This window comes from Burkholderia sp. E168m22 (genome assembly GCF_001319805.1).
Classification (GTDB): Bacteria; Pseudomonadota; Gammaproteobacteria; order Burkholderiales; family Burkholderiaceae; genus Burkholderia; species Burkholderia orbicola.
Map to the genome: position 1 here is coordinate 1 of NZ_BBSK01000103.1, position 56,075 is coordinate 56,075.

Genomic DNA, 56,075 nt, shown 5'->3' on the forward strand with positions numbered 1-56,075 from the left:
TATAGGGACTCTTGGCGCGAAACCGAGACTCCACTACGCGAGCACCCTTTTGTGCCTCCCACTGAAAGCAGCTGACAGGAGCGGCTGAAGTTGGCAGGTTCCGATTCGTCAAACGTCTTCCCTCTCTTATGTTGCAAAGGCAATCTCCGGGAGACAACGAGGGCACCCATAGAGATTAGGCTGGCAGCTAGGTAATATCACTAATCTCGGAAAGCACATGCAGCAGCAATCAATGTCAAGAGTACAATCACGTGTACAGCCGGGGGAGCTCGGCGTTTTATAAGACCCGCAGCAAGAACGTTTACTACAATGGCCAAATCAAAAAAGAGAAAAACGATATCCAAAGGGTTTGGGGCAGAAACCCAACTCCGCACTTTTCGTCGCGCAATCCACTCTGTCGCAAATCCGCGCGCCGGGCTTTCAAAAGCCCGCTCGCTGGTGTCAGCTTCACACTTCCCCCGAATTGTGAACGAACTTGGCCGACAGAGCGCATACAAATACATTTTCGCACCAACGACATTTCCCAAGAGTTTAGAAAATTTTCCGATTCGCACTCGGCTTCACGAGTTAGACACCGAAACAGAATTACTGTGGACCGCATCCGTTCTATCCATCTTTAAATCAGATATTTATGAATTTATTATCAAAAAAGAAGAATTTGAGCGAGCTTTCGCAACGGAGCATCCAACTCGAGCTTTAGAAATTTTAGAACAAATTGAGGTTAAATTTGGATTCTCTCTCTGGCTAATAGGATTTAAGCTACAGCTACTCCAACTCGACAAAGGATTACAAGCCCAGAAAGAATACCTCGAATCTATATTTGCCGCAGATGGCATGAGTGCTCAGGCCACATGGATTGCGTACTACTTCAGCATTCGAAGCGAGGAAAACGTTTCCTACTCGAAGATAGAGAGCGACATTTCGCAACTTGGAACCGGAGAACTCGCAGATTATTGCATCCATCACGTACTTGGACATGGATCAAAGCGTATCGAACATCTACGGACACCGATCAATTACGAGGAACCAAATCCAATAATTGACAGATTTGAGACATTTGTCACAATCGCACAACAACATCTCTCTCGAACTCGGGGAGAAATATCCGATTCATTTCGCACGGCTGTTCAACTACTAGGCTCACTTGGTGATCGTCGAATCACAAATATGATGTCGGCGTTAGGGCAAACCATCTTACCCAATTGCGATTCGGCCGAATTACGCGCTGCGGATAACTACACAATCGGACAATATCTAGATGTTGTCTCCAGCGATGCAGAGAGTCTCGAATTGATTGCTAGATCTCGCGCATTGCTAGGCAACCTTCCGAGATCAACGCAATCGTCTCTTCGCGACCGCGTGATTGAATCAATGGAGGAAGCACTCTCAACATCGGCCAATGCAGTTCATGCCCGTCATACCCTTCGAAAACTTGCACTGACTCTCTCGAAACACCCGTACTCAACGCAAATATGGGGGTTCCTTGAGAGGGGGCATGATCATATTTTTCTGCGGGAATACAGCGACCTGGACCGCTATGTCGCCCTGAACGGACACGTTTCGAATCCGTGGAATGCAGCTGTATACGCAGCAATATCAAACGATAAAGAATGGACAAAAACGCTCGCTGCGGCATGCCCCAAATCGCCAGCGATGCTTCTTCGCGTCGCCCTCTCTTCTAGCGCAGAGGGCACCCACACGCTCCCTCCAGCGCTTCCCACATACAGAAAGGATGCTTACGAAGGCCACATAGCCTTTCGTGCATCCGATTTTAAATTTGCGATTGAAAAATACACCCGATGCGCCGCAAGTGAAATATCGTATGTTGCCATGACGGGTAAAACGTATTTATTCAAGGCGCTTTACACAGCCAAGTGTTATGCGCAATGCCTCGCACTAATCGTTGATCAAGCGGTCGCAGGTGAATCTTTGCCGCTACAATTACCGCTCGCGGAATTGGCAAAAAAATGCTTGGACGAGTCCGCTTTACTTTCATCCCTAGATCTCTCCATCTTACTGCAAATATTGTCAAAGCATGTGCATCCTCGATGGGATCGGGAACTATCGGATATCTATGAAAACGTCATCGGCCAGCAAAGAGCAAATCGACCAACCGACTTATTTAACAAACCTGATTTTTGCTCAAAATCACGCTTCATATATTTCCTTCGAAACGTCTGCACTACAAGAATTCTCGATGACTGCACGGCATTTGAGAGCATGGATGACGTAGAGAGCGAGCGCATTGCAATCTGCCAACACCTCCTAAAAATCGACGCACACAACTCCGCCTCGTATCAGGATGAAATTAGAATAATTACCCGAGATTTGAATGTCGCACTATTATTAAAGAAAGTTCAGACGAGCAAGATATTCGTTGACGAAGTCGGAATTCGCAATGCTTTCGAAGCTTCGCTAACGGACAGCCTAGCACGTTATAAGGAACTTCAAAATTCTCCCGCGCTGACCTATCAAGCTCAGAAACTCTCCAAGCGCATTGAAGAGATGATCCATACCCAAGGATTATTAGAGTTTCGTGATTTTAAATTACCAACATCCGAATTGGAAGGACTCTTCCATACGATGTACCTGGAGGTAGCGAGCCAATTTGCCTATAGTCCCGCTTACGGTTTAGATACGCATTTGAGCACGACAATACGGCATGGAGCTTTTGAAGGTCACTTAAGAGGTCCCCTCGCAACGGAAGGTCTGCTTTGCAGGACTCGAAACAAGGCTCACTACATTCCTGAATTGACGATGAGACGACTTAGTCATTTAGTCGAGACGGAGATAGATCACGTAAGGCGATGTTTGGTGAGATTCACTACGCGGGTGGAAGAAATGATCTCGACTTATCTCGAACGTCGACTTCGGATAAAAAGCAGTCCAACACCCGACGGCATGTTCGCATTATTTGTTGAGCCTGATTCACTTGCGGAGATTAGTAATACCATCAATAGCGAAACCACACTCGACGAAGTTGCGGATCGCTTAGTTGCAAAATGCTGGGCACTCGCCGATTCTTCTATGGAAGAAATTAGATTGGAACTAGGCACCTCCGCACGCAGCCATGTCGAATCAGCATTCACCGCACTTATCCAAAATCTCGAAGAAAAGATAAGTCGCGAACGACTCCTCCCCCTCACGGATGCAATCGCGCGCGCGCGCACTCAGTATGACGCTGCCGTGGACGTTGTAAGCGAATGGTTTCGTCGGCCAACTGATTTGATTAGAGAACCGTTTGAATTTGATATCGCCGCCCATGTTGCACTTCGTCAGATTGCAAACTGCTATGTTGGATACGAGATTGTTCCTATATTGAATGTGGATGTCCAAGGTAAACTGCCAGGCTTCATGCTCGATGGCATCTGCGAAATACTTTTCATTCTTCTTCAAAATGTTCTTCTTCATTCAGGTTACGAGGATTTCGTTCCCGAAACGAAAGTATCTGCTCGACGGGAAAACTCGTATGTCGTGATAGAAATTACTAACTCTTTATCAGAGTCGATCGACCTGATCGAAAGAAGAGCTCAGGCTGAAGCGGCAATGGCTCGATATAGCCGCGACTCCGCCCTGCGACTAGCACGAAAGGAGGGTGGCTCAGGATTATCAAAAGTATGGCGGATCGCTGAATTTGATCTACGAAAATCTCATTCATTGAATCTATCCGTTACCGACGACAGACAATTTACGACAACTTTCCGACTGGGTGACGTGGGAGAGACAGCATGAAAATCTATGTCATCGAGGACAATCAACTAAAAGCCGATCTAATATGCGCTTATCTGCAAGAACATTTTACTGATGCCTCGATAAGACTATATGGAAGCTTTCAGACTGGCCTGAAGGCAATTGAGACCACTTGCCCGGATATAGTTCTGCTGGACATGAACCTCCCTACGTTTGATCGAGGACCGAACGTTAGAGAAGGACGAAATCGACCACTGGGGGGTTACGATTTAATGAGAAAATTGCGCCTTCGAGATATTTCCACAAGAGTAGTAGTAATCACACAACTAGAGCATTTTGGTGAGGGCGAAGATGAAATGAGCTTCGCCGAAATGACTACGCTCTGCACCAAAGAATTTCCATCCATGTTTGTCGGAAGCGTATACTTCTCACCGTCCGATAACGAATGGCAAGACGATTTGAACAATCTTATACCGAACAATTATATTTAAAATGATAAAGATTCTTATTGTTGAAGATGAAACAGAAAAACGCCGCCTACTCATCGAAACACTGATAGAAGTAGAGGGCGTGGCCCTGGATCAAATAACCTATGTTGACGATGCGCTATCAGCAAAGAAACAGATTTCGGCGAGAAGATTTGATCTTCTTATTTTAGATATAAATATCCCGCCCCGGGCGGACAAACCGACGGAGACTGGGGCCGGCCTAGAGGTCATGAGTTTCGTGCGGAACAATAACAACGCAATACCGCCGGGATGCATCATAGGAATGACAGCATACGATGACGGAGCCGAGGCCGCTGAAGAAGTTTTTGCGTCTCCGTTATGGAAACTCGTCAGATTTTCCTATTCGGAACTGGGATGGCAAGCTCATCTTAAAGAGGCCGTCCGCTATATGATCAACATGCAGCGGCCACCTTATTCGAACGATGGTCAAACATATCATGTTGACCTTGGTATTGTCGTCGCACTGGAAGATGAAGAGCTTAAGAGTATATTAGCTCTACCAGCAGATTGGAAAGAACTTCCAGTAAACTATGATCATAGTCGATATTTTTCAGGTAATTTTTCAAATGGCAATTGTCAGATAAGCGTTATCGCAGTAGCGGCGCCTAAAATGGGGATGCCGGCGGCCGCAGTTGCAGCCTCAAAACTTATCCAGTCCTTTCGACCACGGCTTTTAGCAATGAGCGGAATCTGTGCAGGAGTGAAAGGAAAGGTGGAGATCGGAGATATTTTGATCGCGGACCCCTGTTTTGACTGGGGCAGTGGCAAGTGGGTTCGTGAAACACCGGAGTCCGAACTCAAATTTCGGCCTGCACCGTATCCGTGGCGCCTTGACGAGGGACTTCGCGGGATTGTTAAACGACTTGACAACGAAGAATGGCTAAAAGCTGTTTATCGAGACTTTGATGGAAAGCAGGTCGTTGATCGAGCACCTAAAGTGCTCGTCGAGGCGATGGCGAGTGGAGCATCAGTGCTACAAGCAGCATCACTTATGGATGACGTCAAAGATCAACACAAGAATTTAGTCGGCGTAGAAATGGAAACTTATGCAGTTTTTACTGCCGCACAATATGCATCAGAACCACGACCAAAATGCATATCAATAAAATCCGTTTGCGATTTCGGAGATGAAGACAAAAAAGATGGAGCTCATTTGTATGCCGCATATACTAGTGCACGGTTCCTGTATCGATTTGCAATTGGAGCCCTGGGCGATCAAAATTTTCAGTGACATAGACAAATCCACATAAAATTCCGATCACGTGCCCGCAATTCAAATCCGCGGGCACCATCAATAGGAGCCGCCACCAAGGATTAAATCCATTATTTTATTGATTTTCCAACGAAAATTAATAATAGCATTTACCGCATCAGTCGAATACATTCTTCACCGGAAAATCGTCAGACCGAAACATCGCTGCGGCCTCAGCGAACACATCCGCATAAAAAGTCTCGCTATCGAAGATATCGGCACGACTTGATCTTCATATCCCTAGTCTTCACCCGCCGCTTCAGAAGCGAAACCGTCGTAACAAACAGAGTCAGTTTCCTGTCATCGACGACAGAGCTTTGCACGTTACTCCCGCCTGTGCAGAAAACCATTTCACCTTGACCTGCCCGCCTTAACCGGCCGTATGTTCATGTCGCCGGTATTATTTTGTGGCATGCCCCCTATCCTCCATCTTCGCCGCACCCACCTCTGCCGCAACCCTCTCCCCGATAAACCAGGTAAGAATCCGTCGGTGACTCAACAACCTTCGCGCCCTCTGTAGCGGTGGTGGCGAGAAGCATCACCGGCCTGCAAAAATCTTCGATCTGAAAATTCGTTTCATTTCTATAAATGCCGCCAAACCCTGTGCCAACAAAAAACGGCCGCCGTGACCCCACGGCAGCCGTCCCTCAGAAACGCCCCAAACTCAAACCATCAACCAGCCCTTACTCATCCACCTTAAAAGCCGAAACCAGCTTGGTCAATTCCGCCGCCTGCTGCTTCAAACTCTCCGCGGCCGCCGCACTTTCCTCGACCAAAGCCGCATTCTGCTGCGTCATCTGATCGAGCGACTGCACCGCATCCCCAATCTGATCGATCCCGGCACTCTGCTCCAGGCTAGCCTCCGCAATTTCACTCATCATCGCGCTAACGCCCTGAACCTGCGCAACAACATCGCTCATCACCTTCCCCGCCTCACTAACGAGCCGCGACCCGGCACCCACCGTCCCCGCGCTATGCTCGATCAGCGATTTAATCTCCTTCGCCGCCTGCGCACTGCGCTGCGCCAGATTCCGCACTTCCGAAGCGACAACAGCAAACCCGCGCCCCTGCTCCCCCGCCCGCGCCGCCTCCACCGCAGCATTCAGCGCCAGAATATTCGTCTGAAACGAGATACTGTCGATCATCACGATGATCTCGGAAATCCGTTGCGAAGCGTCACTGATCTGCTCCATCGTCGTCACGACCTCGCCCACCACCTGCCCACCCCGCGCCGCCGTATCCGCCGCACCGTTGATCATCTTCGCCGCGGTAGTCGCCGTCTCGGTGTTGTTGCGCACCACGGCCGTGATCTCTTCCATTGACGAAGCCGTCCGCTCCAGGTTGCTCGACTGCCCTTCGGTGCGCTCGCTCAGATCCGCATTCCCCGAAGCAATCTGCGCCGACCCAGTCGCAATCGAAGCCGAAGCCGCCCGAATCCGATGAACGAGCGTCGACAGGGACGACACGAACCGATTGAACGCATCCGACAACTGCCCGATCTCGTCCTCGCTCTCCACCGTCATCCGGCGCGTCAAATCGCCCTGACCGCTGGCGATCTCCGACAGCAGCGTCGCCGCCCGCCGAATCGGCGCGGCAATCGCGCGCCCCACCAGCCAGATCACGAGCAACGCAACCCCAAGCCCCACCACCGCCGCCACCAGCGCCGCGCTGCGAATCGCACGCGTCACCGGCCCGAGCAGTTCGGCCTGCGGCACCTGAACGACCACATACGCATTCAGTTCCGGAATGAACGACGTCGCGATGAAGCGCGCGCCGCCATCACCCTCATAGCTCAGGTACGCATACGGCTTGCCCGCAAGCAGCGTCGACGACGCATCCCCCGGCAGTCCCCGCTCATCCTTCAGAAAATGCTTGCCGTCGATCAGCGACGTATCGCGATGCATCATGATCGCGCCGTCGGGGCGCACGAGGTACGCAAACCCGGTCTCACCGATCCGGTAAGCCGAGATGCCCTTCGCGAGCGCATCGACGGACAGGCTCATGCTCGCCGCGCCGATCGGCACGCCGTCGAGTTCCACGCGGCTGTTGATGAACATCATGTAGCCGCCGACGGTCACCTCGCGATCCATGTTCACGTCGTACGCCTTGCCGGACGACAGGAAGTTGGTCAGCCACTGATCCTTGTCGGTCACCTTCCGCTGCAGGCCGGCTTCGTTGTAGTAGTTGCCGCTCTTCACCGACACCCACTGCACGGACGCGGCCTTCTGCTCGTCCTTCACGTTCTTCGCGAGCTGAATCCAGTTGCGCGTGCCGGCATCGGGTTCGCCGTCGGCTTCCCATTGCAGCAGGAACGCATCGCGCGCCAGAATGCGCGACGCGGCGATCGGGCCGGCCATCTGGCGCTGCACGTCGGCGCGGATGCCATTGACGGCGGTCGGCAGCTCTTCGCGGACGACGCGATCGCGCACCGCGTTGCCGATCAGACGGACGCTGAGCCCGCTCGAAATCGCGACGAACACGAGCAGGCAACTCGTCATGCTGAGAATCAGCTTGTTCTGAATGGAAAGCTTGCGCCAGAAATGCATGGGGAACCCTCGATAACCGCTCGGTCTGAGCCAGATTGGGTTATCGGCATGCACGCGCAGAACCGCATCGCTGATTTCAGATAGCGATCATTCGAGATTCGTTATGTTGTGGATGGGTGGGCATATGCGGTCGCCTATATGCACGGCGAACAACGCAAATACAAAGCGCTGATCAGTAAGCAACGAAGATCGTGACACGCCGGTTGCGCGCTCTCGAACCAGCATCGTCCCCCGCGACAAGCGGCTGCGTATCCGCCCGCCCGATCGCCGCCAGCCGATGCGGCGCGACACCGCGCTCGGTCAAGTAGCGCACCACACTCCCCGCCCGCGCCGACGAAAGCTCCCAGTTCGATTCGTATTTCGCGTTCGCGATCGGCACGCTGTCCGTGTGGCCTTCGACGAGGATGTCGCCGGTTGCATGCTCGCTCAATGCTTGCGCAATCTGGTTCAGCACCGGCGACGAATGGGGCAGCAAGCGAGCATCGCCGACATTGAACAGAATCTTCGCGTCGATACCGATCTCGATGCCATGCGGCGCCTTCACCAGCGCAATGCGTCCATTCGATTTCAACGAATCGAGCAGCGCGAGCCACGGCGGCGCAGGGTCGGACTTGGCAGCATCGACGGAAGCAGTCGCAGCACCCCCAGCCTGCCGCGCAAGCGTCTGATACCGCGCATCGAGCGCGTTGTATTTCGCGAGCTGAAGCACATACAGCGCGAGAAACAGCACCATCAGCGTCGTGATGAGATCCGCGTACGAAATCAGCCAGCGTCCGGACTGCGCGCCTTCGAGTTCGTCATCGTCGCGATCGGCAGCGGATGCGCCGTCAGTTCGAGCCGTCATGCTGTCAGGAATCCGGGTTCGCCAAACGGTAAGGAACAGGTGCAGATACGCGCAGGCACGAAGCGCACGAACATCACGCCAGCGATTCCGCCGCACGCCCGCGCACATCGCCGGTCAACCGCGTCTCGATCGTATGCGGCGACTCCTTGCGCGAGATCGCGAGCAAGCCATCGAGATACAGCTTGCGGAACCGCATCTCGCTGTCGATCTGCGCGCGCAGCTTGCCGTACAGCGGCAGGAACACGAGGTTCGCGAACGCGAGCCCGTACAGCGTCGCGATGAACGCCACCGCGATGCCCGGCCCAAGTTGCGCCGGCTCCAGAATATGGCTCGTCACCTGCACGAGCCCGAGCACCGAGCCGAGAATGCCGAAGGTCGGCGCATAGCCGCCCGCCTGCTGCCACACGCGCACGGCCGCGAGGCGGCTGCGTTCGTACGCATCGAGTTCGCGTTGCAACGCATCTTCGAGCACAGCGGTCGACACGCCGTTCGCCAGCAGTTCGAGCCCGCGCCGCGCGAACGGATGAATCCCGCTCACGTCCATCGATTCGAACGCGAGCAGCCCGTCGAGCTTCGCGCGGTCGCCCCATTCGAGCAGGTCGGACAGGTTCTTGCGATCGACTTCGCGGGCCCGCACGAACGCGAGCCGCAACTGCTTCACCGCATCGAAGAAGCGCGCCCACGTGTTCTGGATCATCACCGCGCCGAGCGTGCCGCCGAGCACGATCACGAGCGCCTCGAACTGGAACAGCATCGAGAAGTGCCCGCCTTCCAGCGCGAACCCGAACACGATCGCCGCGCCGCCCAGCACCACACCGACCAGGGTCAACAGATCCATATGCGTTCTCCGTATCACGCATCCGACGCTGAAGCCGACGCGACGGCCGTCGCACCCGCGGCAGGCGCCTTCGCCGCACGTACGGCCTCCAGCACGCGCTGCTCGATGTCCTCGATCTCGACCGGATCGAGCTTGAGTTCGCGGCGCATCACCCACGACACCTCGTTGCGCCGCGCCTCGGTCATCACGGAAAACAGCTTGTCGGCCACCGCGCGATCGTCGAGGTTCGCGATCAGCTTCGCGAGGTCGTAGGTATCGAACGCGCTGATCACGTCGAACAGCGTGCGCTGGTCGATCCACACGAGATCCTCGAGCGCGCGCACGTCGCCGCCGCGGCGCCCGTTGCGACGCGAGAAGTACGCCACGCCCTTCTGTTCGACGTAGTTGAGCACCTTCGATTTGCGGAACGCGAACACTTCTTCCGCGATCTCGCCGTTCGACAACTTGTTGAGCAGCAGCGTCTTGTCGACGCCGATCAGCGATTCGAGATCGGCCAGTTCGATGAGTTCGAGTTCGCTGTTGATCGACAGGTCGAGATCGTGATCGGCCACCTGTTGCGCGCGGTCGATCACGCGTGCGGCGTCGAACGTGACGACCTGGCGCGCATCCGACGAAGCCGCGTAGTCGCTTGCGCTGCCGGCGCCATCAGCCTGCGCGGCTTCGATCGTGACGAGGTTGAGCTTCTCCATGCGTCGCAGCATCGCGAGCACGTGCGGCCGGGAATGGCCGGCAATCGCGCGGCATTTGCGGATCACTTCGGCAAGCGGCACCGAGGTTTCGGCCGCATGCGCCTGCATCGGCCGGCGCGCCCACGTGTCGCCCGCTTCGCGCGCATCGGCGCCGGCCATCAGCGACAGCACGTGCGCATACGACAGCACGCCCGGCATGAAGTCGGCATGCGTATAGGTCGCCAGTTGGTCGTCCTTGCGCTTCACGCGGCGGATCATCGTTCGCACGATATGGCGCAGCAGCGCGGACACGCGCTCGATTTCTTCATCGAGGACGCCGGCCGGTACGACCGTGAGCTGGCAGAACGACAGCGCCTTCGCGGTATGCGCGCGCGGTTCGGCGGCGAGCAGCGCCGATTCGCCGAAGAACTCGCCGCGGCCGAGCGTCGCGACGATCACGCGCTTGTCGTCGCAGCGCGTGGACAGCTCGACCTTGCCGTCGGTAATGAGGAAGAGGACGGGCTCGCCCGCGAAGCCCTCCGAATAGATGATTTCTCCGGGCGCCGCGGTACGCGTCCACGATTGCTGACGATTCAAGTCGATTCCCCTGCTGCGCTGGTTATTGCGGACCGCGCGTCGCACGTCTGAAGCATGCGATCACGAGTCGTCCCCGTGACTCGTTTACGTCATCGTGCGCAACATCCTTTAGGGCATTCGTACTCGTTTCGAACCGAAATCAAGGTAAAACGTTTGCGGATTGCGCGGGCGCATCGATCGTTCGTTTCGCCGCTTGCGCCAGTAGTGAAATTGAAAGCCTGCCGCGACCGCCCGCGTCGGGTCAGAACTCCATGTCGAGCTCGTCGATGTCTTCGTGCTCGGCCTTCGCCTCCTCGATCCACTCGGCGACGAACGGATGCGCGAGAACGCGCATGCAGTACTCGGCAACGTCCGGTTCGAGCTTCACGTCGTAGGTGAGAAAGCGCGTGACGACCGGCGCATACATCGCGTCGGCGATGCCGATCTCCGCACCGAACAGCCAGGGGCCGCCGTACTCGGCCAGGCACTCGCGCCAGATCGTCACGATCCGCTCGATGTCGTGCTGCGCGCGCGACCAGATCCGGAAGCCGGGGAAATGCCCGCGCAGGTTCATCGGCAGCGCGGATCGCAACGCGCTGAAGCCGGAATGCATCTCGCCGCAGATCGACCGGCAATGCGCGCGTGCATGCCGGTCTTCGGGCAGCAGCCGCGCCTGCGGGCGGATCTCGTTCAGGTATTCGGCGATCGCGAGCGTGTCCCACACCGCGTTGCCGTCGTGCGTCAGGCACGGCACGAGAATCGACGGCGACAGCAGCAGCAGCTCCGCGCGCGACGTCGCATCGATCGGCACGCTGATCGTCTCGAACGTGAGCCCGCTCAGCTTCGCGAGCAACCAGCCGCGCATCGACCACGACGAATAATTGCGGCTGCTGATGGTCAGCGTCGTCCGTGCGTTGGATTCCATGTTGCTCCCCTGCTGAATGTCGTTCGTGCCCCTGCACCGTAAACGGACGCGCCGCATGAACGGCCGCACCACGCCTGTGCGGCGCGTTCGCCGAACTGGCGCAACGCGGCACGGCATCGCGGCACGTGTCGCACGCCGACCAGCGCGGCTATGCACGGCCTTTGCCCTGCCGCCATCACGTACCGCGCGCCGCCGCGTTCCGGAACCACGTGCAACGCGCGTGCCAGCGAGCATGCTGGCATACGGCTTGCCTCGTTCCCTTCACTGCGGCGTCACGAGCGACGGTCATGAACCTGCTTGCCTATCCGTTTTATCAATGGTCTGCGGAATGCCTGCGCCCGGCGCGTGCGTGGGCGGCCGCGACGCGCGCGACGATGTCGCTGTGGCCGCCGGCGACTTCGACGCCGACGGGCCGCATGGTCGACGCGCTGTGCGAACTGCTCGAATGCTGCGCGTTCTCGCATCGGCGGCCGCCGTTCGGCATCGCGTCGGTCGTCGTCGACGGCGAAACGGTGCCGATCGTCGAGGAAGCCGCGACGACCACGCCGTTCGGGACGCTGCTGCATTTCCGCAAGGCCCGGCCGGTCGCGCGCCAGCCGCGCGTGCTGATCGTCGCGCCGATGTCCGGGCACTTCGCGACGCTGCTGCGCGGCACGGTACGCACGATGCTGGCCGACCACGACGTGTACATCACCGACTGGCACAACCCGCGCGACATCCCGCTGGCGGCCGGGCGTTTCGGTTTCGACGAGTACGTCACGCATGTGATCGACTTCATCCGCCACATCGGCCCGGACGCGCACGTGCTGGCGATCTGCCAGCCGACCGTCGCGTCGCTCGCGGCAGTGTCGCTGATGGCGGCCGGCGGCGATCCGGCGCAGCCCGCGAGCCTCACGCTGATGGCCGGCCCGATCGACTGCCGCGTGAATCCGACGAAGGTCAACGAACTCGCGACGAGCCAGCCGATCGAATGGTTCGCGCGCAACCTGATCAGCGTGGTGCCGACGGGTTTCGTCGGCGCGCAGCGGTGCGTGTATCCGGGTTTCGTGCAGGTCGGCGCGTTCATGTCGATGAACCCGGACCGGCATGCGGCGTCGTTCGCGGATCTGTACTACGAACGCGCGAAAGGCGACCCCGCGAAAGCCGATACGTTGCGGCACTTCTACGACGAATATTTCGCGACGGCCGACCTCACCGCGGAGTTCTATCTGGAAACGGTCGAGAAGGTGTTCCAGCAGTACGCGCTCGCGCGCGGCGAGCTGGCGGTGAGCGACACGCTCGTCGAACCGGCGGCGATTCATCGCACCGCACTGTTGACGATCGAAGGCGAGAAGGACGACATCTGCGCGGTGGGCCAGACGGTGGCCGCGCAGGAACTGTGTTCGGGGTTGCCGTCGTACCTGAAGACGCACCATGTACAGACGGGCGTGGGGCACTACGGCGTGTTCAACGGCAGCCGATGGGAATCACAGATCTATCCGATCGTGCGCGCGACGATCCACGACAACGAGCCGTACGATCGCACCGCGGACGCGCAAGGCGACACCAGCGGCACTCACTACGTCACGCTGCGTGCGCTGCTCGATGCGCGCGCAGCCGCGATCGATACGGCGACCGAAGCGCAATCGGATCACGCGCACTGAACGCGGTTAGCGACACAGTGAATCGCCCCGCCGGAGAGGCGGGGCGATGTTTGCTGCGGCATCAGGACGGCGCGCGAGCGAAACGACTCGCGCGCCGGGCCGGCTCGTTACGAGCAGGCCTTGCCGTGCGACGCGTGGTAGCCCTTCGCCTTCGCGTCGGCTTCCGACATGTAGCTGCCGTGCTTCGTCTTGCCGTAGTACTTGTCGGTCGAGCAGTGGTAGACCTTCGAGGCGTCGTTCGCCCACACCTTGCCCGCGCCGCCGCCCGGCGCTGCGGCGGTCGTCGCGGCCGCACTCTTCGCGGGTGCGGTGCCCGATGCCGGCGCAGCCGAAGCCGCCGTTGCGGGCGCCGCGGCCGGTGCGCTCGCCGCGGCGGCGGCCGATGCGCCGTACCACGTCTTCACGCCCTTGTGGCCCGCACACGCGCCCTTCTTCGATGCGCCCGAGTAGAACGAACCGTCCTTGCACAGCCCGGTCGTGCCGGCCGGCGCGCTGGCCGGAACCTGCGCGAACGCACCGATCGACACACCCATGCCGGCGACCAGCGCGGCGATCAACATCGTTTTTTTCATGGTCCTCTCCTGATTTGCCTGAATGATGAAAACTTCCGGGGCCTTCCCGGCAACAGCGACGGTTACCGCACCCAGCGGCACACGCGGTGATGGTGATGATCGAAGTGGCACACGCGGTGCGAATGCGCTTCGGCCAGTGCCGGCACGAGCACGGCGCAAGCCAGTGCGGTGGCCGTCAGGATCTTCGCGATGCGGTTCATGGTGAAACTCTCCCGGACAGGTCAGCCGGCGATCCGGCTGGTACCTCCTTAACGCCGGTCGTCGACGGGCCGTGCACCGCACCCGTGTGCAATTGACGATCTTTGACATCGCCTCGCCAATCGATGCTCGCAGCTGACGAATGTCTTTCTTTTCTTTCTGGTTCTTCAGCTTCGCGATCGTTTGGAATTCGAAGGAATGTGTCTAAGCGAAAATCCGTTCGCGAAAGTCAGCGGAGCAAGAAAAAACCGCCTGAGTGCAGGCGGTTCGTCGAAAACGCACACCCAACCGGCACGCTACGCACCGGCCTCGCCCCACGGCGTCGGCTCCGGCACCGCGCACGGGCCGTCGACGTCGATCGATTTGAAGTCGGCAGGCCCGACGATCTCCAGGTACTCCATGTCCGGCGAGTAGTCGAACAGGTAGTGGACGATCCCCGGCGCCTGATGCACGCAGTCGCCGGCCGCCACCAGCGTTTCCTGTTCGCCGTACATGAAGCGCGCCCAGCCTTTCAGCATGATCACGATATGGAACTCGGCCTCGTGACGGTGCCAGCCGGTGCCCGCCTCCGGTGCATGATTGGCCCTGACGAGTTGCGCGACGACCTTGCCGTTCGTCGCGGCGGCGATGCCGAGATCTCGGTACAGGAAGAAGTCGCGCAGGCCCTCGCCTTGAAAGACGGTGTCCTGTGGCTTCACATGGGAAAAAGCGGTGGTGGTCGGCGTGCTCATCGCGTTGCTCCTTCATCGAAAGGATCACGCGAGACAAGCATTAAGCGTTCCAGTTTTGCGGCGGGTCGAATCCGTGCGCGTACTTACTTCAACCGCCCCGACAGAAACTGCCCGAGCCGCTCGCTCTTCGGATTCACGAGAATCTGCTGCGGATCGCCCTCTTCCTCGATCTTCCCCTGATGCAGGAAGATCACGTGGTTCGACACGTTGCGCGCGAAGCCCATCTCGTGCGTGACGACGACCATCGTGCGGCCTTCCTCGGCGAGCTTCTGCATCACCTTCAGCACTTCGCCCACCAGTTCCGGGTCGAGCGCCGACGTCGGTTCGTCGAACAGCATCACTTCCGGCTCCATCGCGAGCGCACGCGCGATCGCCACGCGCTGCTGCTGGCCGCCCGACAGGTGCGACGGATACATGCCCTCGACGCGCGGCGCGAGGCCGACCTTCTCCAGATACTTGCGCGCCCGGTCGATCGCCTCGTCCTTGCCGACGCCGAGCACGGCCATCGGCGCCTCGATCACGTTCTCCAGCACCGTCATGTGCGCCCACAAGTTGAAGTGCTGGAACACCATCGACAGCTTCGTGCGCATCCGCTGCAGCTGCTTCTGGTCGGCCACGCGCAGCGAGCCGTTGCGGTCGCGCGTGGTCTGGATCGGCTCGCTGCCGATCGTGATCTGCCCCGAACACGGCTGCTCGAGGAAGTTGATACAGCGCAGGAACGTGCTCTTGCCTGAGCCGCTCGAGCCGATGATGCTGATCACGTCGCCGGCCTTCGCCCTCATCGACACGCCCTTCAACACCTCGTTGTCGCCGAATTTCTTGTGCAGGTTGTCAACGGTAAGCTTGTACATGCGGGGTCCTTCGTTGCGGATCGTGCGAATGCGTTAGTGGCCGCGCGGCGAGAGATACGCGAGCCAGCGCGTCTCCAGCTTGCGGAACGCCCAGATGAGCGCGAACACGACGACGGCGTACAGCACGGCCGCGATGCCGTAGGCCTGGAACGACATGTACGTCGCCGAATTGACGTCGCGCGTGACCTTCAGGATGTCTGGCACCGTCGCGGTGAACGCGAGCGTCGTCGCGTGCAGCATCAGGATCACTTCGTTGCTGTAGCTCGGCAGCGAGCGACGCAGCGCGGACGGCAGGACGATGCGCGTATAGAGCTTGAAGCGCGACATCCCGTAGGCCATCCCGGCCTCGATCTCGCCGGCCGACGTCGCCTTGATCGCGCCTGCGAAGATCTCCGTCGCATACGCGCATTCGTTCAGCACGAACGCGAGCAGCGTGCAGTTCATCGCATTGCGGAAGAACGTGTCGAGCAGCACGTGGTCGTGCACGACCTGCAGGCTGTAGATACCCGTGTAGCACATCAGCAGTTGCACATAGAGCGGCGTGCCGCGGAACACGTACGTATAGAGCCACACGGGGCCGGAGATCCAGCGGTTCGACGATGCCCGCGCGATCGCGAGCGGCACCGCAAGCGCGAAACCGAGCGCGATCGACACGACCAGCAGCCACAGCGTGATCGCGAGGCCGCTGAAGCGGTAGCCGTCGGAATAGAGATAGCTTTGCCAGTACTGGCCGACGAGTTCGATCACAGTGCGAGCCTCCGGACGCCGACGGAATAACGCTTCTCGAGGTGATGCAGCACGACGTTGGACACCGTCGTGATCGCGAGGTAGATCGCGCCTGCCGCCAGCGTGAAGAAGAAGAAATCGAGCGTGCTCTTGCCCGCGTCCTGCGACGCCTTCACGACGTCGGCGAGGCCGATGATCGACACGAGCGCGGTGGCTTTCACGAGCACCTGCCAGTTGTTGCCGATGCCTGGCAGCGCGAAGCGCATCATCTGCGGGAACAGGATGCGGTGAAATACGCGCCAGCCGCTCATCCCGTACGCGAAGCCGGCTTCGAGCTGGCCGCGCGGCACCGCGAGGAACGCGCCGCGGAACGTCTCGGTGAAGTACGCGCCGTAGATGAAGCCCAGTGTGACGACGCCGGCCGCGAAGGGGTCGATGTCGATCTGGTCCCAGCCGAGCAGGTCCGTCACGTTATTCAGCAGGATCTGGATCCCGTAGAACAGCAGCAGCATCAGCACGAGGTCTGGCACCGCGCGGATCAGCGTCGTGTAGAACGTGCCGACCGACTTGAGCACGCGGTTGGCCGACAGTTTCGCGGCCGCGCCTGCAAGGCCCAGTATCAGCGACGCGGCGAGCGACAGCACCGCGAGCTTCACGGTCTCGACCGTGCCGGCCCACAGCAGCGGGCCAAATCCTTGGAAGATCATATGAGGGACCCAGAACGAGGTGGCGGGATTGTCGATAGCCATTAACGGCACATCAAACGAGTTCTACGCACGACGTGATGCTGCCGGCTCATCAAGCCGGACGTATCACGCGAACGGCGCGGCGAGGGCAATACTGAGCGCGAGTTTCTTCATGGCGTTCCTGTCGGAGGCAAACCGGGCGGGTTCCGGGCGTGCTGCCCGCCCTTCCAACCAGGGAATCGCCTCCTTCGGCGACGCCCAAGTTGTACATACAACTTTGCCTTTTCCGGGATGGGGTCAGCAATCCGTGTTTATCTCTAATTGTCGGCAGATTAGGGCCGCGCGCAGGATTTTCCTTAATTTTCAATTAATTATTGGTTACGCGAAGCTGAATGACAGCTTTCTTGCGGTGTACGGAAGCCGCCGAACGGCGCGCGGCGGCTGTCTAGACTTCCCCGGCTGAGACGGTTTTCCACGCGGGCCAGCCCGTCATCCCACGACAGCGTGGCCGTCGCGTGCTCGTCATGCCCTTCGCCCTCGAGCGCCAGCACCGCACGGCACGTTTACGCCCCCTTTGCAGACGCGCGGCGAGTCTATACACCGTTTCGCCGCGGCGATTCCTAGAATGGGCTTCATGTCCAAGACGAGGCCTCCGCAGTGCGGAGCACGACGTGACGGGGATGAGCACATGACACCGACCAGAACGGAACTTGCCGCTTCATGCGATCTGCTGCCCATCGCTCGCGGCGCCGTTCCTTCGCGGACGCACGCGTGCTGCTGTCGATCCGCATCGAAGCGGACGACCTCGCGCTCGTGCGACGCCGGTTGCATCAGGCGGTCGGCGCGGCGCTCAACTTCTATACGGCCGCGCTCGACCACCGCACCGGGTGCGCGTGCATCGAGCTCGAAGTCCCGCGTTCGCAGGCATCGCCCGCGATCCTGTCGATCCTGCGCGTGCTGCCGGCCGCCGAGTTCGGCACGATCCGCCTGTTGCAGCACTAGCCGGCGTTCGCCGCCGCCGCGCGTGACACACATCACGCGCTTCCCCTTTTCATCGATTCGAACGCGCATGTCCGCACGGCCACGCGCGGCGAATCGCCGTTCCCGTCGCAACGGGCCTTTCCAGGAAACACACGTAATGAAAAAAGCAGTCGTCGGTACCCTCTCGCTCGCCTTCGTCAGCGCCGTCGCGCATGCGCAAAGCAGCGTCACGCTCTACGGGATGCTGGATGCCGGTATCGCCTATACGAACAACCAGTCGGGCAAGCACGCGTGGCAGCAAGGCAGCGGCCTGCTGTCGAATACGGTCTTCGGGCTGAGCGGCAACGAGGATCTCGGCGGCGGCCTGCATGCGCTGTTCCGCCTCGAAAGCGGTTTCAACCTGAACAACGGCATGCAGTCCTATCGAAACACGCTGTTCGGCCGCCGTGCGTACGTCGGCCTGCAGAGCGACCAATACGGCACGCTGACGCTCGGCCGCCAGTACGACGCCGTGGTCGACTATCTCGGCCCGCTCGCGATGGCGAACAACGGCGACGGCAACAACCTCGCGTCGCATCCGTTCGACAACGACAACCTCGACGATTCGTTCTACATCGACAACGCGGTGAAATACGCGAGCCCGACGCTCGCCGGCTGGCAGTTCGGCGGCCTGTACGGGTTCGGCAACGCGGCCGGTGGCTTCGCGAACAACCGCGCATACAGTGCGGGCGTGTCGTATGCGAACGGGCCGGTCAGCCTCGGCGCCGCGTACCTGCAACTCAATCGCGGCGGCTTGACGACGGGCGGCGCACTGTCGGCGAACGACGCGCCGAACTTCCCGGCCGTGAGGCAGCGCGTGATGGGCGCCGGCGGCAGCTATGCGTTCGACCGGCTGACGATCGGCGCGTTGTGGACGCACACGATGTTCGACGAGACGGCCGCGTCGTCGCTGCCCGGCGCGCTGAATGCGCTGCGCTTCGACAACTACGAAGTCAACGCGCGCTATGCGCTGACGCCGGCGGTTTCGTTCACGGGCGCCTATACGTTCACCGACGGCCGCTACGACGACGCAACCGACAGCCACCGGCCGAAGTGGCACCAGGCGACGCTGATGGCCGACTACGCGCTGAGCAAGCGCACCGACGCGTATGCGGAAACCGTGTACCAGCACGCGTTCGGCGTGCCGTCGGGCGCGACGCTCGGGTTCGCGAACGTCACGGGGCTCGCGGCTTCGTCGACGCGTACGCAGGTGGTCGCAACGGTCGGCATCCGGCATCGGTTCTGAGCGCAAGCGGGCCGCGGAAGGCCGGCCGCTCTGTGCAATCCCGCATGGACGCGCACCGGCCGAACGGGGATCATTCAGGGAATCCGGGCCGGCGCGCCCGCGAAACCGGTACACTCGGCGCCGGGCGCGCGCCGGATCGGCATTCGGCGGCGGCCCGCTGCCGACTCTGAATCGTGATCCCATGACCACACCGATCTATCAGGAAATCAAGGACTTCATCCTCGCGCGCATTCATGCCGGCGAGTGGGCGGAAGGCGACCAGGTGCCGTCGGAGAACGAGCTCGCGCGCGAATTCAACGTCGCGCGGATGACCGTCAACCGCGCGCTGCGCGAACTGACGGCCGAACAGGTGCTCACGCGCACGCGCGGCTCCGGCACGTATGTCGCGTCGCCGAAATACGAATCGACGCTCGTCGCGATCCGCAGCATCTCCGACGAAGTCGCCGCGCGCGGCCACGGCTATCGCGCGCAGGTGCTGCAGGTCGGCGCGGCCGTCGCCGATGCGAAGCTCGCCGACGAACTGCAGCTCGACACCGGCAGCCCGATCTTCCATTCGCGCGTGCTGCATTTCGAGAACGACACGCCGGTGCAACTGGAAGAACGCTGGGTCAACCCGGCCTGCGCGCCCGAATATGCATTGCAGGACTTCACGACGACGACGCCGAACCAGTATCTGACGCGCGTCGCGCCGCTGCAGCGCGTCGAATACCGGATCGAAGCCGCGATGCCCGACGCCGAAACGCGCCGTCACCTGACGATGGACGATCGCGAACCGTGCCTGCTGCTGCATCGGCGCACGTGGTCGCAGGGGCTGGTCGCATCGGTCGCCAATCTGTGGCACCCGGGCAGCCGCTACCGGTTCACCGGGCACTTCTGATCCGATGACGATGCGCGGGCTCACCTCGCGCGCGGTCGTACCCATCGTTCGATCGCACTGACGGCCCGCTTCAAGCCATCCTCCTGCGCGACGCGCGCACCGAGTTCTGTCGCACGCGCCTTCGTCTCGCCCTGTTCGGCAAACGCGATGGCCCGCGCCAGCGCGACGGCGTCCATACGCCGCCCCGCGACCGGCGCAGCCGCGACACCGAGCCGTTGCAGCCGGTTCCCCCAGAAGAACTGATCGCCCGCGAACGGCACGACCACCGACGCAATACCGGCCCGCGCGGCCGAATGCGTGGTGCCCGAGCCGCCGTGATGCACCGCCATCGCGACGCGCGGGAACAGCCAGTCGTGCGGCGTGTCGCCGATCACGCGAACGTGCGCGGGCAGCAGCGACGCATCGATGCCGCTCCAGCCCGGATAGAATAGCGCGCGCCGGCCGGCCAGCGCCTGCGTCAACGCCGCGGCCATCGCCGCGCGATCGAAGCCGGCCATGCTGCCGAAACCGATGTACACGGGCGGCTCGCCCGCGTCGAGAAACGCCGCGAGTTCGGGCGACGGCGCCCACGCACGCGCATCGATCCGCCACTGGCCGCAGGCCTGCACGTTCGACGGCCAGTCGGCCGGGCCGGACAGCAGCGCCGGCGACACGCCATACAGCATCGGATGATCGGTCCACACGTGCTGGCGCGGCGGCAATCCGCATACGCCGGCGCGCGCGGCATTCGTCGACTTCCTGAACGCCTGCCACAGCAGCGCATTCACTAGCCGGTGGCTCGCGCGATTCAGCCAGCGCGGCACCTTCCCCGGCGGCAGGAACGGCGACGCGAATTCGGCGGTCGGCGTGATCGGGATCATGCCCGTGCCGATTGCCGGGATGCTGCGATATTCTGCGACCGACAAGCCGACGAACGACACGAGCCCCGACACGAGCAGCGCGTCACAGCCGGCCGAAGCGTCCACCACTTCGCGCATCCATGCGGCCGTGTTCGCATTCGCGATCGCCGCGAGCGCCTTGGAGGTGTCGTTGAAACCGCCGCGCCCGCGCACCGCATCGGCCAACGCGCCCTCCGGCGCAATCGCGTGACGGATATCGCCGGACAGCGGCGCCGACGGCACGCCAAGTGCGGCGGCCGACCCGAGCGTCGCCGCATCGGCCAGCAGCCGGACCTCGTGCCCGGCATCCATCAGCGCGCGGCCGAGCGCCGCGAGCGGACGCGTGTCGCCTTCGGTGCCGTAGGTGGCGATGACGAGTTTCATGCGGAGCTCCTCGTGCACGACGGAAAAGAATGGTTTCGTAAAAGTGCACGTCGTATACTAATGCAATTCGTACACTTTCAGTCAACCGCCCTGCCATGACGATTCCGACCGACGATCCGGGCCGCCGCGCGCGCAAACGCATCCAGATGCTCGCGCATCTCGCCGGGACCGGCGCACGCCTGTTCGATGCGCACGGCTACGAGGCCGTCACGATGGAGCAGATCGCCGCCGAGGCCGATGTCGCGAAACGGACGCTGTACAACCACTTTCCGACGAAGGAAGCCGTGCTCGCGCACTGGCTCGAAGGCGAACTCGCGCGCGATCTCGCGTATCTGCAGCGCGACGTCGCGCGGCGCAAGACCTTTGCATCGCGCATGGGTTGCGTGCTCGACGCGTCGGCAGCGTGGTGCGAACAACATCCGGTGTACCTGCTCGCGTACCTGCGGCACCGTTTCCTGAGCATCGGCGCAGCCGAACCGGAGCGTGCGGGAGAGAATGGCAGCGACATCGCACTGGTGTGGCAGCAACTGATCGCCGCCGGTCAGCAATCCGGCGAACTGAATGCGGCGCTGCGGGCCGATCAGCTCGCGACGTGGTTCCATCACCTGTATCTCGCGGCGATGCTGCGCTGGCTGACCGTGCCGGGGCTGTCGCTGAAACGGGAGTTTCAATCGGTCGCGAAGCTGTTCATCGAAGGCGCGGAAGCGAAGCGGTGACGCAGCCGACGCGTCGCGTGGCGCACACATTTTGTTACAACGAACCCACACTTCGCATGCCAAATTTCCCGCGCAGCAGTATGCTCATGTCGTACGGCTGCGCACTGTGCATCGGGTAATCCCGTCGTTCGCACGCGACACGCGCCGCCGTCGCGACCGCAATCACGCGTTGCAAGGAGGGTTGTGATGGCTACCACGCATCAGCACTTCCACCCCGAACTACGGCACGCCACCGCGCCGACCTACTTCATCAGTTACCTGTTCCCCGCGTTGCTGTTCGTCTACGAGCTGCTGCGCGTCGGCCAGTGGATTCGCGATCACGGGATGCAATTCGTCGCGTTCAAGCAGATGGGTTACGAGTATCTGCTGATGCTGCTGTTCGTCGGACTGCAGATCGTCGTCGAGGCGATCTTTCTGCTCGGCGCGGCGATGCGCAAGGATCATCGCGATTTCGAGCACCGCTTGCCGAACGTGATTCTCGGCATCGGTCTATCGATCGTACTGCTGGCGATCGATCTCGCGATCCAGCTTTCGTTCTGACGGCCGGCGGGCATCCGCCCGCTGGCGATGACGAACGCTCAGGCGCCCGCGTCGCGCAGCAGCGTCGCGACAGCGGCCAGCACGTCGTCCGTCCGCTCGCGGTGCGGCATGTGCCCGCAGCGCGCGAGCAACAGGAACGACGACGCCCCCGCGACGCGCGCGGCAATCCGCTTCGGATGCACGTCGGACCCGTATTCGTCGTCTTCGCCGTGAATCGCGAGCGTCGCGCACTGCACGCGCGGCAAGTCGTCGTCGAGGCTCCAGTCGCGGAATGCCGGCGACAGCCACGTATCGACCCACGCGCGCAGCACCCATTCGGCCTTGTCGCCGTGATAGCGCGCGAGCCGGTCGAGTTGCCCCGGTTCGTCGAACTGCCGCCCCGCGTCACGAATGCCGGCCAGCGTGCGATCCTCGACGAACGCCTGCGCGGCGACCGTCACGAGGCTGCGGCAACGCGCTGGATGCGCGGCCGCACAACCGACTGCCATCCCGCCGCCGACGCTGTGCCCGAATGCGACGAACGCATCGACGCCGAGCTGTTCCAGTACCGCAGCGAATGCATGATCGGCTTCGTCGCGCACGAACGTCGTGCCGAGCGTGCCCGGATGCCGATCGGAGCGACCGAAACCGAGACGGTCGTACGCGATCACGTCGCGTTGCGTCACACGGGCGAGCTGCGCGGGAAAGTCGCGCCACAGGTCGACGCAGCCGAGCGAATCGTGCAGCAGCACGATGGGCGCGGCCGCGTGCCGTGCCGGCCCCGCATGCCAGCGTTTCGCAAAGAGCCGCCCTTGCGGCGTCTCGATGGTCGTCTCCTCGGTCACGATATCGGTCATGTGTCGGTCGTCTGCATGAAAGCGGCCGCCCGTCGGCAGCCGCATCGAATTCGGGCATGGTGGCCTGCCGGCGCGCGCAGCGTCAAGAAAAGCCCCTGCCGCCCGTGCGTTCATTCGGGCTGCGGCGGCAGATACTCCATCTGCGCTTCGTCGTACAGCCGGTAGATCAGCGCCTGCATCGCGCGGATGTCCTCCGATTCGTCGAGCATGCGCATGCTCATGATGATCGGCGACACGAGGTTCGGATCGTCGAGCGGCTTGTAGCTGATGTCGTCGCGCTTGAGCCCGTACACGCTCTGCGGCACGACCGACACGCCCTCGCCCATCGCGACGAGGCCGAGCGCGATCTGCAACTCGCGCGTCTCGTAGATCCTGCGCGGCTGCAACGCGCGGTCGTGGAAGGCCGCGAGTACCTGGTCCGCATAGCTCGGGCGCGGCGCCTTCGGAAAGATGATCAGCGTGTCGTTGACGAGATCGTGCAGCGACAGCACGGGCTTCGCGCTGTCGAGCACGTGGCCGACCGGCAGCGCGACGATCATCCGCTCCTCGCGCAGCACGACGCGCCGCACGCTCGGGTCCTCGTGGCGGATGCGGCCGAACCCGACGTCGATGCGCCCTTCCTTCAGCGCCTTGATCTGGTCCATCGTCGACATCTCGTGCAGGCTCAGCTCGACGGCCGGATATTCGCTGCGAAAGCGCCGGATGATCTTCGGCAGCATCCCGTACAGCGTCGAGCCGACGAAACCGACCGACATGCTGCGCTCGATCTTGCCGACCCGCTTCGTCATCGATTCGAGCTCGGTGGTCTGCGCGAGCAGTTGCACCGCGTGCGAATAGAAGAAGCGCCCGGCATCGGTCAGCTTCAGCGGCCGCGCGGTGCGCTCGAACAGCGGCACGCCGAGCGCTTCCTCGAGCTGCTGGATCTGCCGGCTCAGCGGCGGCTGCGCGATATGCAGCCGTTCCGCCGCCCGCGTGAAATTCCGCTCTTCGGCTACCGCGACGAAGTAGCGGAGATGTCTCAACTCCATGTTCGAATCCTCCCGGGACAGGCAACGGACGCTCATCCGGCGCCGCGCGGACAGCGTCCGCACCGGTCACCCTCGCCGGCTTCGTACCGGCCTCCTCGATCGCCTGCTTCCCGATCCCGTCACGATACCTCAGCCGGCGCCGAAACCGGCTCGAGCCGCGTGGTGCTCTTGGCGACGCCCGAGGCCGCGCAAAGCAAAACGGGAAGCCGCGTGGCTTCCCGTTCGTTCACCGACGCCGCGCCGCGGCATCGTGCCGACCGCATCACACCTCGGTCGCGTACAACGCGTCGCGCTGCTCGTGGCTCAGCGAGTCGAGCGGCACGTCCGGCAACTGATAGCAGATCATCGTGCCGTACAGCTCGGCCAGGCAGTTGCTGCCGGCGTCGAGTGCGTAGCCGTCCTCGCCGTCCGGCGCCGGCGGGTACACTTCGCGCCACGCATTGATCGCGGCTTCGATTCGCACGATGGAAACGGGTCCGGCCTTCCGCTCGGCGGGTGATGCGCTCATGGATTCCTCTGGGTTGCGCGCTCCGCGGGCCATGTCGACCCGGCTGGAACGATGAAAACGCCGGGTATCTCGCCGGCCGCCGCGCGTCGCGCGCGCCGGATGCCGATCCGCGCCGCGCCTGTCGCGCCGGCCGGGCCGTGGCCCGGTAGGGTCGGGCAATATAACCGGCTTTGACCCCGTGCAGGCAATAGCCGGGCAAAAAAAACGGGAAGCGCGCGGCTTCCCGTTTCGTCGACCGTCGCGCGGCCGCCTGCCGCGCCGGCGTCAGCCCGTGGTTTCGCGGTTCGTCACCGGCTGCCGCTGCGCGCCGCGGCTCGCGGCGATCCACGGCGCGATCTCCATGTCCTCGTAGCGCACGAACCGGCTCTTCTTCAGGAACCGGAAGCCGAGCCACACGACGACGAACAGCGGAATGCCGACATAGGTCGCGGCCACGCCGGCCCAGTCGATCCGGTTCGCGAGGAACGCCTGGTAATCCTGGCCAAGCGCGATCACGAGGCACAGCACGAACGCGAACAGCGGGCCGAACGGGAACCACTTCGACTGATACGGCAACTGGTCGAGCGAGTAACCCTGCTTCACGTAGCCCTTGCGGAACCGGTAATGGCTGACCGCGATGCCGAGCCACGCGATGAAGCCCGTCATCCCCGATGTATTCAGCAGCCACAGGTAGACGGTCTTGTCGCCGTACAGCGACGTGAAGAAGCACAGCGCGCCGACGGCGGTGGTCGCATACAGCGCGTTGCGCGGCACGCCGCCCGGCGACAGCTTCGCGAACACCTTCGGCGCGCGGCCTTCGGTCGCGAGGTTGTAGAGCATCCGCGTCGACGCGTACATGCCCGAGTTGCCGGCCGACAGCACGGCCGTCAGGATCACCGCGTTCATCACGCCAGCGGCAAAGGCAAGACCCGCGTGGCGGAACACCAGCGTGAACGGGCTCACGCCGATGTCGGTCACGTCCGTCTTCAGCAGGTTCGGGTCGGTATACGGAATCAGCACGCCGATCACGAAGATCGCGAACACGTAGAACAGCAGGATGCGCCAGAACACCTGGCGCACCGCGCGCGGAATCGTCGTGCGCGGGTTTTCCGATTCGCCGGCCGCGACGCCGATCAGCTCGGTGCCCTGGAACGAGAAGCCCGCGATCATCGCGACGCCCATCAGCGCCGGCAGCCCGCCCGCGAACGGTGCGTCGCCGATCGTCAGGTTGCCCCAGCCGTTGGCCGGCGCGCCCTTCAGAATGCCGAAGATCATCAGCAGCCCGACGCCGATGAACGCGACCACGGTGACGACCTTGATCAGCGCGAACCAGTATTCGGCTTCACCGAAACCGCGCACGGTGAGCGCATTGAGCAGGAACATCACGGCGAGGAACGCCGCGCTCCACCACACGCCCGGCACGTCCGGGAACCAGTAGTGCATCACGAGCTGCGCGGCGACGAGCTCCACCGCGATCGTCACCGCCCAGTTGTACCAGTAGTTCCAGCCGAGCGCGAAGCCGAAGCCTTCGTCCACGTATTTCGCGCCGTAGGTCGCGAACGAGCCCGACACCGGCATGAACGCCGCCATTTCGCCGAGGCTCGTCATCAGGAAGTAGACCATCAGGCCGATCAGCATGTACGCGACCATCGCGCCGCCGGGGCCGGCCTGCGAAATCGACGCGCCGGACGCGACGAACAGGCCCGTGCCGATCGAGCCGCCGATGGCGATCATCGTCAGGTGGCGCGCCTTCAGCGCGCGATGAAGCTTGGGTGGGTTCGCGGACGAACCGGGTGGGTCGGAATTCGGAATGGCGGACATAAACGAGACGAACGTTGAGCAGGCCGGCATCCGTAGCCGGCGCATGCGGTATCGGAGCGCGGGACGCGTCCTGCGATGCATTCGATGCGGCCCCGATACGCGTTGCGCGGCGGGCGCCTGCGGCGAAGCGCGGATTCTACCTGATTCGATAGGGGGGCAGCTGCGCTCGCCCCGCCCGCCGCCACCGCCGCGGATTTTGCAGAATCAACGGGTTGGCCGTGTCGGCCGCGCCACTGCCGCCCGGCGTCGTGAAAACCTCGATGACGGCGGGTCATTCGATTTTCATTTCCCCCGCCGCGCGTAATCCTGTCTCGATCCGCCAAATACCGGATTCAATACGCAAAATCGACCGATCAGCGCGTTATTAATCAGACGAAAAGGCCGACACTGGCGATTGATTCAAATCAAATCGCCCGCGCGCACTGCGGTAATGATGCGTAACCGTTTCGAATCGCCGTCGCCGCATGCATGTTTTGCATGCGCGCGCGAATTTCAGGAATTCGCGGGATAATGACGCTTAATTCAAAATAATCAGCGCGTGGAACCGCCAGTGACGCGAGTAGCCGCCGCCCGCCACCCCCGAGGATGAAGTCATTCCCGCTGCCCGCCACGCTGCGCCGCCATACCGCGTCGATCGTGGCACGCATTCTGTCGCCCCGCGGCGTACTCGTGGCGGGCATCGTCCTGCTGATGTTCAGTTGGGGACTTTCCACGTCGCTATTAATCGAGGCGCGACGCGACGCGTATGGCCATGCGGTCGAAAATGCGCGCAACCTGATGCTGCTGATCGAACGCGATATCGCGCGCAATATCGAACTCTACGATTTGTCGCTGCAAAACGTCGTCGATGGCGTGGCCGATCCGGAACTGATGACATTGCCGCCGCGCCAGCGCCACCGGCTACTGTTCGATCGCGCGGCGACCGGCGCCTATCTCGGTTCGATTTTCGTAATGGATGCGCACGGCAATATCGCGATCGATTCGAGCGCGTCGCCCGCGCGACAAGGCAATTTCGCCGACCGCGACTATTTCACCGTGCATCGCGACCGGCTCGCCCCCGGCCTCTACATCAGCCGGCCGTATGCGTCGCGGCTGCGCGGCGGCGCGTTGACGATCGCGCTGAGCCGCCGGATCAACCGGCCCGACGGCACCTTCGGCGGGATCGTCGTCGGCACGCTCAGCATCGACTACTTCCGCGCGCTGCTCGACGGCCTCGCGGTCGGCCGGCACGGCAGCGCGGCGATCGTCGAGGACAACGGCACGCTCGTATCGCGCCTGCCGTACGACACCCGGGTGGTCGGCCTCGACCTGCACGACTCGCCGCTGTTCATCGACGCGCAACGCAGCCGCACCGGCGAGCTGACCGGGGTCGGCGCCATCGACGGCGTGCGGCGGGTCTATGTTTACAAGCATCTCGCCGGGCTGCCGCTGATCGTCGACGTCGCGCCCGCCGAGATCGACATCTACGCGTCGTGGCACCACCGCGCGATCTGGACCATCGTGCTGATGAGCCTGTTCACGGCGTTCATCGCGTGGGGCTCGCTCGCGTTGTCGCGCGAGCTGAAACGCCGGCAGGAGGCCGAAGCGAAGCTGTACCGGCTCGCGCACACCGATTCGCTGACGGGCCTCGACAACCGCGGCACGTTCGACACGGTGCTCGCGAAGGAGACCCAGCGCGCGTCGCGCAGCGGCCGGCCGTTGTCCGTGCTGTTCGTCGACGTCGATCACTTCAAGGCGTTCAACGACTACTACGGCCACCCGGCCGGCGACGACGTGCTGCGCCAGGTCGCGCAATCGCTGTCGCGCTGCCTGCGCCGCGACAGCGATCACGTCGCGCGCTACGGCGGCGAGGAATTCGTCGTCACGCTGCCCGACACCGACGGGCCAGGCGCGGCCACCGTCGCCGAAGGCATCCGGCGCGCGATCGCGGAGCTCGGGATCGAGCACGTGAAGAGCCAGTACGGGCGCGTCACGGTCAGCATCGGCACGGCCACCGCGGACGACGGCCGGATGAACGCCGCGACACTGTTGCGGCGCGCCGACGAAGCGCTGTACCGCGCGAAGTCCGGCGGCCGCAACCGCGTGCTGGACGCGCAGTCGACCGCGGCCGACGCGTGACGCGCCGTCCCGTGGTCGGACGCGGCTGCCCGGCGGCCCCGCCGTGGACAGCCCACCTATGTTCGGCTAGCGTTACGTCTGCTGCGCAGGCGGCGCGGCGCCGGCCCGCGCGGGCCGCCGTGCGCGTTCCGGCCACTTCCGCTTCGTCATGACTGCCCCGCTCCCGACCCGACTGCCGCCTCTCGTGCGCCACGCGCTCCGCCCGCTGCTCGACCCGTACCGCCGCTACCGGCACGCGAAGCTGATCCACGCGGCGCGCGTCGCGCTCGCGGTGCTCGTGTCGATCGCGCTGTCCACGGGGCTGAATGTGCCGCATGGCGAGTGGTCGACGATCACCGTGCTGATCGTCGTCGGCGGGCTGCAGCATCACGGCAACATCCGCAAGAAGGCGGCCGAGCGCGCGCTCGGCACGTCGATCGGCGCGCTGGCGGGGCTCGGGCTGATCCTCCTCTACTCGTTCCTGCACGCGCCGTTCGCGATCTACCTGCTGATGGCCGTCTGGTGCGGCGTCTGCGCGTATCACGCGATCGGCAAGGCCGGCTACATCGCGCTGCTGTCGGCGATCACGATGGTGATCGTCGCGGGGCACGGCGACAACGAGATCGTCGACGGCCTGTGGCGCGCGGTGAACGTGCTGGCCGGCATCGCGATCGCGCTGGCGTTCTCGTTCGCGCTGCCGCTCTACGCGACCTATTCGTGGCGCTACAAGCTCGCCGACGCGCTACGCGCGTGCGCGGCCGTGCATGCGCGGCTCGCGGGCGACCGTCAGGTCACCGACGACGCGCACCTGAAGGAAATGGCCGCGCTGAGCACGCTGCTCGTGCAGTTGCGCTCGCTGATGCCGTCGGTGTCGAAGGAATGCGAGACGTCGATGACGCAGCTCGAGGCGATCCAGCGCAGCCTGCGCCTGTGCATCGGTTATCTGGAAATCCTGTCGAGCGCGCTGCCGGCCGCCGACGACGTGGCGGCCCGCGAATACATGCGCGTCGAGATGAAGACCTTGAACCGGCGCATCCGCGACACGCTGGTCGGCGCGAGCCGCGCGCTCAAGTTCGGCACGCCGAGCCGGCTCGCCCCGCGCCGGCGGCCAGTCGACCCGCTGCACGACGCGCCGCCGCCGCAGTTGTCCGGCTACGTGTCGATCACGGCCAAGCTGGCCGGCGAAGTCGATCAGTTGCGCGAGCGGCTGCTCGATACCGCTCGGTCGTGGAATATCTGAGGGGCCGGATGGGCGCGCAATTCTTTCATATGCCTTTCGATGAAATGAAGCGACGCGCCGAGGAGCGCGAACTGGGTTGACGGCCGATCCGGCCCCGGAAATCGGCCGGCGGCCGGCTCGTCCGCGCGCGTTTCGGCGGCGATACAACGCCGTCCGGCACGGTGTTCTCCAGCCGGCTCACCGCCCGTCAGGCCCGCCGCGACAGGCGCGACGCCGGTTCCGCACCAAAATCAACCCTTGCCCCAACTTCCCGGACAGCCGATACTCGCATATTCCGCGAAATACGATCCCACCGGCTTCAATCCACGGTAATTCCTATGAGCACGATTCTCGAAAGCCTCCCGACCGGCCAGAAGGTCGGTATCGCCTTCTCCGGCGGCCTGGACACCAGCGCCGCGCTGCACTGGATGAAACTGAAGGGCGCCGTCCCGTACGCATACACGGCGAACCTCGGCCAGCCCGACGAAGACGATTACGACGCGATCCCGAAACGCGCGATCGAATACGGCGCAGCCGGCGCCCGCCTGATCGACTGCCGCGCGCAGCTCGTCGCCGAAGGCATCGCGGCGCTGCAAAGCGGCGCGTTCCACATCACGACCGCCGGCGTCACGTACTTCAACACGACGCCGATCGGCCGCGCCGTGACCGGCACGATGCTCGTCGCCGCGATGAAGGAAGACGGCGTCAACATCTGGGGCGACGGCAGCACGTACAAGGGCAACGACATCGAGCGCTTCTACCGCTACGGCCTGCTCGTGAACCCGGATCTGAAGATCTACAAGCCGTGGCTCGACCAGACGTTCATCGATGAGCTCGGCGGCCGTGCCGAAATGTCCGAATTCATGAACCAGGCCGGCTTCGCATACAAGATGTCGGCCGAGAAGGCGTATTCGACCGACTCGAACCTGCTCGGCGCGACGCACGAGGCGAAGGATCTGGAAAGCCTCGAAAGCGGCATCAAGATCGTGAACCCGATCATGGGCGTCGCGTTCTGGCGCGACGACGTGAAGATCGCCGCCGAGGAAGTGACGGTGCGCTTCGAAGCCGGCCAGCCGGTCGCGCTGAACGGCGTCGAGTTCAAGGATCAGGTCGAGCTGCTGCTGGAAGCGAACCGCATCGGCGGCCGCCACGGCCTCGGCATGAGCGACCAGATCGAGAACCGGATCATCGAGGCGAAGAGCCGCGGCATCTACGAAGCCCCGGGCCTCGCGCTGCTGTACATCGCGTACGAGCGTCTCGTCACCGGCATCCACAACGAAGACACGATCGAGCAGTACCGCGAGAACGGCCGCCGCCTCGGCCGCCTGCTGTACCAGGGCCGCTGGTTCGACCCGCAGGCGATCATGCTGCGCGAAACCGCGCAACGCTGGGTCGCACGCGCGATCACCGGCGAAGTGAAGATCGAACTGCGCCGCGGCAACGACTACTCGATCCTGAGCACGAAGTCGCCGAACCTCACGTATCAGCCGGAACGCCTGTCGATGGAGAAGGTGGCATCGACGTTCTCGCCGCGCGACCGGATCGGCCAGCTGACGATGCGCAATCTCGACATCACCGATACGCGCGACAAGCTGCGCGTGTATTCGCAAGTCGGGCTGCTGACGCCGGGCGAAACGTCGGCGCTGCCGCAGATCAAGGGCGACGGCGACAAGTAAGTCGCGTCGTTCGACGCCGTGCCGCATCGTCGTATGCGGCACGGTCGGGCAGGCTGCCCGTGTGGCGCATCGTTACGCACGCAGCCTGCCGCTTCCCCTCTCCCCGCCTGTCCGCTTTCCCGCCGTATTCGCATCCCGCCGCGTGACGCCTCAACGGCACTGCACCGCCGCGCCAGTCATGGCAAGCTGCGAATCGTCCGATTCCTGCGTCGACTCATGACCATCCTGACCGTCATTCACCTGAACGGGCCGATCAACAGCGGCAAGACGACGATCGGCCGCGCGCTCGCACGCGTGCTGCCCGATGCGCGCTTCATCGACGGCGACGATCACGATGCGCCCGAAGACGCGCCGTTCGACGTGCAATGGGCGATCGCGCTCGAACGCCTCGTTACGCAGGTCACAACCGCACGCGAACGCCATCTGGTCATCGCCTACCCGATCGGCGAAGCGGAATTCGAACGGCTGCGCGCGGCCTGCGACGCGCGTGACGCGCGCTTGTTCGTCGTCACGCTCGCGCCGCCCGAAGCGGTCGCGGCGTCGAATCGCGGCTCGCGTGCGTTGACGGACTGGGAGCGCAACCGGATCGCCGAGATGTATCGGGAAGGGTATGCGGCGCGGGCGTTCAGCGAGATGGTGCTGGATACGTCCGATGCGACACCCGATGCGTGTGCGGCACGCATCGCGCAGCAGGTCGCGGCGACGGCCTCGTAGCGGCTCCCGCGCGCGAACATGGACTGACGCCACGCACCGCTGATCGCGCGCCGCCACGCATGAAGCCGGACGGGTACGCCACGCGCCCGTCCGGCCGCCCCGCACCGCACATTGCCGCGCTTACGAGTGATGCCGCACGCCCGGCACGGCCGCTTCCCGCACCCCCTTGCGGCTCAGCATCAGCGTGACGACCGCCGACACCGCGAGCGTGCCGGCCACCACGTACAGCCCCGCCGCATACCCGCCCGTCGCGTGCTTGAGCCAACCGATCGCGAACGGCCCGACGAACCCGCCGAGATTGCCGATCGAATTGATCATCGCGATCCCCGCCGCCGCGCCGGCCCCCGACAGGAACGCACTCGGCATCGCCCACAGCGGCGCCTTCGCCGCACTGATCCCGATGTTGACGACGACCAGCGCGAGCACGGTCAGCAGCGCCGTGCTCGCCTGCCCCGCGAACACGAAGCCGATGCACGCCAGCACGCACGGAATCACGACGTGCCACGTGCGCTCGCCGGTGCGATCCGAATGCCGCGCCCACCCGATCATCGCGACCACGGCGGCGATGCTCGGAATACCGGTCAGCAGGCCCGTCTGCAACGCGCTGAAGCCGAACTGCTTGACCATCAGCGGCGCCCACAGCCCGAGCGTATACAGCCCCGCCGACGTGCCGAAGTAGATCAGCGCGAGCGCCAGCACACGCGGGTCGCGCAGCGCCTGCCACGCACCAGCCGTGTGCCCGGCGTGCGTGTGGCGCGCGTCCGCTTCCGCTTTCAGCTTCGCGATCAGCCAGTCGCGCTCGTCCGCGCGCAGCCACGCGGCCTGCGACGGCGCATCGGTCAGGCGCTTCAGCACGACGAAGCCGAGCACGACCGCCGGCAGCGCTTCGACGATGTACAGCATCTGCCAGTCGGCGAGCCCGAACATCGGCGGCATCTGCATGATCGCGCCCGACAGCGGCGAACCGATCGCGGTCGAGATCGGCGCGGCCGCCATGAACCACGCGGCGGCCACCGCGCGCTGCTTCGCGGGAAACCACAGACTCAGGTACAGGATGATGCCGGGGAAGAAGCCGGCTTCCGCCACGCCGAGCAGGAAACGCAGCACGTAGAAGCTGGTCGGCCCGGCCGCGAACGCGGACACGGCCGACACGATGCCCCACGTGATCATCACGCGTGCGATCCAGATGCGCGCGCCGACACGATGGAGAATCAGATTGCTCGGTACTTCGAACAGAAAATAGCCGATGAAGAACAGGCCGCCGCCGAACCCGAATGCGGTCGGCGACAGGCCGATCGCGTTGTTCATCGTCATCGCCGCGAAGCCGACGTTCACGCGATCGAGAAAGCTGACGAAGTAAAGCAGCATCACGAACGGAATGATGCGCCACATCAGTTTCCGCGCGACGCGGGTTTCCAGATCCGCTTGCATGTGTCTCCTCCTTCGAGGTCAGGCCGTACGCCGTCGGTCGGTGGACCGCGAGCGCCGGCCGGCGCCCGGCTCGCGTCGGATGCGCGAGTCGCGGGCAGAAAAAATGCGTGAGTGAAACGAACGGTCGGCGCCCGGGTGGCTGCGCACGCGCGCGGCCGCCCGCCCCGCGCCGCCGTCAGGCCGCGATCGCCGCGTTCGCGACGCGCTCGCAGACGGCCGCCGTCACCTGCGCGGTCGTCGCGCTGCCGCCGAGGTCGCGCGTATGCAGCGACGGGTCGGCCGTCACCGCCTCGATCGCATGCATCACGCGCGCGGCCGCTTCCGTCTCGCCGAGATGTTCGAGCAGCATCACGACCGACCAGAACGTGCCGACCGGATTCGCGAGCCCCTTGCCCATGATGTCGAACGCCGAGCCGTGGATCGGCTCGAACATCGACGGATAGCGGCGCTCGGGATCGATGTTGCCGGTCGGCGCGATGCCGAGGCTGCCCGCGAGCGCGGCGGCGAGATCGCTGAGGATGTCCGCGTGCAGGTTGGTCGCGACGATCGTGTCGAGCGACGCCGGGCGATTGACCATGCGCGCGGTCGCCGCATCGACGAGTTCCTTGTCCCACGTCACGTCGGGAAACTCCTGCGCGATCTGCTTCGCGATCTCGTCCCACATCACCATCGCGTGCCGCTGCGCGTTGCTCTTCGTGATCACGGTCAGCAGCTTGCGCGACCGCGACTGCGCAAGCCGGAACGCGAAGCGCATGATGCGTTCGACGCCGGCGCGCGTGAGGATCGACACGTCGGTCGCGGCCTCGATCGGATGGCCCTGGTGCACGCGGCCGCCGACGCCCGCGTATTCGCCTTCGGAGTTCTCGCGCACGATCACCCAGTTCAGGTCGTCCGGCCCGCAGCGCTTCAACGGCGCGTCGATGCCGGGCAGGATGCGCGTCGGGCGCACGTTCGCGTACTGGTCGAAGCCCTGGCAGATCTTCAGGCGCAGCCCCCACAGCGTCACGTGGTCGGGCACGTCCGGGTCGCCCGCGGAGCCGAACAGGATCGCGTCCTTGCCGCGCAGTGCGTCGAGGCCGTCGGCCGGCATCATCGCGCCGTGCCGGCGGTAGTAATCGGCGCCCCAGTCGAAATCCTCGAACTCGAACGCGAAACGGTCGCTGCTGCGGGCCAGCGCTTCCAGCAGTTGCTTGCCAGCCGGCACCACCTCCTTGCCGATGCCGTCGCCGGGAATCGTTGCGATACGGTAGGTCTTCATGCGGACATCCTCGATTGATCGTGAGCGTGAACGCACTTTACCGAACCGGGAGTGTGTAAACCGGGGCTATACTCAAAGCATCTTTAACTTCAATTCACGAATCCCGTCATGGCGGATACCGTCCAGCCGGCCGATCTCGGCTTCTTCTCGACGCTGGCCGCGTCGGGCAGCCTGAGCGCGGCCGCGCGCGAACTCGGGCTGACCGCGGCGGCCGTCAGCAAACGGCTCACGCAGATGGAGCGGCGCGCGGGCGTGACGCTCGTCAATCGCACGACGCGGCGGATGATGCTGACACCCGAAGGCGACGTGTACCTGGAATACGCGCGCCGGATTCTCGACCAGATGGACGAACTCGGCGAGCTGCTCGGCAGCGCGAAGCAGCGGCCGAAGGGGCTGCTGCGCGTGAATGCGACGCTCGGGTTCGGGCGCAGCCACGTCGGCCCGGCGATCTCGCGTTTCGTCGCGCGCTATCCGGAAGTGTCGGTGCAGTTGCAGCTGTCGGTGATGCCGCCGCCGCTCACCGACGACGCGTTCGACGTGTGCATTCGCTTCGGCGAGCCGCCCGACACGCGCGTCGTCGCGCGGCGGCTGGCGCCGAACCGCCGGCTGCTGTGCGCGGCGCCCGCGTATCTCGCGCGGCACGGGGTGCCCGGCACGCCGCACGACCTGACGCGGCACAACTGCATCGGCATCCGGCAAGGCGACGAAGGTTACGGCGTGTGGCGCCTGACGAGCGGGCGCGGCGCGGCCCGCCACACGGAAGCCGTGCGGATCAACGGCAACCTGACGACGAACGACGGCGAGATCGCGGTGAAGTGGGCGCTCGACGGGCACGGCATCCTGATGCGTGCGGAATGGGATCTGCGCGACTATCTCGCCGACGGCAGGCTGGTGGTCGTGCTGCCCGATCATGAAACGCCGAGCGCCGACATCTACGCGGTGTATGCGCAGCGTCACCAGATGTCCACGCGGATTCGCGCGTTCGTCGACTTCCTGGCGGAAGAATTGGGGCGGCTCAGGGCGGTGTAGCGCGCCCGTTCCATACGCCGTGTGTGTCGGGTGTCGATGCGTGATGCACGCGCACACCCCGACTCGCCCTATACGGCTGCACGGCTGGCCGTTCGGCCCCCGATGAAAATATTCCGGCGAATTTCGTGCTGAATCGCCAAAATATTTACATCGTTCGATACAGATCGAATGGATGGCCGGCGCGTTCCGCCTCGCGAACGCTGCTCGAGGTCTTCCGTCAGTCTGCTGCCGTCACGCCACCGCTACCAGTCCGCTGTAGCGATCGCCGGTAGCGGCTGCACCCGGCAGCGCCGGCCGCCACCCCACCGCCCCCGCCGCCGCCAGCCCTTCCTGCTCGTATCCGGCCTGCACGAAACGCTCCGCGATCCAGTCGACGAACGCGCGCACGCCGGGCGACACGTGCGGCCGCTTCACGTAGACGGCCGACACGGCCAGCGCATCGGGTTGCCAGCCCGCCAACACTTCCCGCAGCCGTCCCGCATCGATCAGCGGCTGCGCGGCAACGCGCGTCGGCTGGATCAACCCGAGGCCGTGCACGCCGCAGGCGAGATACGCCTGCTCGTCGTCCACGCTGACGATGCCGTCGAGCCGCACCTTGCGTACCGCGTCGTCCACCACGAACTCGAGCTCCGCCGAACGCTGGCCGAACACGTGCGACCCGCCTACCGCGCGATGCGCGCCCAGATCGTCGGGCGTGCGCGGCACGCCGAAGCGGTCGAGATACGCGGGGCTCGCGCACGTCACGCGTTCGAGCGAGCCGAGCCGACGCGCGACGAGCGACGAATCGGGCAGCGCACCGAGCCGGATGCTGCAGTCGATCGCGTCGCCGATGCGGTCGCCCGCGCGCCCCGCCACGGCAAGCGTCAGCTCGAGATCGGGATGCCGCGCATGAAATTCGCCGAGCGCCGGCAACACGATCGTGCTCGCCACCGACGCCGGCAGCTCGACGCGCAGCGGCCCGCTCGGATGCAGCGCGGCGCCGCGGATGCTGGCTTCGAGCTCGTCGACGTCCGCCGTGATGCTGACGCAGCGCCGGTAATACGCGTCGCCTTCGGGCGTCGGCCGCAACGCGCGCGTCGTGCGCACCAGCAGCGGCATGCCGAGCGCCGCTTCGAGCTCCTGCACGGTGCGCGTGGCGGTGGCGCGCGAAATGCCGAGCGCCTGCGCCGCGCGCGTGAAGCTGTTCATTTCGACGATGCGCGTGAAGATGCGCATCGCGCGGATCGGATTGTCCACCGGACACCTCTGCGTGGTTGCGATAGGCCGCGGCGCGCGTGCGCACACCGTGCGACGTGACGAGGTCGAGGTCGACGCAAGTCGCGCGAGCGGCGCGGCCGTCGGGTCAGGCGTTCGCGGCCGCGATGCCGGGCGCCGGTTCGGCGAGCAGCCGTTGCGCGAGCGCCAGCGCGTCGTCGCGGCTCGCCGCCGCGTTCAGCGGATAGCCCCAGACTTTCTCGAAGGCGCCCGAAAAGGCATTGAGCGCCACGCGCCGCGCCGCATTGGGCTCGATCGCGATCATCCCGGGAATCCATTCGCGCGACAGCGCGCGGTTGGCCTTGCTCCACTTCGCGAGCTGCTTGCGCATCTCGTGATCGTTGTCGGCGCGGTCGTCGCCGGACGGCGCATCGTCGGTCAGAAGAACGAAGCGCTCGCGGCGCGCGAGCAACGCGTCGAGTTCGGCAATCAGTCGGGCGGGATCGGTGTGGGTCGAGCCGCTGTAACGCAGCCAGACAAACGGAAATTCGGTCGTGGTGATTTGCATGTCGGCCTCCAGATGAGAACGATTCTCATTTTATGGATCGAGCCCTCATGCGTCATTTCTCATCCCGGCCAACTGCTTTTTCAATCCGGCCAAACGGGCGCGGGCGCGCAGTCCGGCGGTTCAGCGTTGCCGGTCGGTCAGGAATTGCGTCGGCGGCTTACCGGTCGCCTTGCGGAACATCGTGACGAAGCTGCTCGCGCTCTCGTAGCCGAGATCGATCGCGATCTGATGCACGCGGCGGCCGGTCGTCAGCATCCGCAGCGACAGCGCGACGTGCAGCCGCCGGCGCCAGTCGCCGAGGCTCATGCCGAGCTCCTTCGTCGCGAGGCGCGTCAGGCTGCGCTCGCTGATGCCCGCACGCCGCGCGAGTTCGGGCAGCGGCGACTTGTCGGCCGGGTCGTCGAGCAGATGGTCGATCAGCTTGCGCAGCCGGCGATCGGCCGGCATCGGCAAGTACAAGTCCTCGACCGGGGCCGCGACGAGCTCGTCGAGCAGCGTCGCCACCAGCCGCCCTTGCGGCCCGTCGACGTCGTACAGGTTCGGGAAGCTGGCCGCCTTCAGCAGCAGCTCGCGCAACAGCGGCGACATGGCGAGCGTGCAGCAGCGCGTGGGCAGGTCGAGCGCCGCGTCGGGTTCGACCAGTACCGCGTAGAAAGTGGCGCCGGCCGAGCCGCGCGCCGCATGCGGGACATCGCCGGGAATCCAGACCGTGCATTGCGGCGGCGCGGTCCACACGCCGCCGTCGATCTCGCAATAGATGACCCCGCTCAGCGTGTAGAGCAGCTGCGCCTGGCGATGGCTGTGCCGCTCCAGCCGCCACTCGGGCTCGACGACCGAGCCGCCGAACACGACGAGCGGACGCGGCACGTGATAGACGTCGGCGTCCGCGGCAGGATCGGTGATCGATGGAAGGTCGCGCATGGAACGACGGGCTGTGAAAAAAGGCCGGACGCCTGCGCGTCCTGTCGTGCTTATACCAGAAAGGCGCCGACGCAGCCGCGCCGTTCGAGGGCGCGTCTGCGGCCGCGCGCCGAACCGAATACAATGCGCCGATCCCCTGCCGCCGCGCCAACCTGCCGGAGCCGCCATGTTCGACCTGACCACGCTGACCACCTTTACGGCCGTCGTTCTGGGCCTGTTCCTGATCCCTGGCCCCGCCGTGCTGCTCGTGCTGAGCCGCACCGTGCAGGGTGGGCGCAAGACCGGCATCCTGACCGGCCTCGGCGTCGCGAGCGGCGACTTCGTGCATACGCTGTTCGCGGCCGTCGGGCTGTCGGCGCTGCTGATGACGTCGGCACTCGCGTTCAACGTCGTGAAGCTGGTCGGCGCCGCGTACCTGATCTATCTCGGCGTGCGGGCGCTGCTCGAGAAACCGTCCGATCCGTCGCTGCCGCAGGTGTCGCCCGTCACGCCGCTCAAGGCGTACCTGCAGGCGATTCCCGCCGAAGTGCTGAATCCGAAGACCGCGCTGTTCTTTCTCGCGTTCATGCCGCAGTTCGTGCATCCGGAACGCGGCTCGACGTTCGTGCAGTTCGCGGTGCTCGGGCTGATCTTCGTCGTGCTCAGCTCGCTCTACACGACGCTGATCGCATGCTCGATCCGCCCGCTCGGCCGCATCGTGAAGCGGCTCACGTGGCTCACGCGCTGGCAGGGCAAGATCATCGGCTCGATCTTCATCGCGCTCGGGCTGCGGGTAGCCGTGCAGCAGCGCTGACGCAAGCGGCCGCATGACGCGCGCCGACGCGGACCTGCTCTACACCGACCCGCGCCTCGTCGCGGTGTACGACCTGTTCAACGCGGGCGATCGGGACTTCGCGTTCTACGCCGCCGCGATCGGCGCCGCCCGGCGACGCATCCTCGATCTCGGTTGCGGCACCGGCACGTTCGCGCGGCGGCTCGCGGCGGCCGGGCATGACGTCGTCGCGATCGATCCCGCGCCGGCGATGATCGATTACGCGCGACGCCAGCCGGGTGCCGACGCCGTACGCTGGTTCGCGTGCGCGCTCGACGGCCTGCCGCCCGGTGCGCCGTTCGATGCTGTGGTGATGACCGGGCACGCGTTCCAGTGCCTGCTGACCGACGACGACATCGACGCGACACTGCGCGGCGTGCGACGCGTGCTCGACGACGGCGGCTGCTTCCTGTTCGATACCCGCAACCCGCGCACCGAACCGTGGCGAGCATGGACACCCGCGCAATCGGCACGCAGCGTCGAGTCGCACGAACTCGGCATCGTCGATCTCCATCACGCGGCGCGGGCGATCGACGGCGCGATCGTGACGTTCGACACGCACTACCGCTTCCGCCGCGACGATACGCTGCTGGCGAATACGAGCCGGCTGCGTTTCATCGCGCACGCCGAATTGCAGGCGCGCGTGACGGCAGCCGGTTTCGTGTCGGCCGACTGGTACGGCGACTGGGAGCACGCGCCATTCGACGAGGCGACGAGCGCGGAGATCATTGCGATCTGTCGCGCTTGAGCGCGCATTCGCGGTTCGGTTCGCGTCAGCCCGCGACGGGCAACGTGTCCACCGCATACACATGCCGGATCGTGCGGCCCAGCACCGGATCTTCCAGCTCGACCTCGAACCGCTCGGCCGGCCGGATGCCGCCGATCGCCGCGAGCGTGCCGCACAGCATCGCGGTGCCGTCCTCGAAGCGGCCGCCGTCGCGCGCGAACTGCGCGAGCAAATCGTCCGGCGTGCGCATCGCGGTCACGCTACCTTCCTGATACAGCACGCGCTCGCCGTCGATCGTCGCGTATGCACGCAACACCAGCCGATCCCAGTGACCGGTCACGTCGTCGAGCCTCCACAGCGTGTTCGCGCACGGCTTGCCGCACATCTGCTTCGAGACCGTGATGCCGTATGTCTCGACCTCGCGGTCGGTGTGGTCGGACGCGATGCCGACGAACGTGTCGCCACCGTCTCGCACCAGCACGAATTCCGCTTCGCCGCTGCTCTGCCCGCCCGAGACCTGGATCGCCGGCGACGGATCGAGGCGATCGGCCGCGACGCGGTAGAACACCGGCGTCGCCGCCGGGCGCTTGACGCCGAGCGCTTCCAGCTCGCGGATATGCCTTTCCATGGCGACCGTATCGCGGCCGGTCCAGCCCGCGATCACGAGCGTGTGGATCGCGATCGCGCGCTCGGTGCGCCCGTCGCGACCGTCGATCGCGAACGTGATGGTTTTCATCGAATGCTCCTCGTCGCGGGCCGCGCGATACAGCGGCCCGCCGTCTGTCATGGATCGGCCGAACTCAGGCCGGATCGTAATAGTGGATTTCCAGCAGCACACAGCCACCGTTCGACTTGAACGGGCCATGCCACGCGCCGGGCGGACGCACCGCGTACGTGTAGCCCTTGAACGGCGTGCCGCCGTCGCCGTGCTCGTCGTTGCCGACGGTCAGGTCGCCTTCGACCAGAAACACCTCTTCCCAGTAGTCGTGCACGAACGGTTGCTTCGTGTGCAGCCCGGCCGGCAGGCGCAGCAGGCGCGTGCGGCTGCCGCGCTTGCGCTCGGTGTCGAGCGCGCCGGACAAGATCAGCTCCTGCGCGCCGGACGCCGGGTCATAGCCTTCCGGCAGCCGCCAGTCGCGCTGCATGTCCAGCGTGTGGAATTCGTCGTGAAGCTTGTTGATGGCCATCTGTCTCTCCTGATTGCGATAGCGGGTAAAAGGGGTTGCGATGCGGCTAGTCAAGCGGCACGCGGCGTCGACAGTTCCTGGTTCAGCGAATAGCTGCCGAGCATCGAATCGACCAGATGCGACGCACGCTGCCAGTCGTACGTGCGATACGCATGGCCCTTCGTGACGAACGACGCGCCGGCATAGAACAGTTCGTACTGGTTGTGGCGCGACGCGAATTCGGAGCCGACCGCGTCCCACGCGAGCTTGAAGAACTTCACGCGTTCCTCCGACGAGCACACCGGCGATTTCTGCGTCTTCTCGATGATGCGCAGCAGGTCGGGGTTCTCGAAATCGCGCACGCTGGACGGCAACATGATCATTCCGCCGCCGGCGAGCTCGCGCAGTGTGTTGAGCACCTTCGAATACAGTTGCTGCGTGACGACCTGCGAGCCGTACAGCATGTTGCGGTCGGGCACGTAGAAGCCGTTGACGACCGTGCCCTTCGCTTCCATCCCGTAGACCCACGCCTCGACCATCGACGCTTCGGCCGCGAGCTGGCCCAGCGTTTCGCGCACCTGCGGGAACGTGTTCGTTCCGTTGACCTCGGAGATCTTCAGGCCGAGCCCGACGAGAAAGCGCAGCTTCGTCATCAGGCGCACCTGGCATTGATAGTTCTGGTACACGTGTGCGGGTGTCGCGTGGAACTGCTTCGCGCACATCGCCGTATTGCCGGCGACGAAGATCCGCTCCCACGGCACCTTCACGTCGTCGAAGTACAGCACCGCGTCGTTCTCGTCGAAGCGGCTCGACAGCGGGTTGTCGAACACCGACGTCGCGCTCTCCTCGTACGACTTGCGCGACATGATCTTCATGCCCTTCGCGTTCATCGGCACCGCGAACGACAGCGCATACATCTCGTCGCCTTCGCGCAGCGGCTGGATGCAGCTGCAGAACACCTCGTTCGCCATGATCCCGCTCGTCGCGAGCATCTTCGCACCGCGCACCGTGATGCCTTCGGCATCCTGATCGACGATGCCGACCGCGAGGTACTTGTCCTCCTGTTCGTGCGCGGCCTTCGACTGGTTCGCCTGCGGATTCACGATCACGTAGGTCAGGAACAGGTCGTTGTCGCGTGCATAACGGTAGTAGTCGCGCAGCGCGCCGGCGCGTGCCGGGTCGTATTGTTCGAACACGTCGGCGCCCATATACATGCCGGAGAGACACGACGCGACGTGGTCGGGCGAGCGGCCCATGAAGCCGTAATGCAGCTCCGACCACGCTTCCAGCGCGGCACGGCGCTCGACGAGTTCGTCATAGGACGTCGGCAGTTGCCAGATCCGGCTCACGCGGTTGCCCGAGTCGGGCGACACGAACGTCATCTTCTCGACGTTCTCGTCGCGCGCCTGGTAGTCGTACAGGCTCGCGTAGCTGCGGATCGAATTGCGGAATGCCGCGTGCGCGGTCACGTCGCCGACCGGCTGGCCGTTCAGGTAGACCTGCCGTCCGTCGCGCAGCGACGCGATGTGCTGAGTGCCGTTCTTGATCATGATGTGCTCCTGGGGGAATGAATCGTGGGTTGCATTCACATGGATGGCGCATGCGCGCCGTCGAGCGCGCGGTAACGACCGCCGAAGAAGATCAGCGGGCGTCCGTCCGAGCGCGCGCGGTGCCGCGTCACGCGGCCGACGAAAATCACGTGGTCGCCGCCGTCGTACTGCGCATACGGTTCGCATTCGAACGTCGCGAGTGCGTCAGGCAGCAGCACCATGCCGTCGTCGCCAGCCGCGCCGCCGCGCCAGCCCCACTTGTCGCCGTTCGCTTTCGCGAAAGAGTTCGACAGGTGCTGCTGCGTCTCGTCAAGCACGTTGACCGCGTAGCCATCCGCGCCGGCCAGGTCGCCGAGGCTCAGGCTGCGGCGGTCGACCGAGAACAGGATCAGCGGCGGGTCCAGCGACACCGAATTGAACGACGCGACCGTGATGCCGATCGGCATCCCCTCCTTGCGCGGGGCGGTAATCACCGCGACGCCCGTCGCGAACATCGACAGCGCGGCGCGGAAACGCCGCTGCTCGTCGGCATCCGCGCCGGTTCCTGCGTGGTTCTCGCTCATCTCGTTCTCCTTGGGTTGCATTTCCGGATTCCCCTGAGGAATCCGCATCAACAAAGCACCGTTAATTAGCTTTTTTATTTAGCTTTTATTAAATGTAAACACAAAAGCCGGTTCAAGATGTCGTAAACCCTGATCTTGAAAGCTTTGTTTGAAAGACAACCATACTGGCGGGATGGATGTTGCGCGGCTCGCGCGAATGTCCACGTACACTGCGCCAACCGTATTCACCGGCGCTCGCGACCCACGCGAAACGTCGCTTTCCGGAGTCCCTTTCGATGCAATCCCGTCCGATCTACATGGACTACAGCGCGACGACGCCCGTCGATCCGCGCGTGGTCGACAAGATGGTGCCGTTCCTGCACGAGCAGTTCGGCAACCCGGCTTCACGCAGCCACAGCTACGGCTGGGATGCCGAGCAGGCGGTCGAGGAAGCGCGCGCGCACGTCGCCGCGCTGCTCGGCGCCGATCCGCGCGAAATCGTATGGACGTCCGGCGCGACCGAAGGCAACAACCTCGCGATCAAGGGCGCGGCGCACTTCTATCAGGGCCAAGGCAAGCACCTCGTGACGGTGAAGACCGAACACAAGGCCGTGCTCGATACGTGTCGCGAACTCGAGCGCCAGGGCTTCGACGTCACGTACCTCGACGTGCGGGAGGACGGCCTGCTCGACCTCGATGGGTTACGGCAGGCGCTGCGCGCCGACACGATCCTCGTGTCGGTAATGCTCGCGAACAACGAAACGGGGGTGATCCAGCCGGTGGCCGAGATCGGGGCACTGTGCCGCGCACGCGGCATCGTGTTCCACTGCGATGCGGTGCAGGCGGCCGGCAAGATTCCGGTCGACGTGAATGCATTGAACGTCGACCTGCTGACGGTGACCGCGCACAAGGTGTACGGCCCGAAGGGAATCGGCGCGCTGTACGTGCGCCGCAAGCCGCGTGTGCGCATCGAAGCGCAGATGCACGGCGGCGGCCACGAGCGCGGAATGCGTTCCGGCACGCTGCCGACGCACCAGATCGTCGGGATGGGCGAAGCGTTCCGGCTGGCGAAGAAAGAAATGGCAGAGGAAAGCCGCCGCGTCGGCGCGTTGCGCGACCGGCTGCTGGCCGGCCTGTCGACGCTCGACGAGGTTTACGTGAACGGCGACCTCGCACGCCGGATTCCGCACAACCTGAACGTCAGCTTCAATTTCGTCGAAGGCGAATCGCTGATCATGGGAATCAAGGGCGTCGCGGTGTCGTCAGGCTCGGCGTGCACGTCGGCGTCGCTGGAGCCGTCTTACGTGCTGCGTGCGCTCGGTCGAAGCGACGAGCTCGCGCACAGCTCGATCCGCTTCACGCTCGGCCGCTTCACGACCGAAGCCGAGGTCGACAGCGTGATCGCGCAGGTGCGCGACACGGTCGGCAAGCTGCGCGAATTGAGCCCGCTGTGGGACATGCATCTCGAAGGGGTCGACCTGGATACGATCGAGTGGGCCGCGCACTGAGCGCGGCAGCCGGCGCGTGTCAGCCTTTTTCCTGGCGAGCGATCATGTGCGCGAGATCGAGCGTCGCGCGATCGCCGTTGGTGACGAGGCGGTCGATCACCGAGCAGAGCGCCTTGAATTCGGTTTTCGTCACGCCTTCGAACAGCACGTTGTTGATGCGCTGCTGCGTATCGACGAGCGCTTTCAGCAGCTTCGAGCCGGCCGGCGTGACCGTGAGCCGCATCTTGCGCTTGTCGTCGGGGTCCGGGCGTTTGTCGATCAGGCCGAGCTTCTTCAGCTTGCCGGTCTCGATCGTGACGAACGCGCCGCTCAGGTGCAGATGATCGGCGAGGCGGTTGACGGTCACGACGTCGTCATGCGACAGATGGGCGACCGACACGAGCAGCGAATACTGGATGCCGGTGAGGCCGATCAACGAGCCGAAACCGTCGCGCACCGACAGCAGGCGCGCCGCGAACGGCAGCAGCCCGTTGATCAGGTGGCGAAATTCCGTGTCCGTGCCGTCGATCAGGCAGGCCGGGTTGGTAATGGTCAGAACGGACTCCTCTTGCTGCTTGGCCATGACGTCGACGCTCCGTGCGGTCATGCGAATTTAGCTTTGGAACGAAATTATACGGCAAAGGCACCGGCGGCCTCGGCCAGCCTAGCGGCCTGCAGGCGGCCCGATTTCCCGATACTTTCCCGACACAGGAGGCTCGAACATGCCCTTCCCGCTTCATCCCGCCACGGTTCGCGCGCTGCTCGAATGCTATCTGCGCGCGAAGGACCTGAACCAGGCCGCGCTGATCGCGGACTGCTTCGCGGCCAATGCCGAACTGAGCTTTTCCCTCGCCAACGACGACATCGATTTTCCGCCGCGCGTGACGGGCGCGGCGGCCATTGCGCATACGCTGGTCGAGGCATTCGGCGAGCGGTTCGAGCAGTGCCGAACCTATTACGTCTGCACGACCCCGCCCGTCGATGAGCACGGCGTCAGCAGCATGCCGTGGCTCGTCGTGATGCGGCAAAAGGACAGCGGCGCGCTGCGGATCGGACACGGCACGTACCGCTGGCAGTTCGCCATCGATGGTGAAAACGACGACGTTGCGCGGGTTGCCGCGCTGCACATTCATATCGCACGGATGGATACGATCGACGATCCGCAGTCGTTGAAACTCGATCGGCTGCACGCGGCGTTCGGGTATCCGTGGCTGCCGGTGCACGCGTTCGCGCGCGGGCTGGCGGACATCGCGGCGGCGCATTCGGATTGGGCATTCCTGGCCCCGTTCCAGGAGGCGGCCGCGTCGGCCATCGGCTGAAGCTCCGCCGCATCACGGCGCCGCGCGCGATCCGTCATTGCCGGCCCGCAACTGCGCGGCCGTCATGACGCGCGGGTCGTCGCCCGTCAGATGCGCGCCGTAATAGGCGATCGACGCCTGCTTGTCGAGCAATAGCGGAATCGAGACCCGCCCGAGCAGCGTGCGTTCGATCGCGTCGCCGAACGTGAATCCCGCCAGATAGACGCCGTCCATCACGCAATTCGTCGTGAACACGCGGCCCTGCGTATCGACATAAAACTCGACGTAGCCGAGATCGTCCTCGGCGATTCCGATCATCGTCGTGTCGAGCGCCCGCTCCCACGCGGCAATCTGTTCATCCTGACGCTCCAGTGCGCGAAACGCGATTCCCATCGGCGCGCAGGTTTCCCCGCTGCGCCGGGCCGGCTCCGCACCCACGATCAACGTGCCGAATTCACGCAGGATCGCATCACCCGGATGTTCGCCGTCGCGGGCCGACAGGCGGCCGTCGGCAGGGCCGCACCACCCGGCCGCGACAAACAACGGCCTGACCGTCAACGGAATCTCGATCACTAGAATGCTCCTGAAGTTACCGCATACGATACGACACGCGCGAACGCTCTCCGCAGCGCGGACATCATGCGCCGCGCTCGCCCTCACACACCGTCGAGCGCGCGCCGCACACCGTCCCAATCGAGCCCGAACCGCGCGAGATACTTGCGCAGCCGGTCCGCGTCGTTCGGCTGCTTCTTGCTCTGCCGCGACACCGCGAACAGCGTGCGCCCGGCTTCCGACAGGCTCGCCGACGTGCGGCACACGTCGAGCACGCGTTCGAGCTGCGCACGATCGAACAGGTCGAGTTCCGCCGCACGCGCACCGAACACCGCGTCGACGCACGCGTCCGCCATACTCGCGCCACCCGGCGACGACCACGTGCGCGTCAGCCGCTCGACTTCCTGTTCGGCGAGCGCCTCGGTAATGCGCCCCGCATCGGCCAGCGTCGCCATCCGTGTGACCGACGCCGACAGCTCGCGGAAGTTGCCGGCCCACGTCGCGCGCGGCGAGGCCGCGAACGCGAGATAGCGCCGCTTCGCCTCGACGTTGAACCGCACCTGCTCGCCCTGCTCGCGACCGAAACGGTCGAGCTCGAATTCGAGGTTCGGCTCGATGTCCTCACGGCGCTCGGCCAGTCCCGGCAATTCATAGGTCCAGAGGTTGATCCGCGCATAGAGGTCCTCGCGGAACGTGCCGGCCGCCACCATCTGCCGCAGATCGCGGTGCGTGCCCGCGATCAGTTCGAAATCGCTGGTCGCCTCGACGTCCGCGCCGACCGGCAGGAAGCGCTTCTCCTCGATCGCCTTCAGCAGCATCGCCTGTTCGTCGAGCCCGAGTTCGCCGATCTCGTCGAGAAACAGCAGCCCGCCGTCCGCCGCGCGCAGCAGCCCCGCCCGCGCCGACTGCGCCCCTGTGAACGCACCCTTCACGTGACCGAACAGCGTCGACATCGCCGCGTCGCCGCGCAGCGTCGCGCAGTTGATCTCGATGAACGGCCCCGCGAGCCGATGCCGGCCACGCTTCAGCTCGTACACGCGCTTCGCGAGAAACGACTTGCCGGCCCCCGTCGGCCCGACCAGCAGCATCGGCGCGCGCGAACGCACCGCCACGCGCTCGAGTTGCTCGATCAGCGCATTGAAGCGCGCGTTGCGCGTCGCGATGCCGGCCTTCAGGAACGACACCGTTTCGTCGCGCTCGCGCGTGAAGCGCTGCGCGATCCGGTTGTAGCGCGACAGGTCGAGATCGATCACCGAGATCGTGCCCGGCCCGCTCGGCCCTTCGTCGGTCCGCTGCGGCGGCCCGGTCTGCACGAGGCGCGCGGGCAGATAGCGCGCTTCCGCGAGCAGGAACCAGCAGATCTGCGCGACGTGCGTGCCGGTCGTGATGTGGATCAGGTAATCCTCGTGTTCGAGGTCGAACGGGTACGCGCGTGCGTAATCGTGCAGCGTCGCATAAACCTCCTCGAAATCCCACGGATCGTGGATCGTGACCGGCGTGAGCCGCACGTCGGTTCGCGGCGACACGCGCGCGAGATCGTCCCGCACCTGGTTGGCGAGACGCGTGTAGTCCAGCGAATGCAGCAGTTCGAGCCGGTCGATCGGCAGGTCGGGCTGCTCGCACAGCGAAATCGTCGGCCGCCATTTGCGGTAACGGCGCGGCGCGCGGCCGCCTTGGTCGAGCACGGTGCCGAGAAAACCGATCGCAACGGTTTTGCGCATGTTTATCTCATGGGATAAGAAGCGATCCAATTGTATCGAATATGCAGGATCGTGACGTGCCGACAGCGTCGATGCCAGACACTGCAAAACAGATAATTCCCTTTTAACTTCAATGTGTTGAGAGATTTCCAGAAGCGCCAGCCGCTCACTGGCACGCTCCTCGCTAAATAAAAGACGCCGGATGTCCCGCTGGCCCACGAGCCAGGGTTCAACAAGCCCTGCTGGTGCGCCGCCGCCGAACCTCGTTCGTCGCGGTAGCGCATGCCGCCATGGACAGACGAAGGCAAAGGGGCGCGCGCCAGGATGCCTCGCCTGGGTTCGAATCCCGGGGCGCCCATTGTTCGAAAGCTCAGCCAGGTGGAGCAGCCGGCGAAAGCCGGCCGGTGGCGGGTTCAAATCCCGCTCGAACGCTGTCCGCAAGGACGGTCTCGTATGAAGGCAGTACCCGCCGGTGCGGGCCGACAGGCCCGCCGCGCGTCGGACCGGTTGCGGTTCCGCGCGATCGGCCGGGCGGCCGCACGGCCCGCGCGAAGGCGCACGACGACGCAATGCAGCAGGCGTCGCCATGCACTTCGACGCCGGCCAGCGCGCCGCCCGCCCGATTGCGTCGCCCCGCGATCCGCACGATGCGCGTTACCCGGCGGCCATTGAAGAAAAGGACAAAAATATGTGGAAGCGTCATGTGGTGAAAAAGAACGAACGCGCGCTGCTGATGAGCGAGGGCGATTTCGTGAAGGTGCTGGAACCAGGCGTGTTCAAGGCCTTCGATCCGTTCAAGCGCCTGTCGGTGCAGACCGCGCGTCTCGACGCGCCGCTCGCCGACGAAGCGCTGGCCGACTACCTGCGTCACGACGCACCGGACGTGCTCGCGCGGTATTTCGTCGCGATGGATCTCGCCGACGACGAAGCCGGCCTGCGCTACGAAGACGACGTGCTCGTCGAGATTCTGGCGCCGGGCACGCGCCGGCTGTACTGGCGCGGCCTGACCGCGCACCGGCTGGAGCGCATCGATCTCGCGCAGGACAGCATGCTGCCCGCCGCGCTGGTGAAGCGCATCGCGCAACCGTCGCTGCGTGCGCGCGGCGTGGCGGGGCTGACGGGCGTGCTGCTGGCGCAGGTGCCGGCGTACCACGTCGGCGTGCTGAAGGTCGACGGCAAGATCGAGCGGTTGCTGGACGCGGGCGCGTCGGCGTTCTGGCGCTTCAACCGCGACGTCGCGGTCGAGCTGGTCGATCTGCGCTTGCAGGCGATCGAGGTCGGCGGGCAGGAAATCCTGACGCGCGACAAGGTCGCGCTGCGGCTGAACCTGTCGGCGACGTGGCGTTATGCGGACGTGCTGCAAGCGTTCGGCCAGTTGCAGAAGCCGGTCGAACACCTGTATCGCGAGTTGCAGTTCGCGCTGCGTTCGGCGGTCGGCACGCGCTCGCTCGACGAGTTGCTGGAGGACAAGCAGTCGCTCGACGAGGTCGTGATCGCGCACGTGCGCGCCCGTCTCGACGGTTCGGGCGTGGACGTGCGCAGCGTCGGCGTGAAGGATATCGTGCTGCCGGGCGACATGAAGACGATCCTCGCGCAGGTGGTCGAAGCGGAGAAATCCGCGCAGGCGAACGTGATTCGCCGCCGCGAGGAAACGGCGGCCACGCGTTCGCTGCTGAACACCGCGAAGGTGATGGAAGAAAACCCGACCGCACTGCGGCTCAAGGAGCTGGAAACGCTCGAGCGCGTCGCGGAACGGATCGACCGCATCTCGGTGTTCGGCGGTCTCGACCAGGTGCTGAACGGGCTCGTCAGCATCAAGGGCACGTAATGCAGGCTCCGGCGCGATGCAGATGGGTCGCGCCGGTCCCGAAATGAATCAGGTGAAGCAAATGACCGACATGGATTATCAGGTGATGGAACTGGCGAACGGCAAGCCGGTGAAGATGTGGACGCAAGGTGTCGCCGTCGAGGACGAAGCGCGCGCGCAACTGCGCAACACCGCGCAGATGCCGTTCATCTTCGGCCACGTTGCGGTGATGCCGGACGTGCACCTCGGCAAGGGCTCGACGATCGGCAGCGTGATTCCGACGAAGGGCGCGATCATCCCGGCCGCGGTCGGCGTCGACATCGGCTGCGGGATGATGGCCGCGCGCACGACGCTGACGGCGGCCGACCTGCCCGATTCGCTTGGCGGGCTGCGCAGCGCGATCGAATGCGCGGTGCCGCACGGCCGTGCGCCGGGCCGCCGCGATCCGGGCGCGTGGGGCGATCGCACGCCGGCCGCCGTGACCGACGCGTGGAAATCGCTGCAGCCGGGCTTTCAGCGCATCGTCGACAAGTATCCGAAGCTGGCAAAGACGAACCACTACGCGCATCTCGGCACGCTCGGCACCGGCAACCACTTCATCGAAGTGTGCATCGACGAGGCGGACCGCGTGTGGTTCATGCTGCACAGCGGCTCGCGCGGCGTCGGCAATGCGATCGGCAGCCTGTTCATCGAACTCGCGCAGGCCGACATGCGGCAGCACATCGCGAACCTGCCCGACCGTAATCTCGCGTATTTCACCGAAGGCAGCCGGCACTTCGACGATTACGTCGAAGCGGTCGGCTGGGCGCAGGACTACGCGCGGCGCAACCGGCAGGCGATGATGGACGCGGTGATCGGCGCGGCGCGCGGCGTGATCGCGAAGCCGTTCTCGGTCGACGAGCACGCGGTGAACTGTCACCACAACTACGTGCAGCGCGAGCGCCACTTCGGCGAAGACGTGCTCGTGACGCGCAAGGGCGCGGTGTCCGCGCAGAAGGGGCAACTCGGGATCATTCCGGGCTCGATGGGCGCGAAGAGTTTCATCGTGCGCGGGCTCGGCAACCCGGAAAGCTTCTGCTCCTGCAGCCACGGCGCGGGCCGGACGATGAGCCGCACCGAAGCGAAGCGTCGCTTCACGGCCGACGATCAGGCGAAGGCGACGCAAGGCGTCGAATGCCGGAAGGACGCGGGCGTCGTCGACGAAATCCCGATGGCGTACAAGGACATCGACGCGGTGATGGCGGCTCAGCGCAGCCTCGTCGAAGTGGTGCATACGCTGCGCCAGGTGGTGTGTGTGAAGGGATAGCGCGGTGTGCGGCCGAGGGCCAGCGGCCGCGCACAACGAAAGGAAAACGACAACGATGAAAACCGACAAGGCAATGACGACCGTGCGCAGCGCGCATCCGATCGACCCGGTGGTGCGGGCACGCGTGATGGCGGAGCTCGCGGAAGTCGAACGCCGCCATGATGTATGCGTGCTGTTCGCGTGCGAATCGGGCAGCCGCGGCTGGGGATTCGCTTCGCCGGACAGCGATTACGACGTACGCTTCGTGTACGCACACCGGCGCGACTGGTACCTGAGCGTCGAACCGCAACGCGACGTGATCGAGCGGCCGCTCGACGACGAGCTCGACGTCAGCGGCTGGGAATCGCGCAAGGCGCTGCAACTGCTGCGACGCTCGAACCCGACGCTGCTCGAATGGCTCGACTCGCCCGTCGTGTATCGCGAAGATGCGCGCTGGGCGCCGCGGCTCAGGTCGCTGGCATCGGCGTTCTTCTCGCCGGTACGCGGGCGTCATCACTACCTCTCGATGGCAAAGAAAAATTTTCGCGGCTATCTGCAAGGCGACACGGTGCGTTACAAGAAGTACTTGTACGTACTGCGTCCGCTGCTCGCGGTCCGCTGGATCGACATGGGGCTCGGCATGCCGCCGATGCGCTTCGTCGATCTCGTCGACGGGACCGTGCACGAGCCGACGGTGCGCGCGGAGCTCGATGCGTTGCTCGCGCTGAAGATGAGCGCGAACGAAAGCGAATACGGGCCGCGCCGGCCGGCGATCCACGCGCTGGTCGAGACGATGCTCGCCGATGCCGAACACGATCGCGAATACAAGCGGCCGTGGGGCGACGTGGCGATGCTCGATGCGTTCCTGCGCGACGTGGTCGACGGCCGATGAAAAGTGAACGGCGCGATGCCTCCGGGGATCGCGCCATTTTTGCATCAGCACTCGTCCGATCAATACAGGCGAGCAACGATCGTGCCCGCGTACTACGTGTCGTCGTCACGATTCACAGCCCATCGCGGCGGTATACTCGATGCCGTTCGGCACAGCGCGCCGCCGCATGCGCCGCAGCCTTCGACCTGCCCCGCCTGCTGACGATGCGCTTGCAGTCCGACATCTTCCGCCCGCCCATCCACAGTCGATACGAACCGTCATGTCGCACCGCCTTTCGCTCGCCATCGCCGCCCTCCTCGCCGTTTCCCCGTTCGTTGCCGAGGCTCGCCCGCTCGCGCGGCCACCGGTCGAACGCGACTTCAAGAACTGGTCGGTCGTTTGCGACAACGGCAACCGCTGCATTGCCGAAAGCCATGCGGACGATATCGATGATGCACGCACCAGCCTCATCCTGCGCGTGACGCGCGATGCCGGCCCGGACGCGCAAGCCTCGCTCGACATCTATGCGTCGGCGCCGCTGGACCTGCGCAGCGCGCGCGTGGATGGTCGCCCGTTCGATGCAATGGCGGCCCGATGGCATGCGTTCGGCGGCAAACCGGACGATGACGACGCGCACCCGTTCCGGATCCGGACCAACGATCCGGCAACGGTTGCCGCATGGCTCACTGCGTCGCGCAATGCGCAACTGCTGAGCTTCGGCGATCCGGCGTCGGCACAAACCGCCCGCACACCGTTGACGGGATTGAGTGCCGCGCTGCTGTTGATCGACGACACGCAGGGCCGTGTCGGCACCGTCACGGCGTTGCTGCGCCCGGGCACCCGGCCGGCGTCGGCGGTGCCCGTCGCACCGGCATTGCCACCCGCCGTCACGCCGGCCCCGGCCGTCGCAAACCTGTCGGCCGCGGAGCAACGGCCGCTCGTCGATGCGGTGCTCGCGAAGTTCGGCGGCGACGTGAAGCAATGTGCGGCCGATGTCGAAGACGAAATGCCGGCGGGCGATCGCAGGAAGGCGTCGACTGCCGTGGCGGTCTCCGCCGACGAAGCGCTGGTCGCGATACCGTGCCAGACCAGCAGCATGTATAACCACACCGACCTGTGGTATCGCGTGCGGCGAACTGCGCCCTACTCGCCGACGGCGATGAATTTCGGCGAGAACGCGAACGCGGGACTCGATTCGGCGTCGTTCGCAAACGAACTGACCGACGCCGGCTACGATCCCGCCAGCGCGACGCTATCGAGTAAGGTCAGACTGCGCAGTGCAGGCGATTGCGGCTCGACCGCATCGTGGATCTTCGACGGCCGGCACTTCGTGCTCAGCGATATCGCCACACACGGCACTTGCAACGGCTTGTTCGACGATCAGTGGCCACGCCTGTATCGACGGGCCGATGCGGCAGCCAACCCGCACTGACGCACCACGTCACGCGCCGACGATCGAGATCGAGAACCCGTCCCAGCCCTTCTGCCCGACCGTCTGCACGGCTGTCGTCGCGAGCGCCGGCTCGGCCACGAGGCGCGCGAACCCCTCGCGCACGCCGACCACGTCCGGCTCGCGATTGTCCGGATCGGCCACGCGCCCATTGCGCACGACGTTGTCGACGACGATCACCGTGCCGGGCCGCGACAGCTTCAGCGCCGCGTCGAGATAAACGGCGTTGTTGTCCTTGTCCGCATCGATGAAGATGAAGTCGAACGGCGCCTCCCCGGCGTCGATGAGCCGCGCAAGACTATCCTTCGCGCTGCCGACCACCACCGACACGACTTGCGCAAACCCGGCGCGCGCGATGTTCTCCGTCGCGACCTTCGCATGTGCCGGGTTCAGCTCGAGCGTCATCAGCGAGCCGCCCGGCGGCAATGCGCGTGCCAGCCAGATCGTGCTGTAGCCGCCGAGCGTGCCGACTTCGAGAATCCGTCGCGCGCCGCGGATCGTCGCGAGCAGTTGCAGCAGCTTGCCCTGGTTCGGCGCGACGTTGATCGCCGGCAGCCCGGCCGCGTCGCTCGCCGCGAGCGCGGCGTCGAGCACGGCGTCGGACGGCACGAGCGTCGCCGAGAAATACGCATCCACCTGGTTCCACCGATCCTGATTCATCGCGCACCTATCGTTTGCGGAAAAGGGCATTCTATGCGCCGCGCGCCCATAAGCAACCCACCATTCGTTCTAAGGGCAGCGGCACACGTGCTCCTATAATCGCCGGACGGCAGGCCCCCTCGACCTTCACAACAACAAACGGAGCACCCATGACCGATCAGGCCCATTCGAACTGGCGTCTCGAAACCATCGCCGTGCACGGCGGTTATCGTCCCGACCCGACCACGCGCGCGGTCGCCGTCCCGATCTACCAGACCGTTGCGTACGCATTCGACGACACGCAGCACGGCGCCGACCTGTTCGACCTGAAGGTCCAGGGCAACATCTACACTCGGATCATGAACCCGACGACGGACGTGCTCGAGCAGCGGATCGCCGCGCTCGAGGGCGGCATCGGCACGCTCGCGCTCGCGTCGGGGCAAGCCGCCGTCACATACGCGATCCAGACGATCGCCGAAGCCGGCGACAACATCGTGTCCGCGAGTTCGCTGTACGGCGGCACCTACAACCTGTTCGCGCACACGCTGCCGCAATACGGGATCACCACGCGCTTCGCCGACCCGCGCGATCCTTCCTCGTTCGAACCGCTGATCGACGCGCGCACGAAGGCGATCTTCGCGGAATCGGTCGGCAACCCGCTCGGCAACGTCACCGACATCGCCGCGCTCGCGGAGGTCGCGCATCGCCACGGCATTCCGCTGATCGTCGACAACACGGTGCCGTCGCCGTACCTGCTGCGCCCGTTCGAGCACGGCGCGGACATCGTCGTGCATTCGCTGACGAAGTATCTCGGCGGGCACGGCACGAGCCTCGGTGGCGCGATCGTCGATTCGGGCAAATTCCCGTGGGCCGAGCACGCGGACCGCTTCAAGCGGCTGAACGAGCCGGACGTCAGCTATCACGGCGTCGTCTATACCGAAGCGTTCGGGCCGGCCGCGTATATCGGCCGCGCCCGCGTGGTGCCGCTGCGCAAC

54 protein-coding genes and 1 tRNA gene (1 of these 55 running past the window's edge) are annotated in these 56,075 nt (G+C 64.3%); 25 read left to right on the forward strand and 30 right to left on the reverse strand.

The annotated features are described in order from the left end of the window. Positions 1-309 precede the first annotated feature (309 nt). Genes AP428_RS35730 through AP428_RS35740 form a run of 3 tightly spaced genes read left to right on the forward strand, consistent with a single transcriptional unit; the run spans position 310 to position 5,430 of the window. Positions 310-3,732 (forward strand): hypothetical protein, encoded by a 3,423-nt coding sequence (locus AP428_RS35730; protein WP_011694662.1) that lies wholly within the window; start codon positions 310-312, stop codon positions 3,730-3,732. Beyond that, complete coding sequence (locus AP428_RS35735; protein ID WP_011548270.1) at positions 3,729-4,181, forward strand: response regulator transcription factor; 453 nt, start codon at positions 3,729-3,731, stop codon at positions 4,179-4,181. The genes AP428_RS35730 and AP428_RS35735 overlap by 4 nt, the downstream gene beginning before the upstream one ends. A 1-nt stretch (position 4,182) precedes the next feature. Continuing rightward, a complete protein-coding gene (locus tag AP428_RS35740; RefSeq protein WP_011548271.1) occupies positions 4,183-5,430 on the forward strand; it encodes a response regulator in 1,248 nt (415 codons plus the stop codon). 704 nt (positions 5,431-6,134) lie between these two features. Here the strand turns inward: AP428_RS35740 and AP428_RS23455 are convergent. The 5 genes from AP428_RS23455 to AP428_RS23475 form a co-directional block, all read right to left on the reverse strand. Further along, positions 6,135-7,997: a methyl-accepting chemotaxis protein gene (locus AP428_RS23455; RefSeq protein ID WP_011694661.1), complete on the reverse strand. Its 1,863-nt coding sequence runs from the start codon at positions 7,995-7,997 to the stop codon at positions 6,135-6,137. Between the two features lie 172 nt (positions 7,998-8,169). Then, complete coding sequence (locus AP428_RS23460) at positions 8,170-8,841, reverse strand: OmpA family protein (protein ID WP_011548273.1); 672 nt, start codon at positions 8,839-8,841, stop codon at positions 8,170-8,172. 73 nt (positions 8,842-8,914) lie between these two features. Continuing rightward, positions 8,915-9,679, reverse strand: coding sequence for a flagellar motor protein (locus AP428_RS23465; protein WP_011548274.1), 765 nt, complete (start codon positions 9,677-9,679; stop codon positions 8,915-8,917). 14 nt (positions 9,680-9,693) lie between these two features. Continuing rightward, positions 9,694-10,944: a Crp/Fnr family transcriptional regulator gene (locus tag AP428_RS23470; RefSeq protein ID WP_011548275.1), complete on the reverse strand. Its 1,251-nt coding sequence runs from the start codon at positions 10,942-10,944 to the stop codon at positions 9,694-9,696. A 241-nt stretch (positions 10,945-11,185) separates the two neighbouring features. After that, positions 11,186-11,848, reverse strand: a complete 663-nt coding sequence (locus AP428_RS23475; RefSeq protein WP_041489417.1) for a glutathione S-transferase family protein — start codon at positions 11,846-11,848, stop codon at positions 11,186-11,188. 287 nt (positions 11,849-12,135) lie between these two features. On the opposite strand from AP428_RS23475, the gene AP428_RS23480 reads away from it, so the two are divergent. Continuing rightward, a complete protein-coding gene (locus AP428_RS23480) occupies positions 12,136-13,491 on the forward strand; it encodes a polyhydroxyalkanoate depolymerase (protein WP_011548277.1) in 1,356 nt (451 codons plus the stop codon). Between the two features lie 107 nt (positions 13,492-13,598). Here AP428_RS23480 and AP428_RS23485 read toward each other — a convergent pair whose 3' ends face one another. The 6 genes from AP428_RS23485 to AP428_RS23505 all read right to left on the reverse strand — a co-directional run bounded on the left by AP428_RS23485 (position 13,599) and on the right by AP428_RS23505 (position 17,276). After that, entirely contained in the window at positions 13,599-14,063 is a 465-nt protein-coding gene (locus AP428_RS23485; RefSeq protein WP_011548278.1) for a DUF3761 domain-containing protein, read from the reverse strand. 62 nt (positions 14,064-14,125) lie between these two features. After that, complete coding sequence (locus AP428_RS37245) at positions 14,126-14,263, reverse strand: HHHH-motif protein (protein ID WP_006488624.1); 138 nt, start codon at positions 14,261-14,263, stop codon at positions 14,126-14,128. Positions 14,264-14,557: 294 nt separating this feature from the next. Continuing rightward, entirely contained in the window at positions 14,558-14,992 is a 435-nt protein-coding gene (locus AP428_RS23490) for a cupin domain-containing protein (RefSeq protein ID WP_006479584.1), read from the reverse strand. Positions 14,993-15,075: 83 nt separating this feature from the next. Further along, the gene (locus AP428_RS23495) at positions 15,076-15,843 is read right to left on the reverse strand and encodes an ABC transporter ATP-binding protein (RefSeq protein ID WP_011548279.1); all 768 of its coding nucleotides are present in this window, start codon (positions 15,841-15,843) and stop codon (positions 15,076-15,078) included. Positions 15,844-15,876: 33 nt separating this feature from the next. Further along, positions 15,877-16,590 carry an ABC transporter permease gene (locus AP428_RS23500; protein WP_011548280.1) on the reverse strand — a complete coding sequence of 238 codons (714 nt, stop codon included), beginning with the start codon at positions 16,588-16,590 and terminating at the stop codon, positions 15,877-15,879. After that, positions 16,587-17,276, reverse strand: coding sequence for an ABC transporter permease (locus AP428_RS23505; protein ID WP_011548281.1), 690 nt, complete (start codon positions 17,274-17,276; stop codon positions 16,587-16,589). The genes AP428_RS23500 and AP428_RS23505 overlap by 4 nt, the downstream gene beginning before the upstream one ends. Positions 17,277-17,304: 28 nt before the next feature. Here AP428_RS23505 and AP428_RS36825 point away from each other — a divergent pair, with 28 nt between their 5' ends. From AP428_RS36825 to hutC, 4 genes are all read left to right on the forward strand, one after another. Then, on the forward strand, positions 17,305-17,718 hold the full coding sequence (locus AP428_RS36825) for a hypothetical protein (protein WP_125381449.1): 414 nt from the start codon (positions 17,305-17,307) through the stop codon (positions 17,716-17,718). A gap of 257 nt (positions 17,719-17,975) precedes the next feature. After that, entirely contained in the window at positions 17,976-18,257 is a 282-nt protein-coding gene (locus AP428_RS23510; protein WP_226292267.1) for a hypothetical protein, read from the forward strand. Positions 18,258-18,393: 136 nt separating this feature from the next. After that, complete coding sequence (locus AP428_RS23515) at positions 18,394-19,521, forward strand: porin (RefSeq protein WP_011548283.1); 1,128 nt, start codon at positions 18,394-18,396, stop codon at positions 19,519-19,521. A gap of 181 nt (positions 19,522-19,702) precedes the next feature. Next, a complete protein-coding gene (gene hutC / locus AP428_RS23520; protein ID WP_011548284.1) occupies positions 19,703-20,398 on the forward strand; it encodes a histidine utilization repressor in 696 nt (231 codons plus the stop codon). Between the two features lie 20 nt (positions 20,399-20,418). On the opposite strand, the gene AP428_RS23525 is transcribed toward hutC, so the two are convergent. After that, entirely contained in the window at positions 20,419-21,660 is a 1,242-nt protein-coding gene (locus tag AP428_RS23525; protein ID WP_011548285.1) for a glycosyltransferase, read from the reverse strand. A 95-nt stretch (positions 21,661-21,755) separates the two neighbouring features. Between AP428_RS23525 and AP428_RS23530 the strand changes: the two genes are divergently transcribed. Then, a complete protein-coding gene (locus tag AP428_RS23530) occupies positions 21,756-22,376 on the forward strand; it encodes a TetR/AcrR family transcriptional regulator (protein ID WP_011548286.1) in 621 nt (206 codons plus the stop codon). 186 nt (positions 22,377-22,562) lie between these two features. Beyond that, positions 22,563-22,916 (forward strand): hypothetical protein, encoded by a 354-nt coding sequence (locus tag AP428_RS23535; RefSeq protein WP_011548287.1) that lies wholly within the window; start codon positions 22,563-22,565, stop codon positions 22,914-22,916. 38 nt (positions 22,917-22,954) lie between these two features. Here the strand turns inward: AP428_RS23535 and AP428_RS23540 are convergent, their stop codons facing one another. The 5 genes from AP428_RS23540 to AP428_RS37250 all read right to left on the reverse strand — a co-directional run bounded on the left by AP428_RS23540 (position 22,955) and on the right by AP428_RS37250 (position 27,735). Then, positions 22,955-23,752 carry an alpha/beta fold hydrolase gene (locus AP428_RS23540; RefSeq protein ID WP_011548288.1) on the reverse strand — a complete coding sequence of 266 codons (798 nt, stop codon included), beginning with the start codon at positions 23,750-23,752 and terminating at the stop codon, positions 22,955-22,957. Between the two features lie 110 nt (positions 23,753-23,862). Continuing rightward, positions 23,863-24,780, reverse strand: coding sequence for a LysR family transcriptional regulator (locus AP428_RS23545; RefSeq protein WP_006479595.1), 918 nt, complete (start codon positions 24,778-24,780; stop codon positions 23,863-23,865). Positions 24,781-25,042: 262 nt separating this feature from the next. Beyond that, on the reverse strand, positions 25,043-25,288 hold the full coding sequence (locus AP428_RS23550; RefSeq protein WP_012338561.1) for a DUF3717 domain-containing protein: 246 nt from the start codon (positions 25,286-25,288) through the stop codon (positions 25,043-25,045). Between the two features lie 264 nt (positions 25,289-25,552). Then, the gene (locus AP428_RS23555; protein ID WP_041489418.1) at positions 25,553-27,088 is read right to left on the reverse strand and encodes an amino acid permease; all 1,536 of its coding nucleotides are present in this window, start codon (positions 27,086-27,088) and stop codon (positions 25,553-25,555) included. Between the two features lie 404 nt (positions 27,089-27,492). Then, positions 27,493-27,735: a hypothetical protein gene (locus AP428_RS37250; RefSeq protein ID WP_166488157.1), complete on the reverse strand. Its 243-nt coding sequence runs from the start codon at positions 27,733-27,735 to the stop codon at positions 27,493-27,495. Between AP428_RS37250 and AP428_RS23560 the strand changes: the two genes are divergently transcribed. The 4 genes from AP428_RS23560 to AP428_RS23575 all read left to right on the forward strand — a co-directional run bounded on the left by AP428_RS23560 (position 27,674) and on the right by AP428_RS23575 (position 32,794). Next, the gene (locus AP428_RS23560) at positions 27,674-29,206 is read left to right on the forward strand and encodes a sensor domain-containing diguanylate cyclase (protein ID WP_011548291.1); all 1,533 of its coding nucleotides are present in this window, start codon (positions 27,674-27,676) and stop codon (positions 29,204-29,206) included. The genes AP428_RS37250 and AP428_RS23560 overlap by 62 nt on opposite strands. Positions 29,207-29,354: 148 nt before the next feature. Continuing rightward, entirely contained in the window at positions 29,355-30,425 is a 1,071-nt protein-coding gene (locus AP428_RS23565; protein WP_011548292.1) for an FUSC family protein, read from the forward strand. 317 nt (positions 30,426-30,742) lie between these two features. Next, the gene (gene argG / locus AP428_RS23570; RefSeq protein ID WP_006479599.1) at positions 30,743-32,080 is read left to right on the forward strand and encodes an argininosuccinate synthase; all 1,338 of its coding nucleotides are present in this window, start codon (positions 30,743-30,745) and stop codon (positions 32,078-32,080) included. A 216-nt stretch (positions 32,081-32,296) separates the two neighbouring features. Further along, a complete protein-coding gene (locus tag AP428_RS23575; protein WP_041489419.1) occupies positions 32,297-32,794 on the forward strand; it encodes a shikimate kinase in 498 nt (165 codons plus the stop codon). Between the two features lie 120 nt (positions 32,795-32,914). Here AP428_RS23575 and AP428_RS23580 read toward each other — a convergent pair whose 3' ends face one another. Next, positions 32,915-34,225, reverse strand: a complete 1,311-nt coding sequence (locus AP428_RS23580; RefSeq protein ID WP_011548294.1) for an MFS transporter — start codon at positions 34,223-34,225, stop codon at positions 32,915-32,917. Between the two features lie 175 nt (positions 34,226-34,400). Beyond that, complete coding sequence (locus AP428_RS23585) at positions 34,401-35,483, reverse strand: tartrate dehydrogenase (protein WP_011548295.1); 1,083 nt, start codon at positions 35,481-35,483, stop codon at positions 34,401-34,403. Positions 35,484-35,591: 108 nt separating this feature from the next. On the opposite strand from AP428_RS23585, the gene AP428_RS23590 reads away from it, so the two are divergent. After that, positions 35,592-36,512, forward strand: a complete 921-nt coding sequence (locus AP428_RS23590) for a LysR substrate-binding domain-containing protein (RefSeq protein WP_011548296.1) — start codon at positions 35,592-35,594, stop codon at positions 36,510-36,512. A gap of 231 nt (positions 36,513-36,743) precedes the next feature. Here the strand turns inward: AP428_RS23590 and AP428_RS23595 are convergent, their stop codons facing one another. The 3 genes from AP428_RS23595 to AP428_RS23605 form a co-directional block, all read right to left on the reverse strand. Then, complete coding sequence (locus AP428_RS23595; RefSeq protein WP_011548297.1) at positions 36,744-37,748, reverse strand: LysR family transcriptional regulator; 1,005 nt, start codon at positions 37,746-37,748, stop codon at positions 36,744-36,746. A gap of 106 nt (positions 37,749-37,854) precedes the next feature. Further along, positions 37,855-38,274: an ATP--cob(I)alamin adenosyltransferase gene (locus AP428_RS23600; RefSeq protein ID WP_011548298.1), complete on the reverse strand. Its 420-nt coding sequence runs from the start codon at positions 38,272-38,274 to the stop codon at positions 37,855-37,857. 120 nt (positions 38,275-38,394) lie between these two features. Beyond that, a complete protein-coding gene (locus tag AP428_RS23605; RefSeq protein ID WP_011548299.1) occupies positions 38,395-39,195 on the reverse strand; it encodes a helix-turn-helix domain-containing protein in 801 nt (266 codons plus the stop codon). Between the two features lie 166 nt (positions 39,196-39,361). Here AP428_RS23605 and AP428_RS23610 point away from each other — a divergent pair, with 166 nt between their 5' ends. Together AP428_RS23610 and AP428_RS23615 are read left to right on the forward strand one after the other, a co-directional pair. After that, positions 39,362-39,988, forward strand: a complete 627-nt coding sequence (locus AP428_RS23610; protein ID WP_006490488.1) for a LysE family translocator — start codon at positions 39,362-39,364, stop codon at positions 39,986-39,988. A 13-nt stretch (positions 39,989-40,001) separates the two neighbouring features. Next, entirely contained in the window at positions 40,002-40,754 is a 753-nt protein-coding gene (locus AP428_RS23615; protein ID WP_011548300.1) for a bifunctional 2-polyprenyl-6-hydroxyphenol methylase/3-demethylubiquinol 3-O-methyltransferase UbiG, read from the forward strand. Positions 40,755-40,779: 25 nt separating this feature from the next. On the opposite strand, the gene AP428_RS23620 is transcribed toward AP428_RS23615, so the two are convergent. The 4 genes from AP428_RS23620 to AP428_RS23635 all read right to left on the reverse strand — a co-directional run bounded on the left by AP428_RS23620 (position 40,780) and on the right by AP428_RS23635 (position 44,012). Next, positions 40,780-41,469, reverse strand: coding sequence for a DUF2848 domain-containing protein (locus tag AP428_RS23620; RefSeq protein WP_041489492.1), 690 nt, complete (start codon positions 41,467-41,469; stop codon positions 40,780-40,782). Positions 41,470-41,533: 64 nt separating this feature from the next. Continuing rightward, complete coding sequence (locus AP428_RS23625) at positions 41,534-41,920, reverse strand: hypothetical protein (protein WP_012338573.1); 387 nt, start codon at positions 41,918-41,920, stop codon at positions 41,534-41,536. 50 nt (positions 41,921-41,970) lie between these two features. Continuing rightward, positions 41,971-43,449, reverse strand: coding sequence for a 4-hydroxyphenylacetate 3-hydroxylase family protein (locus AP428_RS23630; RefSeq protein WP_011548303.1), 1,479 nt, complete (start codon positions 43,447-43,449; stop codon positions 41,971-41,973). Positions 43,450-43,484: 35 nt separating this feature from the next. Further along, on the reverse strand, positions 43,485-44,012 hold the full coding sequence (locus AP428_RS23635) for a flavin reductase family protein (RefSeq protein WP_050768810.1): 528 nt from the start codon (positions 44,010-44,012) through the stop codon (positions 43,485-43,487). 275 nt (positions 44,013-44,287) lie between these two features. On the opposite strand from AP428_RS23635, the gene AP428_RS23640 reads away from it, so the two are divergent. Next, positions 44,288-45,499: an IscS subfamily cysteine desulfurase gene (locus AP428_RS23640; RefSeq protein ID WP_041489420.1), complete on the forward strand. Its 1,212-nt coding sequence runs from the start codon at positions 44,288-44,290 to the stop codon at positions 45,497-45,499. A gap of 19 nt (positions 45,500-45,518) precedes the next feature. Here AP428_RS23640 and AP428_RS23645 read toward each other — a convergent pair whose 3' ends face one another. Next, positions 45,519-46,061: a MarR family winged helix-turn-helix transcriptional regulator gene (locus AP428_RS23645; RefSeq protein ID WP_011548306.1), complete on the reverse strand. Its 543-nt coding sequence runs from the start codon at positions 46,059-46,061 to the stop codon at positions 45,519-45,521. Positions 46,062-46,200: 139 nt separating this feature from the next. On the opposite strand from AP428_RS23645, the gene AP428_RS23650 reads away from it, so the two are divergent. Continuing rightward, the gene (locus tag AP428_RS23650; protein ID WP_011548307.1) at positions 46,201-46,797 is read left to right on the forward strand and encodes a nuclear transport factor 2 family protein; all 597 of its coding nucleotides are present in this window, start codon (positions 46,201-46,203) and stop codon (positions 46,795-46,797) included. Positions 46,798-46,809: 12 nt separating this feature from the next. On the opposite strand, the gene AP428_RS23655 is transcribed toward AP428_RS23650, so the two are convergent. Continuing rightward, entirely contained in the window at positions 46,810-47,349 is a 540-nt protein-coding gene (locus AP428_RS23655; protein ID WP_011548308.1) for an SUKH-3 domain-containing protein, read from the reverse strand. 83 nt (positions 47,350-47,432) lie between these two features. Next, entirely contained in the window at positions 47,433-49,049 is a 1,617-nt protein-coding gene (gene rtcR, locus AP428_RS23660) for an RNA repair transcriptional activator RtcR (RefSeq protein WP_011694660.1), read from the reverse strand. A gap of 338 nt (positions 49,050-49,387) precedes the next feature. Between rtcR and AP428_RS36830 the strand changes: the two genes are divergently transcribed. From AP428_RS36830 to AP428_RS23680, 5 genes are all read left to right on the forward strand, one after another. Next, positions 49,388-49,460: transfer RNA gene (locus AP428_RS36830), tRNA-Phe, on the forward strand. A gap of 256 nt (positions 49,461-49,716) precedes the next feature. Continuing rightward, complete coding sequence (locus tag AP428_RS23665) at positions 49,717-50,856, forward strand: slipin family protein (protein WP_011548310.1); 1,140 nt, start codon at positions 49,717-49,719, stop codon at positions 50,854-50,856. 61 nt (positions 50,857-50,917) lie between these two features. Then, positions 50,918-52,141 carry an RtcB family protein gene (locus tag AP428_RS23670; RefSeq protein ID WP_011548311.1) on the forward strand — a complete coding sequence of 408 codons (1,224 nt, stop codon included), beginning with the start codon at positions 50,918-50,920 and terminating at the stop codon, positions 52,139-52,141. Positions 52,142-52,196: 55 nt separating this feature from the next. Further along, positions 52,197-53,012, forward strand: coding sequence for a nucleotidyltransferase domain-containing protein (locus tag AP428_RS23675; RefSeq protein ID WP_054928391.1), 816 nt, complete (start codon positions 52,197-52,199; stop codon positions 53,010-53,012). Between the two features lie 259 nt (positions 53,013-53,271). After that, the gene (locus AP428_RS23680) at positions 53,272-54,423 is read left to right on the forward strand and encodes a DUF1176 domain-containing protein (RefSeq protein ID WP_172593297.1); all 1,152 of its coding nucleotides are present in this window, start codon (positions 53,272-53,274) and stop codon (positions 54,421-54,423) included. Between the two features lie 9 nt (positions 54,424-54,432). On the opposite strand, the gene AP428_RS23685 is transcribed toward AP428_RS23680, so the two are convergent. Beyond that, positions 54,433-55,101 (reverse strand): O-methyltransferase, encoded by a 669-nt coding sequence (locus AP428_RS23685; protein ID WP_011548314.1) that lies wholly within the window; start codon positions 55,099-55,101, stop codon positions 54,433-54,435. A 149-nt stretch (positions 55,102-55,250) separates the two neighbouring features. Between AP428_RS23685 and AP428_RS23690 the strand changes: the two genes are divergently transcribed. Next, positions 55,251-56,075: the 5' portion of an O-acetylhomoserine aminocarboxypropyltransferase/cysteine synthase family protein gene (locus tag AP428_RS23690; RefSeq protein ID WP_011548315.1), read on the forward strand. It continues 471 nt past the right edge of the window; 825 of the gene's 1,296 nt are visible here — the first part of the coding sequence; its start codon is at positions 55,251-55,253; its stop codon lies off the right edge, out of view.

Excerpts from the sequence above, each read along its gene's own strand:
- AP428_RS35730 (WP_011694662.1), top strand. The coding sequence starts at position 310 with ATGGCCAAATCAAAAAAGAGAAAAACGATATCCAAAGGGTTTGGGGCA.
- AP428_RS35735 (WP_011548270.1), top strand. The coding sequence starts at position 3,729 with ATGAAAATCTATGTCATCGAGGACAATCAACTAAAAGCCGATCTAATA.
- AP428_RS35740 (WP_011548271.1), top strand. The coding sequence starts at position 4,183 with ATGATAAAGATTCTTATTGTTGAAGATGAAACAGAAAAACGCCGCCTA.
- AP428_RS23455 (WP_011694661.1), bottom strand. The coding sequence starts at position 7,997 with ATGCATTTCTGGCGCAAGCTTTCCATTCAGAACAAGCTGATTCTCAGC.
- AP428_RS23460 (WP_011548273.1), bottom strand. The coding sequence starts at position 8,841 with ATGACGGCTCGAACTGACGGCGCATCCGCTGCCGATCGCGACGATGAC.
- AP428_RS23465 (WP_011548274.1), bottom strand. The coding sequence starts at position 9,679 with ATGGATCTGTTGACCCTGGTCGGTGTGGTGCTGGGCGGCGCGGCGATC.
- AP428_RS23475 (WP_041489417.1), bottom strand. The coding sequence starts at position 11,848 with ATGGAATCCAACGCACGGACGACGCTGACCATCAGCAGCCGCAATTAT.
- AP428_RS23480 (WP_011548277.1), top strand. The coding sequence starts at position 12,136 with ATGAACCTGCTTGCCTATCCGTTTTATCAATGGTCTGCGGAATGCCTG.
- AP428_RS23485 (WP_011548278.1), bottom strand. The coding sequence starts at position 14,063 with ATGAAAAAAACGATGTTGATCGCCGCGCTGGTCGCCGGCATGGGTGTG.
- AP428_RS37245 (WP_006488624.1), bottom strand. The coding sequence starts at position 14,263 with ATGAACCGCATCGCGAAGATCCTGACGGCCACCGCACTGGCTTGCGCC.
- AP428_RS23490 (WP_006479584.1), bottom strand. The coding sequence starts at position 14,992 with ATGAGCACGCCGACCACCACCGCTTTTTCCCATGTGAAGCCACAGGAC.
- AP428_RS23495 (WP_011548279.1), bottom strand. The coding sequence starts at position 15,843 with ATGTACAAGCTTACCGTTGACAACCTGCACAAGAAATTCGGCGACAAC.
- AP428_RS23505 (WP_011548281.1), bottom strand. The coding sequence starts at position 17,276 with ATGATCTTCCAAGGATTTGGCCCGCTGCTGTGGGCCGGCACGGTCGAG.
- AP428_RS23510 (WP_226292267.1), top strand. The coding sequence starts at position 17,976 with ATGCGATCTGCTGCCCATCGCTCGCGGCGCCGTTCCTTCGCGGACGCA.
- AP428_RS23515 (WP_011548283.1), top strand. The coding sequence starts at position 18,394 with ATGAAAAAAGCAGTCGTCGGTACCCTCTCGCTCGCCTTCGTCAGCGCC.
- hutC (WP_011548284.1), top strand. The coding sequence starts at position 19,703 with ATGACCACACCGATCTATCAGGAAATCAAGGACTTCATCCTCGCGCGC.
- AP428_RS23525 (WP_011548285.1), bottom strand. The coding sequence starts at position 21,660 with ATGAAACTCGTCATCGCCACCTACGGCACCGAAGGCGACACGCGTCCG.
- AP428_RS23530 (WP_011548286.1), top strand. The coding sequence starts at position 21,756 with ATGACGATTCCGACCGACGATCCGGGCCGCCGCGCGCGCAAACGCATC.
- AP428_RS23535 (WP_011548287.1), top strand. The coding sequence starts at position 22,563 with ATGGCTACCACGCATCAGCACTTCCACCCCGAACTACGGCACGCCACC.
- AP428_RS23540 (WP_011548288.1), bottom strand. The coding sequence starts at position 23,752 with ATGACCGATATCGTGACCGAGGAGACGACCATCGAGACGCCGCAAGGG.
- AP428_RS23545 (WP_006479595.1), bottom strand. The coding sequence starts at position 24,780 with ATGGAGTTGAGACATCTCCGCTACTTCGTCGCGGTAGCCGAAGAGCGG.
- AP428_RS23550 (WP_012338561.1), bottom strand. The coding sequence starts at position 25,288 with ATGAGCGCATCACCCGCCGAGCGGAAGGCCGGACCCGTTTCCATCGTG.
- AP428_RS23555 (WP_041489418.1), bottom strand. The coding sequence starts at position 27,088 with ATGTCCGCCATTCCGAATTCCGACCCACCCGGTTCGTCCGCGAACCCA.
- AP428_RS23560 (WP_011548291.1), top strand. The coding sequence starts at position 27,674 with ATGAAGTCATTCCCGCTGCCCGCCACGCTGCGCCGCCATACCGCGTCG.
- AP428_RS37250 (WP_166488157.1), bottom strand. The coding sequence starts at position 27,735 with ATGCGTGCCACGATCGACGCGGTATGGCGGCGCAGCGTGGCGGGCAGC.
- AP428_RS23565 (WP_011548292.1), top strand. The coding sequence starts at position 29,355 with ATGACTGCCCCGCTCCCGACCCGACTGCCGCCTCTCGTGCGCCACGCG.
- argG (WP_006479599.1), top strand. The coding sequence starts at position 30,743 with ATGAGCACGATTCTCGAAAGCCTCCCGACCGGCCAGAAGGTCGGTATC.
- AP428_RS23575 (WP_041489419.1), top strand. The coding sequence starts at position 32,297 with ATGACCATCCTGACCGTCATTCACCTGAACGGGCCGATCAACAGCGGC.
- AP428_RS23580 (WP_011548294.1), bottom strand. The coding sequence starts at position 34,225 with ATGCAAGCGGATCTGGAAACCCGCGTCGCGCGGAAACTGATGTGGCGC.
- AP428_RS23585 (WP_011548295.1), bottom strand. The coding sequence starts at position 35,483 with ATGAAGACCTACCGTATCGCAACGATTCCCGGCGACGGCATCGGCAAG.
- AP428_RS23590 (WP_011548296.1), top strand. The coding sequence starts at position 35,592 with ATGGCGGATACCGTCCAGCCGGCCGATCTCGGCTTCTTCTCGACGCTG.
- AP428_RS23600 (WP_011548298.1), bottom strand. The coding sequence starts at position 38,274 with ATGCAAATCACCACGACCGAATTTCCGTTTGTCTGGCTGCGTTACAGC.
- AP428_RS23605 (WP_011548299.1), bottom strand. The coding sequence starts at position 39,195 with ATGCGCGACCTTCCATCGATCACCGATCCTGCCGCGGACGCCGACGTC.
- AP428_RS23610 (WP_006490488.1), top strand. The coding sequence starts at position 39,362 with ATGTTCGACCTGACCACGCTGACCACCTTTACGGCCGTCGTTCTGGGC.
- AP428_RS23615 (WP_011548300.1), top strand. The coding sequence starts at position 40,002 with ATGACGCGCGCCGACGCGGACCTGCTCTACACCGACCCGCGCCTCGTC.
- AP428_RS23620 (WP_041489492.1), bottom strand. The coding sequence starts at position 41,469 with ATGAAAACCATCACGTTCGCGATCGACGGTCGCGACGGGCGCACCGAG.
- AP428_RS23625 (WP_012338573.1), bottom strand. The coding sequence starts at position 41,920 with ATGGCCATCAACAAGCTTCACGACGAATTCCACACGCTGGACATGCAG.
- AP428_RS23630 (WP_011548303.1), bottom strand. The coding sequence starts at position 43,449 with ATGATCAAGAACGGCACTCAGCACATCGCGTCGCTGCGCGACGGACGG.
- AP428_RS23635 (WP_050768810.1), bottom strand. The coding sequence starts at position 44,012 with ATGAGCGAGAACCACGCAGGAACCGGCGCGGATGCCGACGAGCAGCGG.
- AP428_RS23640 (WP_041489420.1), top strand. The coding sequence starts at position 44,288 with ATGCAATCCCGTCCGATCTACATGGACTACAGCGCGACGACGCCCGTC.
- AP428_RS23645 (WP_011548306.1), bottom strand. The coding sequence starts at position 46,061 with ATGGCCAAGCAGCAAGAGGAGTCCGTTCTGACCATTACCAACCCGGCC.
- AP428_RS23650 (WP_011548307.1), top strand. The coding sequence starts at position 46,201 with ATGCCCTTCCCGCTTCATCCCGCCACGGTTCGCGCGCTGCTCGAATGC.
- rtcR (WP_011694660.1), bottom strand. The coding sequence starts at position 49,049 with ATGCGCAAAACCGTTGCGATCGGTTTTCTCGGCACCGTGCTCGACCAA.
- AP428_RS23665 (WP_011548310.1), top strand. The coding sequence starts at position 49,717 with ATGTGGAAGCGTCATGTGGTGAAAAAGAACGAACGCGCGCTGCTGATG.
- AP428_RS23670 (WP_011548311.1), top strand. The coding sequence starts at position 50,918 with ATGACCGACATGGATTATCAGGTGATGGAACTGGCGAACGGCAAGCCG.
- AP428_RS23675 (WP_054928391.1), top strand. The coding sequence starts at position 52,197 with ATGAAAACCGACAAGGCAATGACGACCGTGCGCAGCGCGCATCCGATC.
- AP428_RS23680 (WP_172593297.1), top strand. The coding sequence starts at position 53,272 with ATGTCGCACCGCCTTTCGCTCGCCATCGCCGCCCTCCTCGCCGTTTCC.
- AP428_RS23685 (WP_011548314.1), bottom strand. The coding sequence starts at position 55,101 with ATGAATCAGGATCGGTGGAACCAGGTGGATGCGTATTTCTCGGCGACG.